Annotated in this window: 46 protein-coding genes and 1 pseudogene (2 of these 47 running past the window's edge); 27 read left to right on the top strand and 20 right to left on the bottom strand. The window is 71.3% G+C overall.

Annotated elements, in window-relative coordinates; genetic code table 11:
* The 8 genes from argH to argC form a co-directional block, all read right to left on the bottom strand.
* Positions 1–1,196: the 5' portion of an argininosuccinate lyase gene (gene argH, locus AB0L65_RS41605; protein WP_364257638.1), read on the bottom strand. Its footprint begins 241 nt before the window's first position; only the first 1,196 of its 1,437 coding nucleotides appear in the window; its start codon is at positions 1,194–1,196; the stop codon falls past the left edge of the window.
* Positions 1,197–1,287: 91 nt separating this feature from the next.
* Positions 1,288–2,487, bottom strand: coding sequence for an argininosuccinate synthase (locus tag AB0L65_RS41600; RefSeq protein WP_364257603.1), 1,200 nt, complete (start codon positions 2,485–2,487; stop codon positions 1,288–1,290).
* A 39-nt stretch (positions 2,488–2,526) separates the two neighbouring features.
* Positions 2,527–3,033 carry an arginine repressor gene (locus tag AB0L65_RS41595; protein WP_350727243.1) on the bottom strand — a complete coding sequence of 169 codons (507 nt, stop codon included), beginning with the start codon at positions 3,031–3,033 and terminating at the stop codon, positions 2,527–2,529.
* Positions 3,030–3,950 carry an ornithine carbamoyltransferase gene (gene argF / locus AB0L65_RS41590; protein WP_364257600.1) on the bottom strand — a complete coding sequence of 307 codons (921 nt, stop codon included), beginning with the start codon at positions 3,948–3,950 and terminating at the stop codon, positions 3,030–3,032. The genes AB0L65_RS41595 and argF overlap by 4 nt, the downstream gene beginning before the upstream one ends.
* Complete coding sequence (locus tag AB0L65_RS41585; RefSeq protein ID WP_364257597.1) at positions 3,947–5,113, bottom strand: acetylornithine transaminase; 1,167 nt, start codon at positions 5,111–5,113, stop codon at positions 3,947–3,949. Before AB0L65_RS41585 ends, argF begins: the two co-directional genes overlap by 4 nt.
* Positions 5,113–5,985 carry an acetylglutamate kinase gene (gene argB, locus AB0L65_RS41580; protein ID WP_364257594.1) on the bottom strand — a complete coding sequence of 291 codons (873 nt, stop codon included), beginning with the start codon at positions 5,983–5,985 and terminating at the stop codon, positions 5,113–5,115. Before argB ends, AB0L65_RS41585 begins: the two co-directional genes overlap by 1 nt.
* The gene (argJ, locus tag AB0L65_RS41575) at positions 5,982–7,133 is read right to left on the bottom strand and encodes a bifunctional glutamate N-acetyltransferase/amino-acid acetyltransferase ArgJ (protein WP_364257591.1); all 1,152 of its coding nucleotides are present in this window, start codon (positions 7,131–7,133) and stop codon (positions 5,982–5,984) included. Before argJ ends, argB begins: the two co-directional genes overlap by 4 nt.
* Entirely contained in the window at positions 7,130–8,152 is a 1,023-nt protein-coding gene (argC, locus tag AB0L65_RS41570) for an N-acetyl-gamma-glutamyl-phosphate reductase (RefSeq protein WP_364257588.1), read from the bottom strand. The genes argJ and argC overlap by 4 nt, the downstream gene beginning before the upstream one ends.
* A gap of 176 nt (positions 8,153–8,328) precedes the next feature.
* Between argC and AB0L65_RS41565 the strand changes: the two genes are divergently transcribed.
* Entirely contained in the window at positions 8,329–8,538 is a 210-nt protein-coding gene (locus AB0L65_RS41565) for a hypothetical protein (protein WP_364257585.1), read from the top strand.
* 311 nt (positions 8,539–8,849) lie between these two features.
* Here AB0L65_RS41565 and AB0L65_RS41560 read toward each other — a convergent pair whose 3' ends face one another.
* From AB0L65_RS41560 to AB0L65_RS41540, 5 genes and pseudogenes are all read right to left on the bottom strand, one after another.
* Entirely contained in the window at positions 8,850–10,889 is a 2,040-nt protein-coding gene (locus tag AB0L65_RS41560) for a bifunctional aldolase/short-chain dehydrogenase (RefSeq protein WP_364257582.1), read from the bottom strand.
* A 6-nt stretch (positions 10,890–10,895) separates the two neighbouring features.
* Positions 10,896–12,053 (bottom strand): L-rhamnose isomerase, encoded by a 1,158-nt coding sequence (rhaI, locus tag AB0L65_RS41555; protein WP_364257579.1) that lies wholly within the window; start codon positions 12,051–12,053, stop codon positions 10,896–10,898.
* Between the two features lie 10 nt (positions 12,054–12,063).
* Complete coding sequence (locus tag AB0L65_RS41550; protein ID WP_185077046.1) at positions 12,064–12,381, bottom strand: L-rhamnose mutarotase; 318 nt, start codon at positions 12,379–12,381, stop codon at positions 12,064–12,066.
* Between the two features lie 315 nt (positions 12,382–12,696).
* Positions 12,697–15,385: pseudogene (locus AB0L65_RS41545) on the bottom strand (twin-arginine translocation signal domain-containing protein).
* A 29-nt stretch (positions 15,386–15,414) separates the two neighbouring features.
* Positions 15,415–17,343 (bottom strand): beta-galactosidase, encoded by a 1,929-nt coding sequence (locus tag AB0L65_RS41540; RefSeq protein WP_364257576.1) that lies wholly within the window; start codon positions 17,341–17,343, stop codon positions 15,415–15,417.
* Positions 17,344–17,694: 351 nt separating this feature from the next.
* On the opposite strand from AB0L65_RS41540, the gene AB0L65_RS41535 reads away from it, so the two are divergent.
* The 7 genes from AB0L65_RS41535 (at position 17,695) to AB0L65_RS41505 (ending at position 25,867) form a co-directional block, all read left to right on the top strand.
* On the top strand, positions 17,695–18,696 hold the full coding sequence (locus AB0L65_RS41535; protein WP_350727232.1) for a substrate-binding domain-containing protein: 1,002 nt from the start codon (positions 17,695–17,697) through the stop codon (positions 18,694–18,696).
* Positions 18,693–20,105: a rhamnulokinase family protein gene (locus AB0L65_RS41530; protein ID WP_364257573.1), complete on the top strand. Its 1,413-nt coding sequence runs from the start codon at positions 18,693–18,695 to the stop codon at positions 20,103–20,105. Before AB0L65_RS41535 ends, AB0L65_RS41530 begins: the two co-directional genes overlap by 4 nt.
* Positions 20,106–20,177: 72 nt before the next feature.
* The gene (fdh, locus tag AB0L65_RS41525; protein WP_364257570.1) at positions 20,178–23,405 is read left to right on the top strand and encodes a formate dehydrogenase; all 3,228 of its coding nucleotides are present in this window, start codon (positions 20,178–20,180) and stop codon (positions 23,403–23,405) included.
* Positions 23,405–24,202: a 4Fe-4S dicluster domain-containing protein gene (locus AB0L65_RS41520; protein WP_364257567.1), complete on the top strand. Its 798-nt coding sequence runs from the start codon at positions 23,405–23,407 to the stop codon at positions 24,200–24,202. The genes fdh and AB0L65_RS41520 overlap by 1 nt, the downstream gene beginning before the upstream one ends.
* A complete protein-coding gene (nrfD, locus tag AB0L65_RS41515) occupies positions 24,199–25,212 on the top strand; it encodes an NrfD/PsrC family molybdoenzyme membrane anchor subunit (RefSeq protein ID WP_364257564.1) in 1,014 nt (337 codons plus the stop codon). Before AB0L65_RS41520 ends, nrfD begins: the two co-directional genes overlap by 4 nt.
* On the top strand, positions 25,209–25,334 hold the full coding sequence (locus tag AB0L65_RS41510; protein WP_355198530.1) for a hypothetical protein: 126 nt from the start codon (positions 25,209–25,211) through the stop codon (positions 25,332–25,334). The genes nrfD and AB0L65_RS41510 overlap by 4 nt, the downstream gene beginning before the upstream one ends.
* A complete protein-coding gene (locus AB0L65_RS41505; protein WP_364257561.1) occupies positions 25,331–25,867 on the top strand; it encodes an NUDIX hydrolase family protein in 537 nt (178 codons plus the stop codon). Before AB0L65_RS41510 ends, AB0L65_RS41505 begins: the two co-directional genes overlap by 4 nt.
* A gap of 42 nt (positions 25,868–25,909) precedes the next feature.
* Here AB0L65_RS41505 and AB0L65_RS41500 read toward each other — a convergent pair whose 3' ends face one another.
* Genes AB0L65_RS41500 through AB0L65_RS41490 form a run of 3 tightly spaced genes read right to left on the bottom strand, consistent with a single transcriptional unit; the run spans position 25,910 to position 29,388 of the window.
* A complete protein-coding gene (locus AB0L65_RS41500) occupies positions 25,910–27,502 on the bottom strand; it encodes an arylsulfatase (protein ID WP_364257558.1) in 1,593 nt (530 codons plus the stop codon).
* 58 nt (positions 27,503–27,560) lie between these two features.
* Positions 27,561–28,448, bottom strand: coding sequence for a sulfotransferase (locus AB0L65_RS41495; protein ID WP_364257555.1), 888 nt, complete (start codon positions 28,446–28,448; stop codon positions 27,561–27,563).
* Positions 28,449–28,503: 55 nt separating this feature from the next.
* Positions 28,504–29,388: a MurR/RpiR family transcriptional regulator gene (locus AB0L65_RS41490; RefSeq protein ID WP_364257552.1), complete on the bottom strand. Its 885-nt coding sequence runs from the start codon at positions 29,386–29,388 to the stop codon at positions 28,504–28,506.
* Positions 29,389–29,473: 85 nt separating this feature from the next.
* Between AB0L65_RS41490 and AB0L65_RS41485 the strand changes: the two genes are divergently transcribed.
* From AB0L65_RS41485 to AB0L65_RS41450, 8 genes are read left to right on the top strand one after another with little or no spacing between them, the layout of a single operon-like run.
* Positions 29,474–31,030 carry an ABC transporter substrate-binding protein gene (locus AB0L65_RS41485; protein ID WP_364257550.1) on the top strand — a complete coding sequence of 519 codons (1,557 nt, stop codon included), beginning with the start codon at positions 29,474–29,476 and terminating at the stop codon, positions 31,028–31,030.
* Positions 31,030–31,983 (top strand): ABC transporter permease, encoded by a 954-nt coding sequence (locus AB0L65_RS41480; RefSeq protein WP_364257547.1) that lies wholly within the window; start codon positions 31,030–31,032, stop codon positions 31,981–31,983. Before AB0L65_RS41485 ends, AB0L65_RS41480 begins: the two co-directional genes overlap by 1 nt.
* The gene (locus tag AB0L65_RS41475) at positions 31,980–32,792 is read left to right on the top strand and encodes an ABC transporter permease (protein ID WP_355198520.1); all 813 of its coding nucleotides are present in this window, start codon (positions 31,980–31,982) and stop codon (positions 32,790–32,792) included. Before AB0L65_RS41480 ends, AB0L65_RS41475 begins: the two co-directional genes overlap by 4 nt.
* Entirely contained in the window at positions 32,789–33,952 is a 1,164-nt protein-coding gene (locus AB0L65_RS41470) for an anhydro-N-acetylmuramic acid kinase (RefSeq protein WP_364257544.1), read from the top strand. The genes AB0L65_RS41475 and AB0L65_RS41470 overlap by 4 nt, the downstream gene beginning before the upstream one ends.
* Positions 33,953–33,975: 23 nt before the next feature.
* A complete protein-coding gene (locus tag AB0L65_RS41465; protein WP_364257542.1) occupies positions 33,976–35,010 on the top strand; it encodes a serine hydrolase domain-containing protein in 1,035 nt (344 codons plus the stop codon).
* Positions 35,007–36,596 carry an ABC transporter ATP-binding protein gene (locus tag AB0L65_RS41460; RefSeq protein WP_364257539.1) on the top strand — a complete coding sequence of 530 codons (1,590 nt, stop codon included), beginning with the start codon at positions 35,007–35,009 and terminating at the stop codon, positions 36,594–36,596. Before AB0L65_RS41465 ends, AB0L65_RS41460 begins: the two co-directional genes overlap by 4 nt.
* Positions 36,597–36,627: 31 nt before the next feature.
* A complete protein-coding gene (locus AB0L65_RS41455) occupies positions 36,628–37,056 on the top strand; it encodes a helix-turn-helix domain-containing protein (RefSeq protein WP_350727262.1) in 429 nt (142 codons plus the stop codon).
* A gap of 25 nt (positions 37,057–37,081) precedes the next feature.
* Positions 37,082–37,813 (top strand): carbon-nitrogen hydrolase family protein, encoded by a 732-nt coding sequence (locus tag AB0L65_RS41450; RefSeq protein WP_364257535.1) that lies wholly within the window; start codon positions 37,082–37,084, stop codon positions 37,811–37,813.
* A gap of 24 nt (positions 37,814–37,837) precedes the next feature.
* Here the strand turns inward: AB0L65_RS41450 and AB0L65_RS41445 are convergent, their stop codons facing one another.
* Entirely contained in the window at positions 37,838–38,641 is an 804-nt protein-coding gene (locus AB0L65_RS41445; RefSeq protein WP_364257532.1) for an SDR family oxidoreductase, read from the bottom strand.
* Positions 38,642–38,712: 71 nt separating this feature from the next.
* Between AB0L65_RS41445 and AB0L65_RS41440 the strand changes: the two genes are divergently transcribed.
* Entirely contained in the window at positions 38,713–39,258 is a 546-nt protein-coding gene (locus AB0L65_RS41440) for a helix-turn-helix domain-containing protein (protein WP_364257529.1), read from the top strand.
* On the opposite strand, the gene AB0L65_RS41435 is transcribed toward AB0L65_RS41440, so the two are convergent.
* Positions 39,243–42,977 (bottom strand): S8 family serine peptidase, encoded by a 3,735-nt coding sequence (locus tag AB0L65_RS41435; protein WP_364257526.1) that lies wholly within the window; start codon positions 42,975–42,977, stop codon positions 39,243–39,245. The genes AB0L65_RS41440 and AB0L65_RS41435 overlap by 16 nt on opposite strands.
* Positions 42,978–43,226: 249 nt before the next feature.
* Here AB0L65_RS41435 and AB0L65_RS41430 point away from each other — a divergent pair, with 249 nt between their 5' ends.
* The gene (locus AB0L65_RS41430) at positions 43,227–46,214 is read left to right on the top strand and encodes a glycoside hydrolase family 38 C-terminal domain-containing protein (protein WP_364257523.1); all 2,988 of its coding nucleotides are present in this window, start codon (positions 43,227–43,229) and stop codon (positions 46,212–46,214) included.
* On the opposite strand, the gene AB0L65_RS41425 is transcribed toward AB0L65_RS41430, so the two are convergent.
* Positions 46,211–47,383 (bottom strand): ROK family transcriptional regulator, encoded by a 1,173-nt coding sequence (locus AB0L65_RS41425; protein WP_364257520.1) that lies wholly within the window; start codon positions 47,381–47,383, stop codon positions 46,211–46,213. The genes AB0L65_RS41430 and AB0L65_RS41425 overlap by 4 nt on opposite strands.
* 87 nt (positions 47,384–47,470) lie before the next feature.
* Here AB0L65_RS41425 and AB0L65_RS41420 point away from each other — a divergent pair, with 87 nt between their 5' ends.
* Genes AB0L65_RS41420 through AB0L65_RS41405 form a run of 4 tightly spaced genes read left to right on the top strand, consistent with a single transcriptional unit; the run spans position 47,471 to position 51,203 of the window.
* Entirely contained in the window at positions 47,471–48,829 is a 1,359-nt protein-coding gene (locus AB0L65_RS41420; RefSeq protein ID WP_364257517.1) for an extracellular solute-binding protein, read from the top strand.
* Positions 48,826–49,740, top strand: coding sequence for a sugar ABC transporter permease (locus AB0L65_RS41415; protein WP_364257514.1), 915 nt, complete (start codon positions 48,826–48,828; stop codon positions 49,738–49,740). The genes AB0L65_RS41420 and AB0L65_RS41415 overlap by 4 nt, the downstream gene beginning before the upstream one ends.
* Positions 49,737–50,558: a carbohydrate ABC transporter permease gene (locus AB0L65_RS41410; protein WP_364257511.1), complete on the top strand. Its 822-nt coding sequence runs from the start codon at positions 49,737–49,739 to the stop codon at positions 50,556–50,558. Before AB0L65_RS41415 ends, AB0L65_RS41410 begins: the two co-directional genes overlap by 4 nt.
* 39 nt (positions 50,559–50,597) lie before the next feature.
* Positions 50,598–51,203 carry a VOC family protein gene (locus AB0L65_RS41405; RefSeq protein ID WP_363972061.1) on the top strand — a complete coding sequence of 202 codons (606 nt, stop codon included), beginning with the start codon at positions 50,598–50,600 and terminating at the stop codon, positions 51,201–51,203.
* A gap of 471 nt (positions 51,204–51,674) precedes the next feature.
* Here AB0L65_RS41405 and AB0L65_RS41400 read toward each other — a convergent pair whose 3' ends face one another.
* Positions 51,675–53,342 carry an endo-1,4-beta-xylanase gene (locus AB0L65_RS41400; RefSeq protein WP_364257508.1) on the bottom strand — a complete coding sequence of 556 codons (1,668 nt, stop codon included), beginning with the start codon at positions 53,340–53,342 and terminating at the stop codon, positions 51,675–51,677.
* A 208-nt stretch (positions 53,343–53,550) separates the two neighbouring features.
* Here AB0L65_RS41400 and AB0L65_RS41395 point away from each other — a divergent pair, with 208 nt between their 5' ends.
* From AB0L65_RS41395 to AB0L65_RS41375, 5 genes are all read left to right on the top strand, one after another.
* Positions 53,551–54,057, top strand: a complete 507-nt coding sequence (locus AB0L65_RS41395) for a cupin domain-containing protein (protein ID WP_363972064.1) — start codon at positions 53,551–53,553, stop codon at positions 54,055–54,057.
* A gap of 89 nt (positions 54,058–54,146) precedes the next feature.
* Entirely contained in the window at positions 54,147–55,808 is a 1,662-nt protein-coding gene (locus AB0L65_RS41390; protein WP_364257505.1) for a class I adenylate-forming enzyme family protein, read from the top strand.
* 195 nt (positions 55,809–56,003) lie between these two features.
* Positions 56,004–56,414, top strand: coding sequence for a hypothetical protein (locus AB0L65_RS41385; protein ID WP_350727203.1), 411 nt, complete (start codon positions 56,004–56,006; stop codon positions 56,412–56,414).
* 12 nt (positions 56,415–56,426) lie between these two features.
* Positions 56,427–56,789 (top strand): nuclear transport factor 2 family protein, encoded by a 363-nt coding sequence (locus AB0L65_RS41380; RefSeq protein ID WP_364257502.1) that lies wholly within the window; start codon positions 56,427–56,429, stop codon positions 56,787–56,789.
* A gap of 175 nt (positions 56,790–56,964) precedes the next feature.
* Positions 56,965–57,153, top strand: the 5' end (the start) of a protein-coding gene (locus AB0L65_RS41375) for an MFS transporter (protein WP_364257499.1). 1,101 nt of this gene lie beyond the right edge of the window; 189 of the gene's 1,290 nt are visible here — the first part of the coding sequence; the start codon lies at positions 56,965–56,967; the stop codon falls past the right edge of the window.

Raw genomic sequence — 57,153 nt, 5'->3', positions numbered from 1 at the left:
GCCTCGTGGGCCTCGCGGAACGGGACCCCGCGGCGGACGAGCAGCTCGGCCAGGTCGGTGGCCAGCGCGAACCCGTCGGGAGCCGAGGACTCCATGCGGGCGGTGTTGACCCGCATGGTCGCGACCAGCCCGGCCACCGCCGGCAGCACCAGGAGCAGCGTGTCGACCGCGTCGAAGACGGGCTCCTTGTCCTCCTGCAGGTCGCGGTTGTAGGTCAGCGGCAGGCCCTTGAGCGTGGTCAGCAGCGACATCAGGTTGCCGATGAGGCGCCCGGACTTGCCGCGGGCCAGCTCGGCGACGTCGGGGTTCTTCTTCTGGGGCATGATCGACGAGCCGGTGGAGTAGGCGTCGTCCATCTCGATCCAGCGGAACTCCTGCGAGGCCCACAGGACGATCTCCTCGCCCAGCCGCGACAGGTGCACGCCGATCATGGCCGCGTCGAACAGGAACTCCGCCGCGAAGTCACGGTCGGAGACGGCGTCCATCGAGTTGGGCGCGGCGGCCGCGAAGCCGAGCTCCTCGGCCACGGCCTGCGGGTCGAGCGGCAGCGACGAGCCCGCCAGCGCGCCGGCGCCGAGCGGGGAGATCGCGGCGCGTTTGTCCCAGTCGGTGATCCGGTCGATGTCCCGGGCGAAGGCGTGCACGTGGGCCAGGAGCTGGTGGCCGAACGACACCGGCTGCGCGTGCTGCAGGTGGGTCATGCCGGGCGCGGCCGTCTCGGCGTGTTGCTCGGCCTGGGCCATGAGCGCCGTCTCCAGCTCGACCAGGCGGGAGACGACCGTGCGGGCGTGATCGCGCAGGTAGAGGCGCAGGTCGGTGGCGATCTGGTCGTTGCGCGAGCGCCCCGCGCGGAGCTTGCCACCCAGCGAGCCGAGCCGCTCCAGCAGGCCGCGCTCCAGCGCCGTGTGCACGTCCTCGTCGGCGACCGTCGGCCGGAACTCGCCCGCCTTGCAGGCGCGCTCCAGGTCGTCGAGCGCGCCGATCATGCGCTCGAGCTCCTCGTCGCTCAGCAGCTCCGCCCTGTGCAGCACGCGGGCGTGCGCCCTGGACGCGGCCAGGTCGTACGGCACGAGCCGCCAGTCGAAGTGCACGCTCACCGACAGCCGGGCCAGCGCGTCGGACGGGCCGCTCTCGAAGCGCCCACCCCACAGCCGCATCGGCTTGCCATCACTCACCGTTGTCTCCTTCGTGACCATGTCCATGGTCGCACCCGCTTCGGGACCCGTTGGCATCGTTCCTCGTTCTCTCGCCCCGAGCTCCTGTGCTCCGGCGCGACCATAGTGCACGTCAGCCCTTCTTGGCGTCCCGTGCGGCGGCGATCTTAGTAGGGAGGGAGAACAGCTGGACGAACCCTTTGGCCAGCGACTGGTCGAACGTGTCGCCGGTGTCGTAGGTGGCCAGCGAGAAATCGTACAGAGAATCCTCCGAGCGGCGGCCGGTGACAGTGGCCCGGCCGCCGTGCAGCGTCATGCGGATGTCGCCGGAGACGTGCTTCTGCGACTCGGCGATGAGCGCGTCGAGGGCGCTCTTGAGCGGCGAGAACCACAGGCCGTCGTAGACGAGCTCGCCCCACCGCTGGTCCACGCCGCGCTTGAAGCGGGCGAGGTCGCGTTCGACGGTGACGTTCTCCAGCTCCATGTGCGCGGTGATGAGGGCGACGGCGCCGGGCGCCTCGTACACCTCGCGCGACTTGATGCCGACCAGGCGGTCCTCGACCAGGTCGATCCGGCCGACGCCGTGCGCGCCCGCGCGCCGGTTCAGCTCGTCGATGACCTGGTACGGCGTCAGCGCCCGCCCGTCGATCCCGACCGGGACGCCCTGCTCGAACGTGATGACGACCTCGTCGGCCTCGCGCGGCCGGGCCGGGTCGTCGGTGTAGGCGTAGACGTCCTCGGTGGGGCCGTTCCAGATGTCCTCGAGGAAGCCGGTCTCGATGGCGCGGCCCCAGAGGTTCTGGTCGATGGAGAACGGGTTCTTCTTCGACGTCTCGATGGGCAGGCCCCTGGCCTCGGCGTACTCGATGGCCTTGTCGCGCGTCCAGGCGAAGTCGCGGGCGGGCGCGACGATCCTGAGGTCCGGGGCGAGGGCGGCCAGGCCGGCCTCGAAGCGGACCTGGTCGTTGCCCTTGCCGGTGCAGCCGTGCGAGACGATCGTGCCGCCGAACCGCTTGGCCGCCGAGACCAGGTGCTTGACGATCAGCGGGCGCGACAGCGAGGAGACCAGCGGATAGCGGTCCATGTAGAGGGCGTTGGCCTGCAGCGCGGGTACGCAGAAGTCGGCGGCGAACTCCTCCTTGGCGTCCACCACGACCGACTCGACCGCGCCGCAGTCGACGGCCCGCTGCTGGATCGCCTCCATGTCCTCGCCGCCCTGGCCGAGGTCCACGGCGACGCATATGACCTCGGCTCCCATCTTCTCGGCGAGGTACGGGATGGCGACCGAGGTGTCCAGGCCGCCGGAATACGCGAGCACTACCCTTTCGGACATTACATATCTCCGGATATCAGATCTTGGCCACGTGGCGGGCTAGCCGCGCCGGTCGGCCACTCTCAGCAGCGCGTCCGCGACGGCCTGGCCGCCCGCCGGATCGCGGCTGATCACGAGGATCGTGTCGTCGCCCGCGACCGTGCCGAGGATCGACTCCCAGTCGGCGTGGTCGATGGCGGAGGCCAGGAACTGGGCCGCGCCCGGCGGGGTCCGTACGATGACCAGGTTGGCCGACGCCTCGGCGCCGACCAGCAGTTCCTCGGCGATGCGGTGCAGTCGCGCGGCCGGGCTCTCGCCGGTGCCCAGCCGGGTGAGCGGGATCCGGGCCCCGCCCTCGCCGGGCAGGGCGTAGACCAGGGATCCGTCGTCGGCGCGCAGCTTGAGCGCGCCGAGCTCATCGAGGTCACGCGAGAGCGTGGCCTGGGTGACCTCGACGCCGCTCTCGGCCAGCAGCTTGGCCAGCTCCGGCTGGGAGCGCACGGCCTGCCGCTGCAGCAGGTCGGTGATCTTCGCCTGCCGCGCCGCCTTGGTCATGGGAATCATCATCGATGGGACACCAGCCAGTGGAGGAGCGCCTTCTGGGCGTGCAGCCGGTTCTCGGCCTGGTCCCACACGGCGCTCTGCGGGCCCTCGAGGACCTTGGCGGTGATCTCGTAGTCGCGGTAGGCGGGCAGGCAGTGCAGCACGATCGCGTCGGGCGCGGCGTGCTCCAGCAGCTCGGAGTTCACCTGGTACGGCATGAGCGCGGCGACCCGCTCCTCCTTGCCGTCCTGGCCCATCGACACCCACGTGTCGGTCGCGATCACATGAGCGCCCTGGGCGGCGGCCACCGGGTCGGACAGCGCGATCACCGAGCCGCCCGTCCTGGCGGCGATGGCGGCGGCCTGGTCGAGGATGACCGCGTCGGGCTGGTAGCCGGCCGGGGCCGCGATCCGCACGTGCATGCCGGCGGTGGCCCCGCCGAGCAGGTAGGAGTGGGCCATGTTGTTGGCGCCGTCGCCCAGGTAGGTGAGCGTGACGCCGGCGGTCCGGCCCAGCCTCTCCTGGACGGTCTGCAGGTCGGCCAGGATCTGGCAGGGGTGGAACTCGTCGGTGAGCGCGTTGACGACCGGCACCCGGGAGTGGGCGGCCATCTCGTCGATGAGCTCCTGCCCGGCGGTCCGCCACACGATCGCGGCGACCTGCCGGTCGAGCACCCGGGCGATGTCGGCGGTGGGCTCGCCGCGGCCCATGAGGACCGAGACGTTGTCCACGATCAGCGGCAGGCCGCCGAGCTCGCCGATGCCGGTGTGGAAGGAGATGCGCGTGCGGGCCGACGGCTTGTCGAACAGGACCGCGACCGTCTGCGGGCCCTCGAACGGGCGGTAGCCGAACCGGTCCTTCTTCATGGCCGCGGCGAGGTCGAGCACCTCCGCCTGCTCGGCGGGCGTCAGGTCGTCGTCCCTCAGGAAGTGGCGAGTCACTTGGCCGCCTCCGCGAGGATCGCCGGGTACGTGGCCAGGAACTTGTCGATCTCCTCCGCCGTGACCACCAGCGGCGGCGCGATGCGTACGGCGTCCGGCTGGAGGGCGTTGACCAGGAAGCCGGCGCTCTGGGCGGCGCTCTGGACCTCGGCCGAGCGGGGCTCGCTCAGCACGGTGGCCAGCCAGAGGCCGCGCCCGCGCACGCCCTTCAGCAGCGGGTGCCGCATCGACTCCAGGCCGGAGCGCAGCCGCGCGGAGGCCGACTTGACGTGGTCGAGGTCGAGGTTGTCGAGCACGGCCAGGGCCGCGGCGCAGGCGACCGGGTTGCCGCCGAACGTGGAGCCGTGGTCGCCCTTGGCGAACAGCTTGCCCGCGTCGCCGAACCCGATGCACGCGCCGATCGGCAGCCCGCCGCCCAGGCCCTTGGCCAGGGTCAGGATGTCGGGCGTGACGCCGTCGGCCTGGTGCGCGAACCAGTGGCCGGTGCGGCCGATCGCGGACTGGATCTCGTCGGCGACCAGGAGGGCGCCCGTGGAGTCGCAGATCTCGCGGGCCGCCTCGAAGTAGCCCTCGGGCGGCGGCACGACGCCGGCCTCGCCCTGGGTGGGCTCCAGGAAGACCGCGATGCAGTCGCCGGTCACGGCCTCCTTGAGCGCGGTGGCGTCGCCGTACGGGACGAAGCGGACGTCGATCGGGAACGGGCCGAACTGGTCGCGGATCGACGGCTTGCCGGTCAGCGACAGCGCTCCGATCGTGCGGCCGTGGAAGCCGTTCTCGGCGGCGACGAAATAGGAGCGGCCCTCGCGCTTGCCGTACTTGACGGCGAGCTTGTAGGCGGCCTCGTTGGCCTCGGTGCCGGAGTTGGCGAAGAAGACCTTGCCCGGGGCGTTGAGCAGGTTGAGGAGCTTCTCGGCGAGCAGCACCTCGGGCTCGTGCAGAAACAGGTTGCTGGTGTGCGCGATCGTGGCGACCTGCTTGGAGACGGCCTCGACCAGGGCGGGGTGGGCGTGACCGAGCGAGCTGGTCGCGATGCCGCCGATGAAGTCGAGGTATTCGTTGCCGTCCACGTCCCAGACGCGAGTGCCCTCGCCTCGTGCCAGCGCCACCGGCGGCACGCCGTAGTTGGGCATGAAGGCATTTTCGAACCTCTTGTACAGGCTCATCAGGGCACCACCATCGTTCCGATTCCCTCGTTGGTGAATATTTCCAGCAGCAGTGAGTGCGCCACGCGGCCGTCGAGCACGTGAGCCTGCGGGACGCCGCCCTGGACCGCGGTCAGGCAGGCCTCCATCTTGGGGACCATGCCGCTGGACAGCGTCGGCATCAGCGTCTCGAGCTCGTCGGCGTCGAGCTGGTCGATCACGTCGGTGTCGTCGGGCCAGTTGGCGTACAGGCCTTCGACGTCGGTGAGGACGATCAGCTTCTGCGCCTCGAGCGCCACAGCCAGCGCGGCCGCGGCGGTGTCGGCGTTCACGTTGTAGATCTGCCCGTCGTCCCCGCGCGCCACGCTGGAGACGACCGGGATGCGGCCGTTGTCGATCAGGGCCCGCACCGCGCCCGGGTCGACCTTGATGATCTCGCCGACCTGGCCGATGTCCACGGGCTCGCCGTCCACGATCGCGTGCTTGCGCACGGCCGTGAACAGGTGGGCGTCCTCGCCGGACATGCCGACGGCGAACGGGCCGTGCCGGTTGACCAGGCCCACGATGTCGCGGTTGACCTGGCCGACCAGGACCATCCTGACGACCTCCATGGCCTCCGGCGTGGTGACCCGCAGCCCGGCGGTGAACGTCGACTCGATGCCCAGCCTGGCGAGCGCGCTGCTGATCTGCGGGCCGCCGCCGTGCACGACGACCGGGCGTAGGCCCGCGTGCTGCAGGAAGACGACGTCCTCGGCGAAGCCCGCCTTGAGCGACTCGTCGGTCATGGCGTTGCCGCCGTACTTGATGACGACGGTCGCGCCGTGGAAGCGGGTCAGCCAGGGCAGCGCCTCGATCAGCGACTCGGCCTTGGCCTGCGCGCTGAGGGACCTCACGAGGAGTACGCCGAGTTCTCGTGGACGTATTCGGCCGTCAGGTCCGTGGTGTGCACCGTCGCGGTGTGCGGGCCGGCCGACAGGTCGATCGTGATCGTCACGTCCCTGGGGCGCATGTCCACCTTGGAGCGGTCGTCGCCGACCGCGCCGCCGCGGCAGATCCAGATGCCGTTGATGGCCACGTTCAGGCGGTCGGGCTCGAACACCGCGTCGGTGGTGCCGACGGCGGCCAGGACGCGGCCCCAGTTGGGGTCCTCGCCGTGGATGGCGCACTTGAGCAGGTTGGAACGCGAGACCGCGCGGCCGACCTTGACCGCGTCGTCCTCCGAGTCGGCGCCGACGACCTCGATGGCGATGGCCTTGGAGGCGCCCTCGGCGTCGACCAGGAGCTGCCTGGCCAGGTCGGCGCAGACCTCGTGGACCTTCTGCTCGAACTCGGCGAGGTCCGGCTTGACGCCGGCGGCGCCGCTGGACAGCAGGAGCACGGTGTCGTTGGTGGACATGCAGCCGTCGGTGTCGAGGCGGTCGAACGTCCTGGCCGTGGCCTTGCGCAGCGCGGCGTCGAGCTCCTCGCCGGTGAGATCGGCGTCCGTGGTGATCACGCACAGCATCGTGGCCAGGGAGGGGGCGAGCATGCCCGCGCCCTTGGCCATGCCGCCGACCATGTATCCGCTGCCCCGCCGGAACGAGATCTTGGAGACGGTGTCCGTGGTGCGGATGGCGTCGGCGGCGGCCAGGCCGCCGTCGCGGGAGAGCTGGCCGGCGGCGGTCTCGACGCCTGCCAGCAGCGCGTCCATCGGCAGCCGCTCGCCGATCAGGCCGGTGGAGCAGACCGCGACCTCGCCCGCGGAGTCCTGGAGCGCCTCGGCCACCTTCTCGGCGGTGGCGTGGGTGTCCTGGAAGCCCTGGGGACCGGTGCAGGCGTTGGCGCCGCCGGAGTTGAGCACGACCGCTCGCAGCCGCCCGCCGGACAGAACCTGCTGCGACCACAGCACGGGGGCGGCCTTCACGCGGTTGGCGGTGAAGACGCCCGCGGCGGCCCTGCTGGGCCCGTCGTTGACGACGAGGGCCAGGTCACGGGCGCCGCCGGACTTGATCCCGGCGGCGATGCCCGTGGCCCGAAAACCGAGTGGTGCGGTAACGCTCAAGGTGCGACTCCTGTCAGGGGAAGGCCGAGCTCTTCTGGGAGGCCGAGTGCGAGGTTCACGCTCTGGACGGCACCTCCGGCTGTGCCCTTGGTGAGGTTGTCGATGGCGATGACGGCGACCACGCGGCCCGCGCGCTCGTCGAGCGTCACCTGCAGGGCGGCGGTGTTGGCGCCGTAGGTCATGGAGGTGGCCGGCCACGTGCCCTCGGGCAGGAGCTTGACGAACGGCTCCTCCTTCAGCGCGACCTCGTACGCCGTCCGCAGCGCCTCCTTGGTGAGGCCGGGCGCGGCCGGGGCGCTGCAGGTGGCGAGGATGCCGCGGCTCATGGGTGCCAGCGTCGGGGTGAACGAGACGCGGACCGGGGCGCCGGCGACGGCCGACAGGCCCTGCTCCATCTCGGGAGTATGCCGGTGGACGCCGCCCACGCCGTACGCGCTGACCGAGCCCATGACCTCGCTGCCGAGCAGGCTGGGCTTGAGCGACTTGCCGGCGCCGCTGGTGCCGCTGGCGGCCACCACGACCACGTCCGGCTCGGCCAGGCCCGCGGCGAACGCGGGCGACAGGGCCAGCAGGACGGAGGTCGGGTAGCAGCCGGGGACCGCGATGCGGGTGGCCGACCGCAGGACCTCCCGCTGGCCGGGCAGCTCGGGCAGGCCGTAGGGCCAGGACCCGGCGTGCTCGCCGCCGTAGAACTCCTGCCAGGCGGCCGGGTCGGTGAGCCGGTGGTCGGCGCCGCAGTCGACGACGATCGTCTCCGCGCCGAGCTGGGCGGCGACGGCGGCCGAGTGGCCGTGCGGCAGGGCGAGGAAGACGACGTCATGCCCGGCCAGCGTGTCGGCGACGGTGTCCTCGATGATCCGGTCGGCCAGTTGCGGCAGGTGAGGCTGGTGGGCGCCGAGGCGGCTGCCCGCACTGGACGCCGCGGTGAGCGCGCCGATCTCGAACTCGGGGTGCCCGAGCAGGAGGCGGAGCAACTCTCCTCCCGCGTAGCCGCTGGCCCCCGCGACCGCTGCCCTCATTCCGCCCTCTCTCCTGCATATTCATGCATCATTGCTCATGACCTTACTGTGAAGATAATGCACTTCACGGGATGGACATGCAAGCTGGAGGCGTCCAGATGACCACATGGTGAGACGGTGAGTGTTCCCAGTGGGCTGCAGGTGAATGCCAAGCGGGGGCGGCGACGATGGGGCACATGAGCGACTTCATGCCCGATATCCAGTTCGTCACCCCTGGCGGGAGAGATCCGGGGCGGCTCGGGCGGATCGTCCTCGTTCTGCTCTGGCTGACGGTGTGCCTGGCGCCGGTGGCGTTCGCGATCGGCGATCTGGAGCTGGCCACGGGGCGGGCCGGCACGCCGGGGACGGGACATGTTCGTGCCGCCTTGACCCTTGACTTGCGGTAACATTACGTGCGCGATCAGTCACGCCAGGAACCGGCATCAGCACGCGGGGCCCCCTCGCCACCAGAGCGATGGCCTGGGGCCTCCCCGCTGCCGCTGGCCGTTCCGGACGGGGCGGGTCGTGAGGGAACCGGCCCGTCCGGAACGGACCACGCACGGGATGCGTGTCGCCGCCCGGACGGCGAATGCCGGGGACCAGCGCGCCCAAGACCGTTCGGGGCGCGCCAGTGCGCGGACTTGCTTCGGCTCACTGCAAAGGAACGGTTTCCTGGTCACGGCGTCACCGCCGTCGTTGGGCAGGTGGCCGCCTACTTCTAACGCAGGAAGGCGGCGGCCACGCCCGCGTCCACCGGGATGTGCAGGCCCGTGGTGTGGGTGAGGTCGTTGCCGGTGAGGGCGAAGACGGCGGCGGCCACGTGCTCGGGCAGGACCTCGCGCTTGAGCAGGGTCCGCTGGGCGTAGAACTCGCCGAGCTTCTCCTCCTCCACGCCGTAGACGGCCGCGCGGTTGGCGCCCCAGCCGGAGGCGAAGATGCCGGAGCCGCGTACGACGCCGTCGGGGTTGATCCCGTTGACGCGGATGCCGTGCGTGCCCAGCTCGGCCGCCAGCAGCCGGACCTGGTGCGCCTGGTCGGCCTTGGCCGCGCCGTAGGCGACGTTGTTCGGGCCGGCGAAGACGGCGTTCTTGGAGGAGATGTAGACGATGTCGCCGCCCAGCCCCTGGTCGATCAGGACCCGGGCCGTCTCGCGCGCCACCAGGAACGAGCCCCTGGCCATCACGTCGTGCTGCAGGTCCCAGTCGTCGAGGGTGGTCTCCAGCAGCGCGCGGGACAGCGACAGGCCGGCGTTGTTGACGACCAGGTCCACGCCGCCGAAGGCGAGCACGCCCGCGCGTACCGCCGCGGCGACCTGCTCCTCCGAGGTGACGTCCACGGCGACCGCCACCGCGACGTCGGACACCCGGTACGCGGCCGCGCCGATCTCGGCGGCGACCTTCTCCGCGGCGGCCACGTCGCGGTCGGCGACCACCACGCAGGCGCCCTCGGCGGCCAGGCGGCGGGCGGTGGCCGCGCCGATGCCCGAGCCGCCGCCGGTCACCAGTGCGACGCGGGTGGCCAGGGGCTTCGGCTTGGGCATGCGGCGGAGCTTGGCCTCCTCCAGCTCCCAGTACTCGATCCGGAACTTCTCCGACTCGGGGATGGGCGCGTACGTGGAGACGGACTCGGCCCCGCGCATGACGTTGATGGCGTTGACGTAGAACTCGCCGGCCACGCGGGCGGTCTGCTTGTCCTTGCCGAACGAGAACATGCCGACGCCCGGCACCAGCACGATCGCCGGGTCCGCGCCGCGCATGGGCGGCGAGTCCGGGGTGGCGTTGCGGTCGTAGTAGGCGGTGTAGTCGGCGCGGTAGGCGGTGTGCAGCTCGCGCAGCCGTTCGACGGCCTGCTCCAGGGACGCGTCCGGCGGCAGGTCGAGCACCAGCGGCGCGACCTTGGTCCGCAGGAAGTGGTCGGGGCAGGACGTGCCCAGCGCCGCCAGGCGCGGGTGCTCGGCGCGGGAGACGAAGTCCAGCACCTCGGGCGTGTCGGTGTAGTGGCCGACGACGCGGAGGTCGGTGGAGGCCAGGCCCCGGAGGTGCGGGAACAGCGCGGCGGCCCGCGCGTGCCGCTCGGCCTCCGGCAGCGTCTCGTAGATCGCCGAGCCGAACGGGTCGGGGCGGCCGTGCTCGGCCAGGTACGCCTCCGCGGCGCGGATGATCTCCAGCGAGCGGGACTCGCACTCCTGCGCCGTGGCGCCCCAGGCGGTGATGCCGTGGCCGCCGAGGATGCAGCCGATGGCCTGCGGGTTGGCCTCCTTGATGGCGGCGATGTCCAGGCCGAGCTGGAAGCCGGGCCGCCGCCACGGCACCCACACCACGCGGTCGCCGAAGACGCGCCTGGTGAGCTCCTCGCCGTCGGCCGCGGTCGCGAGCGCGATCCCGGCGTCGGGGTGCAGGTGGTCGACGTGCGCGGCCTCGACCAGCCCGTGCATGGCGGTGTCGATCGACGGCGCGGCGCCGCCCTTGCCGTGCAGGCAGTAGTCGAACGCGGCGACCATCTCGTCCTCGCGCTCCACGCCCGGGTAGACGTTCACGAGCGCGCGCAGGCGGTCCAGGCGGAGCACGGCGAGCCCGGACTCCTTCAGCGTGCCCAGGTCACCGCCCGAGCCCTTGACCCAGAGGAGTTCGACGTCCTCGCCGGTGACCGGGTCGGGCGCCGCGCCCTTGGCCGAGGTGTTGCCGCCCGCGTAGTTGGTGTTGCGCGGGTCGGCGCCCAGCCGGTGCGAGCGCTCCAGCAGTTCCTTAACGACTTCCATGGTTGGTCAGGCCCCCCAGCCGGCCTGGTTGCCGCCGACACGCTCGGTGGCGATCTTCTCGAAATATCCGGACTTGGCGTACGCGGTCATCGGGTCGGGCGCCAGCCCCGACTCCTCCCGCAGCTCGGCGAGCAGCGGCCGCACGTCGGTGTTGTAGGCGTCCATGAACACGGCGTTCGCGCCCAGCACGTCGCCCTCGGACTGGGCGGCGGCCAGCGCCTCCCGGTCCACCAGCAGCGCCTTGGCGGTGGCCTCCTGGACGTTCATGACCGAGCGGATCTGGCCCGGGATCTTGGGCTCGATGTTGTGGCACTGGTCGAGCATGAACGCCACGCCGGCCTCGGGGTCGAGCCCGCCGCCGCGGACCACCTCGAACATGATGCGGAACAGCTGGAACGGGTCCGCCGCCCCCACCATCAGGTCGTCGTCGGCGTAGAAGCGCGAGTTGAAGTCGAACCCGCCGAGCTTGCCCTCGCGCAGCAGGAACGCCACGATGAACTCGATGTTGGTGCCCGGCGCGTGGTGGCCGGTGTCCACCACGACCTGCGCCTTGGGGCCGAGCTTGACGCAGTGGGCGTACGCGGTGCCCCAGTCGGGCACGTCGGTGGCGTAGAAGGCGGGCTCGAAGAGCTTGTACTCCAGCAGGAAGCGCTGGCCCTCGCCGAGCCGGTCGTACACCTCGGCCAGGGACTCGGCCAGGCGGTCCTGGCGGGCCCTGATGTCGTCCTGGCCCGGGTAGTTGATGCCGTCCGAGAACCACAGCTTGAGCGTGTCGGAGCCGGTGGCGTCCATGATGTCCACGCACTCGAGCAGGTGGTCGGTGGCCTTGCGGCGCACGCGCGCGTCCGGGTTGGTGACGCTGCCCAGCATGTAGTCGTCGTCCTGGAAGACGTTGGAGTTGATGGCTCCGATGCCCACACCCAGCTCGCGGGCGTGCCTGGCCAGGTCGGCGTAGTCGTCCACCTTGTCCCACGGGATGTGCAGGGCGACCGTGGGGGCGATCCCGGTGTAGGCGTGCACCTGGGCGGCGTCGGCGAGCTTCTCGTACGGGTCGCGCGGCACCCCCTTCTGTGTGAACACCTTGAACCGCGTGCCGCTGTTGCCGAAAGCCCAGGACGGCGTCTCGATGTGCTGCGCCCGCAGCACGGCCTTGATGTCAGTCATTACTCCCCGATCAATCCAGGTGGAACACTTCGTCCAGCGGGTGCATGCCCTCGTCGGGCCGCCCGTCGAGGCTCTCGAAGAACGGCGCCATCTCGGCCTGCCAGCGGGCGTTGACCTCGGTCTCGGCCATGGCCTTCCTGGCTGCCTCGAAGTCCTCGGTCTCCAGGTAGCCCACGAGGAGGCCGTCGTCTTTGAGGAAGAGCGAGTAGTTGTGCCAGCCGGTACGCGCGAGCGCCTCTCGCATCTCCGGCCAGACGTCTCGGTGGCGTTCGCGGTACTCCGCCAGCCGCTCTGGGCGGACTTTCAGCAGGAAGCAGACGCGTTGCACTGACACTCCCTTCAAAACGTTTTAATCCTTCGTGCAGGAAACTATGATTCCTGGTGCTCGCTGTCAATGCGCTCCCACCCACGGACCGCGCGGGGTGATCGTGCAGCTACACTGACACGTTTTAATCTCAGGCCCCCCGCGACGGCGGACCACCGCACGGCCGCCGCGTCGGCGGGACGCCGTGCGGGCGTGACCGGCGCAACGCGGACGGCGCGCAACGCGGGACTCCGGCCGACGCCGCCCGGAAGCGAGGCATCGGGGCGGCGGGCCGGGGTTGGCCGGGGTGGGGTGGGGTGGTGGGGACGGGTGGGGTGGTCAGGTGGGGAGTTTGTCGCCGACGAGGGCCAGGTTCTGGATGGCCGCCAGCCCGTACAGGGCCGTCGTGTTGGTGGAGACCCAGGCCGCCTCGTCCGTCGGGTTGAGGGTCGTCGTGACCTTCTCCGACTTCCACGGCAGGTCCGGCGCGTAGCCGTCCCCCGTGGCGAACTCCGTCCACGCCCGGGCGGCGAGGTCGTCGCGCCGGAGCCGGACCGACGCGTACGCCGTGAGCCGGGAGTGCCCCTGCTTGAGGATGAGGTTGCCGAAGTTCGCGCCCGTCTCGGCGGCCTGCTCGGCCTTGGTGGCGTTGAACAGGCGGCAGTACTGGAGCCAGGCCCGCTCGAAGTCCGGCATGTCCACCAGGTCGATGAGCTCGGCGCAGATCTCGACCTGGCCGAACATGGCCGACAGATGGGACACCGCGACCTTGCGCGCGGCCGGGGCGAACTCGCCGGTGCTGAGGTTGTAGAGGCCCTCACCGGTGACGAAGCCGTTGGGCATGGCGGCGATGGTCCGCATGGTGGCCTTGAGCTTCTTCTCGGCCACCGGGTCCCCGCCGCGTTCCCACTCGGTCAGCCAGGCGGCGGCCAGGCCGCTCCAGTCGGTGCCCAGCCCGATCGCGAGGGCCGACGGGTCCGGCGTGTACGGCTCCGTGCGGATCTTGCGGAGCGGGTCGATGGCCAGGAACGTCTTGTCGGAGTCCACCAGGGCCCGCATGAGGTCGCCGGTGCGCTCGTCGGCGGTCAGGAAGTAGAAGATGCGCCGGTAGACCGCGGTCGAGATGCGCTGCTGCTTGGCGCTGCACCCCCAGTGCTGCACGTTGTGCCGGCTGCCGAGCCCGGCCCAGGGCCCGAGGTGGTAGACGTCCACCTCGCCGGTGTGCCGGGTCATCGCCTCGGCGAAGCGGAACACGTCGGCGCGCCCCGAGCGCAGGTACGCGTACCAGAGCCACAGGTCAGTGCCGCTGCTCGACCTGCTTCGTGTAGTAGTCGAAGAGGAAGTCGAGGTGGTCCTCGATGGTCTTCCTGCCGGGCGTCGAGCGGTCGACGGGGCTGAACAGGCCGCCGAACACCTTGGCGGAGGCCAGGTGCGCGGGCGGCGCGACGATCAGGGGCGGCGTCCGGACGGCGTCGGCCATCGCCCCGAACCGGGCGGCGTCCGGGGTGGCGGCCAGCGCCCAGAAGGTCAGCTCGCTCGTACGCGCGATCCCGAGCGGCGTGCCGAAGCCGGGCTCGTAGTCCTCGTACGTGATGTTGAGGCCCTCGATCTGCTCCGGATAGGTGTCCTGGCCCATGCCGTCGTGGTAGAAGCGGGTGTCCATCGGCCCGGCCTCCGGCGACCAGAGCCAGACGGTGACCTCGGCCTCCTCCGAGGCGGCCCCGCGGATGTCGAGCTGGGTGGGGTGCCGCTGCCAGAAGTCCCGCAGGCCGAACGCGAACCCGCCGCTCGTCCCGCCCACGTACCCGAGCCCGGAGGCCCGCCGGCCCTGGTCGACGGCGACCCAGCCGTACCCCTTCTTGGTGCGCTTCTTGAGCGTGAAGCCCTCGGAGGACAGCTGGGCGAGTGAGTAGTCGCCCCAGTCGGGGATGAGCTGGACGCGGCTGCTGACACGCGTGTCCCAGGTGGCGATGTCCGGCAGCCGCCGGCCCTCCACCTGCGCCTTCCGCACGGCCGCGCCGGGGTCGCGGCGCAGGCCCGTGATGCCCTTGACGGCCTCGGTGAGCAGGCCGTGCCCGTCGCCGACGAACCGGATGTGCCGGTTGTACGGCTCGTCCCGCATCGGGACGCGGAAGCGCACGCCGAGCCCGGCGACGAAGTCGTGCTGCCCGTCGCGGTCGAACACGAACGTGTGCGTCATCCGCACGCTCTCCGCGCCCGCGTAGAAGTAGAGCCGGATCGTGAACGGCAGCCACGAGCGGCCCTTCTTGGAGGTGTGGCGGCCCTCGATCCGGACGACCGCGCGCACCGGGCCGGACTGCTCGACCTCCACCTTCGAGATGTCGCTCAGGTAGGAGTCGACCTCGACCGTACGGTCGTCATCGTCGTCGATCTTGCCCTGGCGGAGGTTGACGAGCTGCCCCTTGCGGGCGATCTCGGTCTCGCCGCGCCAGATCTGGCTGATCAGCTCGCTGCCGCTCTTGCGGACGCGGGCGCGGATCACGCCGGTGTCCACGTCCACGTACTGCTTCTCGTCCTTGACGGTGACCGGCTTGGCGGGGGCGGCGGCGGTGCCGGGCCGCAGCGTGTACGTCTCGGCCGCGGGCGTCGCGGAGCCGACCGCGTGGGCCGTCCACTTCAGGGACCCGTCCGGCCAGTACGCCAGCGGCCACGTCTGCATCGGCACGGCGGCGCCGTCGGCCGCGGTGAGCGCGAACGCCTGCTCCTTCGCCACCGCGCCCTTCGGCCACGGGACGCCCCAGGTGGTGCCGGGCGCCTCGGCGGGCTTGTCCTCCAGCCAGCGCAGGGGGACGTCGGGGACGGCCAGCGCCGCCAGGGCGGGAGACTCCAGCGCGGAGGCCAGCGGGACGGCGGCTCCGGCGACGGCTAACCCCTTCAGGGCGTCGCGGCGTGAGATCTGCTCGGACACAGGTACACCTCCAGGCGGGGAGGGGCGCGCTCGCACGCGCCCCTCAGGGGGGTTGGTCGGTGGTGCCGCTCCCTGAGGGGAAGCGCTTTCCAAGGCCATATGGCGGAACGCCCGCGGGCGCCCCGCCGTCAGGCGGAGATCACGCGGACGTCGCCGGCCGCCACCGTGACCGGGTCGCCGCCGGGCGGGGTCACGACCGCGTCCTCGCCCGTGTGGTTGACGGCGAACAGGTAGGAGCGGCCGTCCGCGTGCGAGCGCCGTACGACCTCGACCCCGGCGGGGGCGGCCGCGACGGGTTCGACGCCCGCCTCCGTCGCGACGGCGGCGATGACCTCGGCCAGGCCGTCGTCGTCGAGTCTGGTCGTGAGGTAGTGCGCGAACCCGTCGCCCCACTCGTTGCGGGTCCAGGCGGGCTCCCCGGTGGCGTACGTGTCGAGGACCTTCGCGCCGGCGGCGTGCGCCACCTCGCTCCAGGCGGTCCCCGACGCGCCCGAGGTCAGCGCGATCGGCCCGTCGAGGGGGAAGAACTCCTCCACGCTCACCCCGAGCAGGTCGCGCCACGCCCCGGGGTAGCCGCCGAGCCGCACCCGGTCGTGCTCGTCCACGATCCCGCTGTACGGGCCCACGAGCGCGACCCCGCCCCGCTCCACGAACCGCGCCAGGTTGGCCGCCCCCGCGTCGCTCACCAGGTAGAGCGCGGGCACCAGCACCAGACGGTAGCCGGTCAGGTCGCCCTCGGGGTGGGCCAGGTCGCAGGTGACGCCGGCCCGCCAGAGCGCGGCGTGCCAGCGCTTGGCCTCCTCCACCGGGTCCATGTCCGCGGAGGGCTGGGCCGGGTGGTCCTGGGCCCAGACGCTGGAGTGGTCGAGGAGGATCGCGACGTCGGCGCTGACGGTGCTGCCCGCCACGTCGGCGAGCCCGGCCAGCTCGGCGCCGAGCGCGGTCACCTCCCGCCAGATCTTGGTGTCGGTGCCCGCGTGCGGCAGCATCGCCGAGTGCCACTTCTCGGCGCCGGCGCGGGAGGCCCGCCACTGGAAGTACATGATCCCGTCCGCGCCCCTGGCCAGGTGGGTCAGGGAGTTGCGGCGCAGCTCGCCGGGGGCCTTGGCGCGGTTGCGCGGCTGCCAGTTGACGGCGCTGGTCGAGTGCTCCATCAGCAGCCAGGGCCGGCCGCCGTTGAGCGAGCGGGCGTAGTCGGCGGCGAAGGCCAGGTCGATGTGCGGCTCCGCGCGGGCGCCGATCAGGTAGTGGTCGGTGGAGACCACGTCCATCTCGGCGGCGAAGGCCCAGCAGTCCATGTCCCAGTGCGCGCCCGCCATCAGGTTGGTGGTCGCGGGCACGTCCGGGGTGATCTTCCTGAGCAGGTCGCGCTCGGCGGCGTAGAGCTCGATGAGCGCGTCGGAGCTGAAGCGGCGGAAGTCGAGCTGCTGGCCGGGGTTGGGGAAGGTGGGGGTGGCGCGCGGCGGCAGGATCTGGGCCCAGTCGCCGTAGCGCTGGGACCAGAACGCGGTGCCCCAGGCGTCGTTGAGCGCGTCGAGCGAGGCGTAGTGCGAGCGCAGCCAGGCGCGGAAGGCCGCCGCCGAGGTGTCGCAGAAGCAGCGCGCGTTGTGGCAGCCGTACTCGTTGTGCACGTGCCACAGGGCCAGCGCCTCGTGGTCCCGGTAGCGCGTGGCCAGCTGCTCGGCGATGCGCAGCGCCTTCTCGCGGTAGATCGGCGAGCTGGGGCAGAAGCCCTGCCTGCTGCCGTAGGTCAGCCGCCGCCCGTCGGCGTCCACCGGCAGCGCCTCCGGGTACGCGTCCCCGAACCAGGGCGGCGGCGCGGCGGTCGGCGTGGAGAGGTTGGCCTTGATCCCGTTCGTGGCCAGCAGGTCCATCACGCGGTCGAACCAGCCGAAGTCGAAGACCCCCTCGGCCGGCTCCAGCAGCGACCAGGAGAAGATGCCGACGCTGACCCGGTTGACGCCGGCCGCACGCATCAGCGCGACGTCCTGCTCCCACGTCTCCTCGGGCCACTGCTCTGGATTCCAGTCCCCGCCATAGGCGATGACGTCCGGCATGAAACCTGCCTTTCGCAAGTCTGTTAGCGCTCACAGCGTGTTACGTCAGCGTTTACGGGGGATTAAAACGTTCCTCAAGCGCGTCGCACAAGGCCCGGCTCGCCGCCCCGGGCGGGTTCCCGCTGATCAACAGGGGTGATTGCGCAGGCAGGCCCGCCGAATCCAGGTGTGACCCGTGACACAGGGGTTATCTTAACGTTATGAAAAGCGGGGAAAGCGGTCTCCGTGCGCATCCCGATACAAACGTTTTACTCGACACCCGCACAACTCCGCCCACTCCAGACCCGGAAACCCCGCTCCACCGGTGCCGCGACTGGCGCCCCAGTCGTTAGTACGTTTTAATTGGTCCCCATGGCCATGGTCAGCATCAAGGACGTCGCCGCACACGCCGGCGTCTCCCCGGGCACGGTCTCCAACGTACTGAACCGGCCCGGAAAAGTCGCGCCCGCCACCCGGGAGCGGGTGGAGGCGGCGATCAGCGAGCTGGGGTTCGTCCGGCACGGCTCGGCCTCGACGCTGCGCGCCGGGCACAGCAGGACGATCGGCCTGAGCGTGATCGACATCGGCAACCCGTTCTTCACCGAGGTCGCGGCCGGGGTCGAGGACGTGGCCAGCGAGCTCGGCTACGCGGTCATCCTGGGCAACTCGGCGGGCTCGCAGGACAAGGAGGAGCGCAACCTGCGGGTGCTGGCCGAGCACCGGGTGCGCGGCGTGCTGATCACCCCCTCCGGCGAGGACCCGGGCCGGCTCGACCGGCTGCGCGAGCGCGGCATCAGCGTCGTCCTGGTCGACCACCCGGCGCACCGGCCCGACCAGTGCGCGGTGGCCGTGGACGACGTCGCGGGCGGCCGGGCCGCGGTCACCCACCTGCTGGCCAAGGGCGCGCGCACCGTCGCCTACGTGACGGGCCCGATGACGATCAGGCAGTGCGTGGAGCGCTGGGAGGGCGCCAAGGCCGCGATGCGGGGCGCCGGGCTCGACCCCGGCGACCTGAAGGTGGCCGAGACCGCGACGATGACGGCCCGCGCGGGTGAGAAGGCGGCCGCCGACCTGATCGAGAACGGCCTGCCCGAAGCCGTGTTCTGCGCCAACGACCTGCTCGCGCTCGGCGTGCTGCGCGCGCTGCTGCGGTCGGGCGTGCGGGTGCCGGAGGACGTGGCGCTGATGGGCTACGACGACATCGACTTCGCCGCCGCCTCCACCGTCTCGCTCAGCTCGATGCGGCAGCCGACCTACCAGCTCGGCCGGATCGCCACCGAGCTGCTGCTGGACGAGTGCGACAACCCGGAGACGCACGCGCACCAGCACATCATGTTCCAGCCCGAGCTCGTCGCCAGGGAGTCCACACAATGAGCCGCCGTTTCGCCGCCGTCGACCTCGGGGCCTCCAGCGGCCGGGTGATGCTGGCCGACCTCTCCGACGGCCTGGAGCTGACCGAGGTCCGCCGCTTCCCCAACGAGCCGGTGACCGAGGCGGGCCGCCTCCACTGGGACATCACCGGCCTCTACTCGGAGATCCTCGACGGCCTGCGCGACGCGGGCCTGGTGTCGTCGGTCGGCGTGGACTCGTGGGCGGTCGACTACGGGCTGCTCGACGAGTCGTACCGGCTGATGGGCAACCCGGTGCACTACCGCGACGACCGCACGCAGGGGGTGGCCGAGCGGGTGGCCGGGTCGGTCGGGGCGGAGACCCTGTACGACGTGTCCGGGCTGCAGGTGCTGCCGTTCAACACGATCTACCAGCTGCTGGCCGACCGGCTCGACGGGGCCGTGACGATGCTGCTGATCCCCGACCTGATCGGCTACTGGCTCACCGGCGAGGTGGGCGCGGAGGTGACCAACGCCTCGACGACGGGGCTGCTCGACGTGCGCACCAGGTCGTGGGCGTTCCCCCTGATCGAGCAGCTCGGGCTGCCGGCCGGGCTGTTCCCGCCGCTCCGCCAGCCCGGCGAGGCGGTCGGCAAGCTGCGCCGGCACGTGGCCGATGTGGTCGGCTGGTCGGCGCCCGTCACGGCGGTCGGCTCGCACGACACGGCCTCGGCCGTGGCCGCCGTGCCCGCCTCCGGTCCGGCTTTCGCCTACATCTCGTGTGGCACGTGGTCGCTGGCCGGGGTCGAGCTGCCGGAGCCCGTCCTGACGCCCGAGAGCCGGGCCGCGAACTTCACCAACGAGGCCGGCATCGACGGCACCGTCCGCTACCTGCGCAACGTCATGGGGCTGTGGCTGCTGCAGGAGTGCCTGCGCGCCTGGCCGGGCTCCGACCTGCGCGAGCTGCTGAAGGCGGCGGCGGGCGAACGGCCGTTCGCGGCCGTGGTCAACCCGGACGAGCCGGTGTTCCTGCCGCCGGGCGACATGCCGGCCAGGATCGCCGCCGAGTGCCGCCGCACGGGGCAGGAGCCTCCGTCGTCCCCGGCCGCGTACGTGCGGTGCGTGCTGGAGAGCCTGGCGCTCGGGCACCGGCTGGCCGTGCGGCAGGCGATGGAGCTGTCCGGGCGCGACGTCGAGGTCGTCCACCTGGTGGGCGGCGGCTCGCGCAACGAGCTGCTGTGCCAGTTCACCGCCGACGCCTGCGGGCTGCCGGTGGTGGCCGGGCCCGCGGAGGCGACCGCGCTCGGCAACGTGCTCGTGCAGGCGCGCTCGGCGGGGCTCGTCTCGGACCTGGCGGAGATGCGCTCGCTGGTCGCCGCCTCCCAGCCGCTGCGCCGCTACGAGCCCTCCGGCGATCCCCAGGCGTGGGAGAAGGCCGCCGCGCGCCTCGCCTGACCCCCTTCGACCTGCGGGTTTTCGCCTCCCGGGAGCAGGGCAGAAACCCCGCCAGGGGTTTCGGGGGGCATTATGGACATGCGTTGGCCGCTGCTGCGGCAGCTGACCGGCGAGGACCGCAGCGGGCGGGGCGCGGCGGTGAAGTCGGCCAGGACGGCGGCGCTGCGCGCCCGCACGGCCACGGCCGACCGGGTGGTCAAGTCGATCTGCCCGTACTGCGCGGTGGGCTGCGCCCAGAACGTGTACGTACGGGATGAACGGGTCGTCCAGATCGAGGGTGACCCCGACTCCCCCATCAGCCGCGGCCGGCTGTGTCCCAAGGGCGCGGCCAGCCTCCAGCTCACCACCGCGTCCGACCGCCGGCACAAGGCGCTCCACCGCCCACCGGGCGGGGCCGACTGGCAGGAGATCGACCTCGACACGGCCATGGACATGGTGGCCGACCGGGTCATCGCCACCAGGCGCGAGACCTGGGAGTGGGAGCGGGACGGCAAGCGCACCGCCAGGACCATGGGCATCGCCAGCCTGGGCGGCGCGACGCTGGACAACGAGGAGAACTACCTCATCAAGAAGTTGCTGACGGCGCTCGGCGTGGTGCAGATCGAGAACCAGGCCCGCGTCTGCCACAGCTCCAGCGTGGTCGGGCTCGGCACGTCGTTCGGCCGGGGCGGGGCCACCACGTTCATGCAGGACCTGCAGCACTCCGACTGCGTGGTCATCCAGGGCTCCAACTTCGCCGAGGCGCACCCGGTCGGCTTCCAGTGGGTGATGGAGGCCAAGGCGCGCGGCGCGGTGATCATCCACATCGATCCGCGCTTCACGCGCACGAGCGCGCTGGCCGATCTGCACGTGCCCATCCGCGCGGGCTCCGACGTGGCCTTCCTCGGCGGGATCATCAACCACGTGCTGGACAACGACCTGTACTTCCACGAGTACGTGGTCAACTACACCAACGCGGCCACCGTCCTGCGGGAGGACTACCGCGACGCCGAGGACCTCGACGGCGTGTTCTCCGGCTTCGACCCGGAGACCCGCATCTACGACGACGAGACCTGGCAGTACGAGGGGATGACGGTCTCCCCGGCCTCCGGCGCGCGGGACATGGACTACGAGCGGCGGGTGGGCAAGCTGCCGCCGGGCCGCTGCGAGATGCTCGGCGCCACCGGCCTGCCGATGGACGGGACACCGCAGCGCGACGAGACGCTGAGCCACCCGCGCTGCGTCATGCAGGTGCTGCGCCGCCACTTCGCCCGCTACACCCCGGAGATGGTGGAGCGGGTGTGCGGGGTGCCGCCCGAGCTGTTCCAGCGGGTGTGCCGGCATCTGACGGACAACTCCGGCCCGGACAAGACCGCCGAGTTCGTCTACGCGGTGGGCTGGACGCAGCACAGCGACGGTGCGCAGTTCATCAGGGCGGCGAGCATCCTGCAGCTGCTGCTGGGCAACCTGGGCAGGCCCGGCGGCGGCATCCAGGCGCTGCGCGGGCACGCCAGCATCCAGGGCTCCAGCGACGTGCCCACGCTGTTCAACCTGCTGCCGGGCTACATCCCGATGCCACAAGCGCACGAGGACCTGAGCCTGCGCAAGTTCCTGCGGGCCGACTCGCCGCACAAGGGCTGCTGGGCGAACATGTCCGCGTACCTGGTCAGCCTGCTCAAGGCGTGGTGGGGTGAGTCGGCACAGCCGGACAACGACTTCAGGTTCGGCTACCTGCCCAGGCTGACCGGGTCGCACAGCACGTACGACACCGTGCTGGCGCAGCTCGACGGCGTCTGCAAGGGCTACTTCCTGCTCGGCGAGAACCCCGCGGTCGGCTCGGCCAACACCCGGATGCAGCGCCTGGGCATGGCGAACCTCGACTGGCTGGTGGTCCGCGACCTCAACCTGATCGAGAGCGCCACCTGGTGGAAGGACGGCCCGGAGATCGAGACGGGCGAGCTGATCACCGAGGACATCGGCACCGAGGTGTTCTTCTTCCCCGCGGCCTCGCACACCGAGAAGAGCGGCAGCTTCACCAACACCAACCGGCTGCTCCAGTGGCACCACCAGGCGGTCGAGCCGGCCGGTGACGCGCGCAGCGACCTGTGGTTCATGTACCACCTGGGGCGGATCATCCGGGAGAAGCTGGCGGGCTCGGCCGATCCGATGGACGCGCCGGTGCTGGAGCTCACCTGGGACTATCCGCTCGTGGGCGAACTGTCCGAGCCGTCCGCGGAGGCCGTGCTGGCGGAGATCAACGGCTGGGGGCCCGATGGGCGGCCTCTGTCCGGGGCCGGCGAGCTCAAGGACGACGGCTCCACGGTGTGCGGCTGCTGGATCTACTGCGGCGTGCACGCCGGCGGCGTCAACCGGGCCGCCCGCCGCAAGCCGCACACCGAGCAGGACTGGATCGCCGCCGAATGGGGGTGGGCCTGGCCGGCGAACCGGCGGATCCTCTACAACCGGGCCTCGGCCAGGCCGGACGGCAGCCCGTGGAGCGAGCGCAAGAAGCTCGTCTGGTGGGACGCGGACGCGGGCCGGTGGACCGGGTTCGACGTGCCGGACATCGACGTGGACAAGGACCCCGGCTTCCGGCCCCCGGAGGACGCGCAGGGGGTGGCGGCGCTGTCCGGGACCGATCCGTTCGTCATGCAGGCCGACGGGAAGGGCTGGTTGTTCGCCCCGTCGGGGGTGGTGGACGGGCCGCTGCCGACGCACTACGAGCCGCAGGACTCGCCGGTGGCCAACCCGCTCTACGGCCGCCAGCGCAACCCGGCGCGCAAGGTCTATCCGCACGAGGACAACCGCTACCAGCCGAGTGGCGAGGAGCCGGGCGCGTCGGTCTACCCGTACGTGGTGACGACGTACCGGCTGACCGAGCACTTCACGGCGGGCGGGATGAGCCGGCACACGCCGTACCTGGCGGAGCTGCAGCCGGAGATGTTCTGCGAGGTGTCGCCGGAGCTGGCCGCCGAGCGCGGGCTCGTGCACGGCGACTGGGCCACGATCGTCACGGCGCGCAACGCCATCGAGGCCAGGGTCATGGTCACCGACCGGATGCCGTCGCTGCGGCTGGACGGGAAGGTGCTGCACCAGATCGGGCTGCCGTTCCACTACGGGCCCAACGGCCTGGCCAGGGGCGACGCGGCCAACGAGCTGTCGGCGATCGCGCTGGACCCCAACTCCCACATCCAGGAGGTCAAGGCCCTGGCGGCCGACATCCGGCCCGGGCGGCGGCCGCGCGGACCGGCGCTGCCGGAGCTGGTCAGGTCCTACCAGGAGCGCGCGGGCATCGGCGCCGGCACGGGGACGGAGGCGTGATGGGCCGCGTGGGGTTCTTCACCGACACCAGCATCTGCATCGGCTGCAAGGCGTGCGAGGTGGCCTGCAAGGAGTGGAACGCCGTCCCCGAGGACGGCCTGGCCTTCACCGGCATGTCCTACGACAACACCGTGACCCTGGGCTCCGACACCTGGCGGCACGTCGCCTTCGTCGAGCAGCGCCGGCCGCTCGGTAACCAGGAGCCCGGGGTCGGCGACATGGACTTCCGCTGGCTGATGGCCTCCGACGTGTGCAAGCACTGCACGGAGGCGGCCTGCCTGGACGTGTGCCCGACGGGCTCGCTGTTCCGCACCGAGTTCGGCACGGTCGTGGTGCAGCAGGACATCTGCAACGGGTGCGGCTACTGCGTGCCCGCCTGCCCGTTCGGGGTGATCGGCAAGCGGGAGAGCAGCGGCGTGGCCGCCAAGTGCACCATGTGCTACGACCGGCTGGGCGACGGGCAGGAGCCCGCGTGCGCCAAGACGTGCCCGACGGACTCGATCCAGTTCGGCGACCTCGACGAGCTGCGCGAGCGGGCCGAGCGCCGGCTCGAGCAGGTGCGCGCGGCGGGGACGGCCTCCGCCCGCCTGTACGGGCACGACGAGGGCGACGGGGTGGGCGGCATGGGGGCGTTCTTCCTGCTGCTGGACGAGCCCGAGGTGTACGGCCTGCCGCCCGATCCCGTGGTGACCACGAGGGATCTGCCGTCGATGTGGCGGCACGCGGGGGTGGCGGCGCTCGCCCTGCTGGCGGGCGTGGCGGCGACGGCGCTGCCGATCTGGAGGAGGCGGGGATGACCAGTCAGACCGACGTGCGCCTGGACGGCTCGGCCGAGCTGCGCACCGAACGCGAGGCCACGCCGGGATCGGCGGGCGACCGGCGCGAGCGGCGCAGGTCGCCGGAGGCGGGCCCAGAGAAGGGCCCGGAGAAGGGTCCGGAGAAGAGCTACGACTCCTACTACGGCCGGCCGGTGCTCAACGAGCCGACGTGGCAGGAGCACGACATCGCCGGCTATCTCTTCCTGGGCGGCCTGGCCGGCGCGTCGTCCACGCTGGCGGCCGTCGCCGAGCTCACCGGCAGGCCGCGCCTGGCCAGGGTGGGCCGGGTGGCCGCGCTGTGCGCGCTGGGCGGCTCGTTCTACTCGCTGATCCACGACCTGGGGCGGCCCGAGCGGTTCATCAACATGCTGCGGGTGTTCAAGGTGACCTCGCCGATGAGCGTCGGCACGTGGATTCTCACGGCGTACGGCCCGCAGGCCGTGTGCGCCGGGGCCGCCGACCTGTCCGGGCGCCTGCCCAGGCTGGGCCGGGCCGCCACGGTCGGGGCGGGCCTGGTGGGGCCCGCGGTGGCCACCTACACCGCCGCGCTGATCTGCGACACCGCCGTGCCCGCCTGGCACGAGGGGTTCCGCGAGATGCCGTTCCTGTTCGCCGGCTCGGCCGCGGCGGCGGCGGGCGGGCTCGGGATGCTGGCCGCGCCGCTGTCGGAGGCGGGTCCGGCCCGCCGGGTGGCGATGCTGGGCGCGGCCGTCGAATGCGTGGCCGCCACCCGGATGGAGCGGCGGCTGGGGCCGCTGGCCGAGCCGCTCAAGCGCAGCCCGCTGCTGCGCGCGGGCGAGGCGCTGTCGCTGGCGGGCGCGCTGGCCGGGGTGACCGTCGGCCGGCGCAGCCGGATCGCGGCCGTGGCGGCGGGCGCGGCCCTGCTCGCGGGCTCCGCGTGCACCCGGTTCGGGATCTTCCGCGCCGGGATGGAGTCCGCGAACGACCCCAAGTACACCGTCCAGTGGCAGCGGAGGAAGCTCGCATGAGCCGCAAAGTCATCGCCTACCTGCCGTTCTTCGGCATCGTCCTGGTCACCTGCGCGGCTTCCTGGCTGGCGGGCAGGACCGCTCCCGAGGGCCTGATCCGGGGACGTACGATCAGCAGATGACCGAAAAGACCGAAACCACGCCTGCATGGCTCTCGCCCGACGAGCTCGAGTCGGTGCGGGGCCAGCTGCCCATCCTCTACGTCGACGCCGTGCCGGTGCGGGTCGACGACACCGGCGTGGTCACCCGCGTCGGCCTGCTGCTGCGCATCGCGTCAGACGGCACGGTCAGCCGGGCGCTGGTCTCGGGACGGGTGCTGCACCACGAGCGGGTCCGCGACGCGCTCCTGCGTCACCTGGAGAAGGATCTCGGCCCCGTGGCGCTCCCCCGCATCCCCGCCTCCCCTCAGCCGTTCACCGTCGCCGAGTACTTCCCCACGCCCGGCGTCACCCCCTACCACGACCCCCGCCAGCACGCCGTCTCCCTGGCCTACATCGTCCCCGTCGCGGGCGACTGCCGTCCCCGGCAGGACGCCCTGGACCTGGAGTGGTTCACCCCGGAGGACGCCGCGTCGCCGGCGGTGCAGCAGGAGATGACCGGCGGGCAGGGCGTGCTGCTCAAGCAGGCCCTCGCCCACGTCGGCTGTCTGCCCTGATCAAGCGACGCTGATCAGACGGCCCTGATCAGACGGCCCTGATCAGACGGCGCTGCGGAAGGAGAGGGAGCGGCCGCCCGCGTCGAACTCGGCGCGGGCCGTGACCCGCTTCCCGCGCCCGCCGGGCAGCGCGAAGCCGACGGAGATCGCCGTTCCCGGGTCCACGCGCGGCATCGTGCGGGCCCGCGCGCGGTTCAGGCCCAGCTTGACCTCGCGCCAGGGCACCGACGAGCCGTTGTACAGCGTCACCACGACCTGGCCGCCGGTGATCTCGGTCTTCAGCCCGTACGGGATCCGCGGGTCCGGGCCGATCGAGTCGTCCAGCAGGGTCATCAGCTCGTCCACCAGCTCCACCCGCTCCGCCGCCAGGTCGCGGCGCTCCGCCGGGTCGGTGGCCAGGTCGTACAGCTCGACCCGGCCCTCCGGCCCGGCGCCCGCGATGTGCGGCGCGAAGCGGACCAGCTTCCACCGGCCGCGGCGGACCGCCTGGGCCTTGCGGGGCCGGTTCCACACCAGGTGGTCGTGCTTGGGGGCGCCCGCGCCGGTGAGCAGGCCGCGAAAGGACAGGCCGTCGAGGTGCGCGGGCACCGGCACGCCGGCCAGGTCCGCGAGGGTCGGCAGCACGTCCCACGAGGCCACCGGCTGTTTCACCACGCGCGGTCGTAACGCGGGCGACCAGGCGATCAGCGGCACGCGGATGCCGCCCTCGTACACGTCGCGCTTGTCCCCGCGCCAGGGCCCGTTGGAGTCGAACAGCTCCGGCGTCACGCCCTTCTCGCTGTGCGGCCCGTTGTCGCTGGTGAACAGCACGAGCGTGCGCTCGGCGACACCGGCCGCGCGTAACTCCCGCACCAGCGTGGCCACGTCGGCGTCGAGCCGGGCCACCTGTGCGGCGTGCCGCCGGTTCGGGCCGCTCCACGGCCGGTTCTCGTAGCGCCCGGCGTCGCCGGGGATGACGCTCGGCGAGTGCGGCAGGTTGGTGGGGAAGTAGAGCAGGAACGGGTCGTCGCCGCCGCGCCGGATGAACTCGATCGCCCGCTCGCGGAACAGGTCCGGCGCGTACTGCCTGCCGTCGAGGCGCACCTTGGCGCCGTTGTGCCACAGGTACTTGGGGAAGTACTGGTGGGCGTGGGCGTGGCCGATGTAGCCGAAGAACTCCTCGAAGCCGCGCTCGTTCGGGTGCGAGGCCTGGCCCGGCAGCTCGGGGCCGAAGCCCCACTTGCCGAAGCAGGCGGTGCGGTAGCCGGACAGGCGCAGCAGCTCGGCGAAGGTCAGGTCTGCGTCGGTCAGGGAGCGCTGCGGCCCGCCCTCCGGGTTCTCTCGTACGGTGCCGTGACCCGCGTGCAGCCCGGTGAGCAGCGCGCAGCGCGACGGCGCGCAGAGCGGCGCCCCGGAGTAGGCCGTCTCGAAGCGCACGCCCTCGGCCGCCAGCCGGTCCAGGTTGGGGGTGCTGATCAGGCGCTGTCCCTGGCTGCCGATCTCGCCCCAGCCCAGGTCGTCGGCCAGGATCACGACGATGTTGGGCCGTGAAGGCAGGCCGGCCGACGCGAGAGCGGGTGAAGGCCCAAGAGTAGGCAGGGTGAGGCCGGCGAGACTTCCGGCGAGCAGGGTACGGCGCGAGGGCCCGTCGATCACGAACCGCAACCTATCGGAGCCCAAGGCGAATAGGAGACAAATCGCAGCTGAACTTCCGTCACCGCGTGTAGCCCCACAGGCGGCAGATCTCGCGCAGCTCGTCGGGCACCTCGTCCACCGACGGCAGGGGGCGGCCCGCGACGACCGTCCCGGTGCGGATCTTGTCGCGCCAGTCGCCGATGCCCTTGACGAAGCCGCCGTGGTCCTTGTCGCCGTAGGAGAGCATGGCCTGCTCGAACTCCACGCCCAGGAAGAGGCAGAGCCGCCGCAGCTCGCGCTCGGGGTCGGCGACCAGGTCCTCGTAGCGCAGGGTCAGCCCGTCGAGGTGGGTGCGGGCCTCCTCCAGGTACGTCATGTAGCTCAGGGTGCGCGGCACGGCCTCCTCCATGGGCCGCCTTTCCGGGTCGGCCTCGTGCCAGGACTGCACGATGGACATGGGGTGGCGCAGCAGGAAGAGGAAGCGCGCGTCGGGCCAGCAGGTGGCGATGCGCCGCCAGGCGAACACGTTGCTCGGCGTCTTCTCCGCCAGCACCGGCTTGCCGCTGCGGGTCAGCTCGCGGTGCAGCAGCCGGTCCCACACGATGTGCTCGATGTCGCTGTGGGTGTGGCCGAGCGCCTCCATGGCCTGCCGTACGGGCTCCGTGCCGAGCCCGACCGTGAGCCGCCTGAAATGCGTCTCGATGGGCGAATGCACCTTGGAGTGGCTGTTCAGCATGACCCGCAGGAGCGTGGACCCGGACCGTACGGACGACAGCAGGAAGACCGGCTCGCGCAGCAGCCGGTCGTGCGCGGGATCGGCGGGCGGCCGCACCTCGTCGCCGGGCAGCCGCTGCATCGCCAGCGGCGGCGGTGGCGGCGGCTTCGGCGGCTGCTTCCGCGGCCGCCGCGTCAACGTGTATCCCGTCAGGCCCTCCAACGTCGTGTTGGCCCGGTACCTCCAGCTCATGGCCCACAAAGGTAGAGACAGCCCGTGAACCCCAGGTGAATCCGGGCTGTGAACCTCACCCGCGCTTGTGGACGACCCGCTCGTGCACGACCGCGTACGTGTTGCGCAGCGCCGCCATCGACTCGTCGTAGGAGGCCTGCGCGACCCCGGTGAACAGGCAGTCCACCACCATGAGCTGGGCGATGCGGCTGCCCAGCGCGCCCGAACGGAACTTCGTCTCCCGCGCGGCCGTGGTGAGCGTCACGTCGGCGGCCCGGGCCAGCGGCGAGTCGTGGAAGTTCGTGATGGCCACGGTCGAGGCGCCCGACTTGCGGGCGATCGACAGGAACTCGACCGTGTCCACGGTGGCGCCCGTGTGGGACACGGCGACCGCCACGCAGCCGGAGTCGAGCGTGGCCGCCGACGTCCAGGCCGAGTGGGAGTCGTGCCAGTTGATCGCGGTACGGCCGATGCGCGACAGCTTCTGGTGCAGGTCGAGCCCCACGAGAGAGCTCGCGCCCACCCCGAAGCTGTCGATCCGCCGGGCCGCCAGCAGCAGCGACACGGCGGTGGCCAGCGCCTCCATGTCCAGCGAACGGGCCGTGTCGGCGATGGACAGCGTCTCGTTCATGGCCACCTTGGAGACGATGCCCTCCAGGCTGTCGTACCGGTCGATGTCGCCCGACGCCTCCGGCAGGCTCGACGTGGCCAGCTCCTCGCGCGCCACCGCCCTGGCCAGGTCGATCCTGAGGTCCTTGTAGTGGGCGTAGCCCATGCGCTGGTAGAAGCGCACCACGGAGGTCGTCGAGGTCGCGCAGCGGGCGGCCAGCTCGGCGATGGACAGGTTGGCGGCCCGGGCGGGATCGCCGACGAACTCCTCCGCGATCCGCCGCTCCGACGGCCTCAGCGCGGGCATGGCGGCCCGGATGCGGATCAGCACGGTCCCGTCGTCCTCGGACATCCTCACCCATCCCCGCAACGGAAAGAAAGTACCCCAGTGGTAGGGTCTGCGTAATTTTATGACCGACTCCCCCCAGGAGACCAACATGCCCCGTGGCGCACTTTCCGCGGTCGGCATCGCCGCTGCGCTGTCCGTCGCCCTCACCAGCTGCTCATCTTCCTCATCCTCATCCTCCGGGCCCGCCCCGAGCACCGGCGGCGCGGCCTCCGGCAAGACCCTCGTGGTCGGCGTGACCACCGACCCGGACACGCTCTTCCCCTGGAAGGCCACCCAGTTCCAGGCCGTCAACGTGCTGCAGAACCTGTACGGGACGCTCACGGAGTTCGACAAGGACCTGAACGTGGTCCCCGGGCTTGCCGAGTCGTGGCAGACCTCGGACGACGGCAAGAAGCTCACTCTCAAGCTGAGACAGGGCGTCACGTTCGCCGACGGCAGCGCGTTCGACTCCAAGGACGCGAAGTCGTCGCTGGAGAAGATCATGGACGAGAAGACGGCGGCCGTGGCCAGGGCGTCGCTGTCGTCGGTGAAGTCGGTCGAGGCGCCCGACGCGGGCACCGTGGTGCTGGAGCTGACCGGGCCCGACGCCGCGCTGCCCGCCAACCTGGCCACGGTCAACATGGCGATGCTCTCCTCCGACGACACCGAGGAGAAGCTCAACACCACGCCGAACGGCACCGGTCCGTTCAAGCTGCGCAACCGCGTGGCGAGCCAGTCGATCACGCTGGCCAGGAACGACGCGTACTGGGGCGGCGAGAAGCCCAAGGTGGCCGCGGTCGAGTTCCGGGTGATCCCCGACGAATCGTCCATCGTCTCGGCCATGCAGTCGGGCAACGTGCAGCTCGCGGTCTTCAACGACCCGCTCGTCGCGCAGACGGCGCAGGGCGGCGGCACGCTCACCGTGACCAAGACGCCGCAGCTCAACTACCACGTGCTCCAGCTCAACGCGCAGCACGGCGACCTCAAGGACGTCAACGTGCGCCTGGCGATCCAGTGCGCGATCGACCGCAAGCAGGTGCTCGACACCGCCGCGCTCGGCGAGGGCGAGGTGACCGGGCCGATCACCGCCCCCGCGTTCAAGTCGGACCCGAACAAGCGCCCGTGCCCGGCCCGCGACCTGGCCAAGGCCGCCGAGTATCTCGGCAAGGCGGGCAAGTCCGGCGGGGTGACCGTCAAGACCATCGTCTCCCAGGGCGAGTACGCGACCTCGGTCAACGAGGCCCAGAACCTCAAGGCCCAGCTCGCCGAGGCCAAGATCAACCTGGAGCTGGAGGTGCTGGAGTCCGGCGCGTTCGTGGACCGCTGGGTGGCCGCCGACTTCGACGCGGCCGTGGCGCTCAACGGCGGCCGCCCCGACCCGGACGGCTCCTACGGCCGCTACTTCACCAGCAAGGGCAACCTGAACAAGGTCGCCGGCTACAGCTCGCCCGAGCTGGACAAGCTGTTCGCCGAGGGCAAGGCGACGACCGACCAGGCCGCCCGCAAGGCGATCTACGAGCAGGTCTCGGCGAAGCTGGAGGAGAACGCCCCCTGGATCTGGCTGTTCTCCGGCTACACCTACACCGCCACGGCCTCCGGCGTGCAGGGCTTCGTGCCGATGGCCAGCGGCTCGCTGCAGTATCTGCGGACCACCTCCGTCAGCTGATGAGACGTATGCGCAACCGCGTCATCAGCACGGTGGGCACCCTGTTCGGGGTGGCCGTGCTGGTGTTCGTCATGCTGCGGGCGATCCCCGGCGACCGGATCACGGCGGGGCTCGGCACCGAGGCCGCCGCGCTCACGCCCGCCCAGCGGCAGGCCCTGGAGCAGTACTACGGGCTCGACCAGCCGCTGATCGGGCAGTTCTTCTCGTGGCTGGGCAACATGTTCACGGGGAACTTCGGCTACTCGGCCCGCCAGCAGCAGAGCGTGCTCGACCTGACCCTGCACTCGCTGCCGGTGACGTTCGAGCTGGCGGTGCTGTCGATCGTGCTGGCGCTGCTGATCGGGGTGCCGCTGGGCATGCTGGCGGCCTCCAGGGCCAACTCCCCCAGGGACGCCCTCGGCCAGCTGGTGAGCCTGGCGGGGCTGTCGGTCCCGGCGTTCCTGCTGGCCACGGCGCTGCTGTCGGTCTTCGCGGCGTCGTTCGGGTTCAACCCCAACGGGCAGGGCTTCGCCATGCTCTTCGACGATCCGCTGCTCAACCTGCAGCAGATGTTCCTGCCGGCGCTGGTGCTCGGCTTCGGCATCGCGGCGCCGATCCTGCGCACCACCCGCACGGCGGTGCTGGAGGTGCGCTCGGACGACTTCGTCCGCACCGCCCGCGCCAAGGGCGTGCCGGAGCGGCGGCTGCAGGTCAGGCACGTGCTCGGCAACGCGCTCGTGCCGATCGTGACCATGACCGGCCTGCAGTTCGGCTACCTGCTCGGCGGCGCGGTCGTGGTGGAGCAGATCTTCTCCGTGCCGGGCGTCGGCCGGCAGGTGCTGCTGGGCATCCAGCAGAAGGAGTACGCGGTCGTGCAGAGCACGGTCTTGGTGATCGCGCTGGCGTTCGTGCTGGTCAACCTGCTGACGGATGTGCTCTACCGGGTCATCGACCCGAGGGTGAGGGCCTCGTGAGGAGGAGTCCCGCCCTGGTGGCGGGGTCGGTGATCCTCGTGCTGCTGGCGATCGTGGCGGCGCTGTCGTACGCCGGGCTGCTGCCGTACGACCCGGTCGCGCAGCACCCGCCCTCCCGGTTCGGGGCGCCGTCCGGCGCGCACCTGTTCGGCACCGACCAGTTCGGCCGGGACGTGTTCTCGCGGGTGGCTGCCGGGGTCGGCAACTCGGCGCTCATCGCGGTCGTCGCCGTGGTGTTCGCGACCGTGGCGGGCACGCTGGGCGGGCTCGTGTCCGGCTTCTACCGCGGCGTCGCCGACGGCGCGATCGGCGGGGTCACGAACGTGCTGTTCGCGTTCCCGCCGCTGCTGCTGGCGCTGTCGCTGGCGTCGGTGCTGGACCGGAACTGGTTCACCATCGCCGTGGCCATCGCCATCGTGTACGTGCCCATCTTCGTCCGCGTCACCCGGGGCCCGGTGCTGTCGCTCAGGGAGATCGAGTACGTGAAGGCGGCCGTCTCGACCGGCATGAGCCGCTGGCAGATCATGCTCCGGCACGTCCTGCCGAACATCACCTCGATCGTCATCGTCCAGGTCGCCCTGTCGCTGTCGTGGGCGGTGCTGACCGAGGCGTCGCTGAGCTTCCTGGGCCTGGGCACGCCGCCGCCCGCGCCGTCGCTGGGCTCGATGATCTTCGAGGCGCGCAGCCTGGTCTTCGTGGCACCGTGGACGCTCATCGCGCCGGGCGCGCTCGTCGTGCTGCTGGTGGTGGGCCTCAACCTGCTCGGCGACGGTCTGCGTGACACCTTCGACCCGCGAGGAAGACGATGAGAATTCTTGGGATGATCTCCGGCACGTCACACGACGGGATCGACGTGGCCGTGGTGGACTTCGAGCTCGTCGGCGGCCTGCTCGAAGGCCGGGTGGGTCACACGGCGAGCACGCCGTACTCGGCGGAGCTGCGGGCCCGGCTGATCGCGGCGCTGCCGCCGGCCGAGACGACGCTGGCCGAGGTGTGCGTGCTCGACACGCTCATCGGGCAGAGCTTCGCCGAGGCCGCGGCGTCGGCGATCACGCTGGGCGGGCCCGTCGACCTGATCGTCTCGCACGGGCAGACGGTGTTCCACTGGGTGGAGGGCACGCACGCGCTCGGCACGCTGCAGATCGGCCAGCCCGCGTGGATCGCCGAGCGGACCGGCGTCCCGGTGCTGTCGGACGTGCGCGTCCGGGACATCACGGCGGGCGGGCACGGGGCGCCGCTGGTGTCGGTGCTGGACGGGCTGCTGCTGCGCGCCCACGAGGGCGGGGCGGCGGCGCTCAACCTGGGCGGCATCGCGAACATGACCGTGGTGCGCGGCGGCGAGCTGTACGCCTACGACATCGGGCCCGCGAACGCGCTGATCGACGCGGTGGTCACGAGCAGAGGGCTGAACGAGCGGGGTTTCGACGCGGACGGGCGGATCGCGGCCTCGGGCCGGGTGGACGAGCGGCTGCTGGAAGTGCTGCTGGACGAGCCGTACTACGCGCTGGCGGCCCCCAAGAGCACCGGCAAGGAGCTGTTCCACCTCGGGTACGTGGAGGCCGCCCTGACCCGGGCGGGACGCGCGCCCGGGGACGCCGACCTGGTGGCGACGCTCGCCGAGCTGACCATCCGGACGGTGGCCCGGGACGTGCGGGCCTCCGGGGTGGGCGCGCTGGTCGTCTCCGGCGGCGGCTGCCGCAACCCCGTGCTCATGGACGGGCTGCGGGCCGCGCTGCCCGGCGTGGACGTGGCGCCGTCCGACGACTACGGGGCCCCGTCCGACGGCAAGGAGGCCATCGCGTTCGCGCTGATCGGCTGGCTGACCGCGCACGGCCTGCCCGGCACGGCACTGGGCGGGACGGGCGCCCGGGAGGCCCGCATCCTCGGCACGCTGACGCCCGGCGCGGGGCCGCTCGCGCTGCCGGCGCCGGTCGCCGAGCCGCCGCGCTCGCTGGTGCTCACGCGATGAGCTCTCCTGACCACGGTGTCCCGGTGAGCGCCCCCGCGGGCGTGGTCATGGCCGCGCGGACGCCGTGGTTCGACCTCGCCGAGTGCGCCGGTCACCGGACCGTGCGCCGGGAGGACGGCCGGCTCGTCGGCGACGCGCCGATGACGCCGGACACCTGCCACGACCTCGCCTCGGTCACGAAGGTCGTGGCCACCACGACGGCGCTGATCCGGCTGGTGTCCGACCGGCTGGTGGACCTGGACGCGCCGCTGAGCGCGTACCTGGCCCACTCGTACGAGGCGATCACCGTCCGGGACCTGCTCCTGCACCGCGGCGGGCTGTGGGAGTGGTGGCCGCTCTACATCCAGCCGGCGCCGCCGCCCCCGCGCTACCGCCCCGGCCGCGCCCGCCACTACTCCGACCTCGGCTTCGTCCTGCTCGGCCGGATCGTCGAGACCGTCACCGGCCTGAGCCTGGACCGGGCCGTGACCGAGCTGGTCACCGAGCCGCTCGGCCTCGGCTCGACCGGGTACGGCCGCCCGGCGGGCTCCGAGGTGGCCATGAGCGCCCTGGACGACCGGATCGAGATGGTCATGCTCGACACCGGGCGGCCGTACCCCGTGCCGTACCGCAGCTCCGACTTCGCGCGCTGGCGGCGCGGGCCGGTGCTCGGCGAGGTCGCCGACGGCAACGCCCATCACGCCTTCGGCGGGGTCGCGGGGCACGCCGGGCTGTTCTCGACCGTGCCGGACCTGCTCGCCTACGGCCTGGCGATGTGCCGGTACGAGGAGCACGACCGGCTGTGGCGGCCCGAGGTGGCCGAGGAGTTCTTCACCCCCGGCCCCGACGCCGGGCAGGCTCTGGGGTTCCGCACGTACGAGCTGCAGCTGCGGGACGAGACCGTCACCGTGCTCGGCCACCCCGGCTACGTCGGCTGCGCGGTCGGCTTCGTGCCCGGCCGCGACATCGCCCTGGCCCTGGCGAGCAACCGCCTGCTCGTCGAGGGCGACCCCACCCCCACCGACGCCCTCTGGGGCGGGCTGCTGCAGACCATCACGCAACGATCGAGGACCGCATGACCCCCCTCCTGGAGATCCGTGACCTCTCGGTCGCCTTCCGCACCCGCAGGCAGGACGTCACCGTCGTCAAGGGCGTCTCGATGGAGATCCTGCCCGGCCAGACCGTCGCAGTGGTCGGCGAGTCGGGCTCCGGCAAGTCCACCACGGCCGCCGCCGTCAACCGGCTGCTGCCGGACAACGGCCGCATCACCGGCGGCCGGATCATGTTCGACGGCCGCGACCTGACCGGGCTCTCCGGGCGCGAGATGACCGCGATCCGCGGCGCGGGCATCGGCCTGGTCCCCCAGGACCCCATGTCGAACCTCAACCCGCTCATGCGCGTCGGCGACCAGATCGCCGAGGCGCTCGCGGTCCACGGCGTGGCCGCCGGCAAGGCGGCCCGGGCCCGCGTGCTCGAACTGCTGGACCTCGTCGGCATCCCCGACCCGGCCCGCCGGATCGGGCAGTATCCGCACGAGTTCTCCGGCGGCATGCGCCAGCGCGCGCTGATCGCCATGGGGCTGGCCTGCCGGCCGAAGCTGCTCATCGCCGACGAGCCCACCTCCGCGCTGGACGTGACCGTGCAGCGGCGCATCCTCGACCAGCTCGAACAACTCACCGCCGAGATGGGCACGGCCGTCCTGCTCATCACGCACGACCTGGCGCTGGCGGCGGAGCGGGCCGACGTGGTGGCCGTCATGCACGACGGCCGGATCGTCGAGACCGGGCGGGCGGCGGAGATCCTCGCCGAACCCGCGCACGAGTACACCAGGCGGCTGCTGAACGCCGTCCCGAGCCTGTCGTCGGTCCGCGTCGCGCAGCCGCGTCAGGAGGGCGAGGACCTGGTGGTGGTCGAGGGCCTGCGCAAGGTGTTCCCGATCAGGGGCACGGGCGAGGAGCTGACCGCGGTGGACGAGGTCTCGTTCCGGATCCCGAAGGGCCGTACCGTCTCGATCGTGGGCGAGTCGGGCTCGGGCAAGTCGACCACCGCGAACCTGCTGCTCGGCCTCGACGACCTCACCTCCGGCAGCATCCGCTTCGACGGCACGGACCTGGCGGCGCTCGGCCGGCGGGAGCTGTTCGCCTTCCGGCGGCGGGTCCAGCCGGTGTTCCAGAACCCGTACGCCTCGCTCGACCCCCGCTACCCCGTCGGGAAGTCCATCGCCGAGCCGCTGCGCGTGCACCGCGTCGGCACCGCGGCCGAGCGCCGGAAGGCCGCGGCCGAGCTGCTGGAGAAGGTGTCGCTGCCCGCGTCCATGGCCGACCGGCTGCCGCACGAGCTGTCCGGCGGCCAGCGCCAGCGGGTGGCCATCGCGCGGGCGCTGGCGCTCTCGCCCGAGCTGGTCGTGCTGGACGAGGCCGTCTCGGCGCTCGACGTGCTGGTGCAGGCGCAGATCCTGGAGCTGCTCGCCGGGCTGCAGCGCGAGCTCGGGCTGAGCTACCTGTTCATCAGCCACGACCTGGCCGTCGTACGGATGATCTCGCACGAGGTGCACGTCATGAGCGGCGGGCGGATCGTGGAGAGCGGCACCGCCGAGGACGTCTTCGACCGCCCGTCCGCGGACTACACCCGCGAGCTGCTCGCGGCGATCCCCGGCAACAGGTAGGTTGGAAATTCGGACTCTCTCGGAGGTGAGCATGCCCAGGGAATGCTCGATCGCCAACGCGCTGACGGTCGTCGGCGAGCGCTGGAGCCTGCTGGCCATGCGGGAGGTCCTGCTGGGCGTGCGCCGCTTCGACCAGATCGCCCGCAACACCGGCGCCAGCCGCGACATCCTCACCACCAGGCTGCGCAAGCTGGAGGAGGTCGGGCTGCTGGAGCGCGAGCTGTACGAGTCGCACCCGCCGCGCTACGAGTACGTGCTGACCGATGCCGGGCGGGCGCTGCACTCGGTGCTGCTGTCGCTCATGGACTGGGGCGACCGGTACGTCACGAAGGGCGAGCCTCCGACGGTGTGGCGGCACAGCTGCGGCGAGCCGCTGGAGCCGCTCATGGTGTGCGCGCACTGCCGCGAGCCCGTACATGTAGAGGACATGTCCGTTATACGCGTACACCAGCCGCAGTAGGCCCTTCACCCGTCACAGTGGAGGGGTGAAGATCCTCCTGGTTCAGCCCCCTCACTGGTCTCCCGACGGCCACGCCAACTTCGACGCGATCGAGGAGCTCGTCACCGCCCGCTCGGGCGACGTGGCGCTCCTGCCCGAGCTGGCCGGCGCCAGCCTGCCCCGTGCCGAATACCTGGCCAGGGTGCGCGCCCTGGCCAAGGGGGCGGGGATGGCGGTCGTCGGCGGGTCCCACTACGACGGCCCGGTCAACCGGGGCGCCGTGTTCGACGCCGGGGGCGAGCTGCTGACGGAGTACGACAAGGTCCACCCCTACGACGTCGAACTGCGCTCGGGCGTGGTCCCCGGCCTCCCGAGCGCGGGCTTCGAGCTGAACGGCCGCCGCCTGCACGTCCTGCTCTGCGCCGACCTGTGGTACTCGGCCAGCCTGGCCGGGCGCGACGGCCTAGACGCGGTGCTGGTGCCGGCCTTCTCGATCACCCGCTGGGACGGCCCCGCCCCGGCGCGCGAGCTGTGGCAGCACATGACTGTGGCGCGGGCGTACGAGTTCATGACGTACGTGGCGGTCAGCGACTGGCACCACGAGACCACCTACCACGGGCATCCCTGCGCGGGGGTCGCCGGGTTCGCCAACCCCTGCCCGCGGACCCGCGCCGGCTTCTTCACCGGCACGGGCGACGACCCGGTCTCGGTCCACGACCTGGACTTCGACCGCCTGGACGCCTTCCGGCGCGACCGCGCGGACCGCGGCTTCCGGTAGGACTGTCCGTGCCCGCCGCGCGCCTCAGCCATGTCCCGGGGAGGGCGTGAGGGCGTCGGCGACCTGGCGGGTGACGCGGCGGCCGATGAGGGCCAGGAGCTTGCGCGGGCGGCGGGGCATCAGGTGGGCCAGGCCCAGGTTGCCGCGGCCGGGCACCACGTACCCGCGGTCGCGGTCGAACGCGCGCAGGGCCGTGGTGACGACCAGTTCGGGGGTGGCGAGCCTGGCGCCGATGGCCGCCTCCCTGGTGCCGAGCCGGTCGAAGAACGCGGTCTCGACCGGCCCCGGCGCGACCGCCAGTACCTTCACGCCGGTGCCGCGCAGCTCGCTCCAGAGCGCGAGGCTGAAGTTGAGCACGAACGTCTTGGAGGAGGCGTAGGTCGCGAAGTACGGGGCGACGTTGAAGCCGGCCGTGGAGCCCACGTTCACCACGCCGCCGGAGCCCCGGGCGAGCATGCCCGGCAGGAACGCGTGCGTCAGCCCCACCAGCGCGACGACGTTGACCATGAGCTCCTCGTGCTCGCGCTCCGGCGCGATCTGCGCGAAGTGCCCGGCCGTGCCGAAGCCGGCGTTGTTGACGAGCAGCTCGACGGCGATCCCGCGGGCGGCCACCTCTTCGGCGACCCGCGTGGCCGCGTCGGGGGCGGACAGGTCCTGGACGAGCACCTCGGCCCGCACCCCGTGGGCCTGGCGCAGCGAGGCGGCGAGGGTTTCCAGCGCGGGGCCGGACCTGGCGACCAGCACCAGGTCATGCCCTCGGGCAGCCAGCTGGCGCGCGAACTCGGCGCCGATCCCGGAGGAGGCTCCGGTGACAAGTGCGTAAGTCATGAGCTGAAAAGTAGCACGTTCTAGTAGAACTGCGCCATTTCGTCTCAGTTTTAAGCTGTACCGTCTCCTTCATGGGAAGACTGCGGGCCGACGCCGAGCGCAGCATGCGCGCGATCATGGCGGCGGCGGAAGACGTGCTCAGCGCCAATCCGGTGGCCACGATGGAGCAGGTCGCCGAGGCGGCGGGGGTGGCCAGGGCCACCGTCCACCGCAGGTTCGCCAGCCGGGAGGCGCTGATCGAGGCCATGGAGGTGGCCGCGTGGCGGGAGATCCAGGACGCCGTGCACGCCGCCCGCCCGCACACCGCGCCCGCCCAGGTGGCGCTCCATCAGGCCACGGCCAACATCCTGCAGATCAAGCTCGGCTGGCGGTTCACGCTGGCCCGCCCGGTGCCGCTCAGCAAGGAGGCGCAGGCGGTGCGGTCCGAGGTGATGGAGCTGTGCGAGGCGGTGTTCGGGAAGCTGCTGGGCCCCGGCGCCGAGATCGTCTGGGCCCGGCAGGTCTATCTCGCGCTGCTGGGGGAGGCCGCGCACGGCTCTCCCCCAGGCTCCGATCCGGACGCGCTGGCCACGAGGGTGATCGACACCCTCCTGCACGGCGTTCAGCGCACCGCGTAGGCGCGGATCACCTCCTGCGACAGGGTGTTGCCGTTGACGTCGGAGGCCTTCAGCCGCAGCGAGACGAAGCCGGACGGCGAGCGGTCGAGCGTCGTCTCGTAACTCCGCTCGCCCTTGTCACGCAGGCGGGCGGGCTTCCAGGTGGCGCCGTCGTCGTACGACACCTCCAGCGAGACGTCCTTGACCGCGCTCTGCGGGGCGCCCTCCTGGTGGTAGAGCGACAGGCCGAGCCGGTGCGACCTGGCCTGGTTCTTCAGGTCCACGGGCGCGTCGAACGAGGCCAGCAGCAGCGGGATCACCGTCGTCGCCGTGGTCCGCTCCGAGCCGAACGTCCACACCGCCCTCGTGCGGGTGGACAGCTTCGCCCACCCGGCCTCGTTGGCGAGGTCGTACTCGATGCGGTACGTGGCCTGCTCCGGCGGGAGCACGCCCGACCCCGAGGGCAGGTAGTTCGTCTGCAGCAGCAGCTTGTCGCCCTGGTAGAGCCGGAAGTCGCTCTTCAGGCCGTGCTCGAACATGCTGGTGTACCCGTCGCCGTAGTTGCGGTCGGCGTCCACGAAGCCCTGCATCGAGATGCGCAGCCGGTCGCCGTCCCGGCGCAGCGGGTTGCGCGGGTTGATGCCGGGCATCACCGGCTGCTTGAACAGCGTCCGGCCGACCCGCTCCCCCACCTCGTAGGGGCGGAACTCCGGCGACGACATCAGGACGCGCGGCGTGTCCGGGTGCGGCCACATGTTGTTGTAGGACCGCTCCGGGGTGCCCGCCGACGAGCTCCACTTCAGCTCGGGGTCGGGGGTGACGTAGTCGGTCCGGGTGCGCGGCGTCTTGGCCAGGGGGAGGTTCGTGGAGATGGACGAGGTGTCCCACGGCTCGAAGACGAACCTGGCCTCGTTCATCGTCACGTCGTCGGCCAGCTGGCTGTGGTAGCCGGTCTCGATCCTGGCCAGCGACCTCGACCTGACCACGTACGTGAGCGAGTCGCGCACCCGGCCCTTCTCGCGCAGGTAGAGGTCGTAGACGTACGGGCTGGCGACGTTGCCCTTGGCCAGGATCGGCACGGGCAGGTGGCGCAGCCGCGCGACCAGCTTCAGCCCCTCCTCGTGCGTCAGGCGCACGGTCGGGACGGCGAGCTTGACCTTGTTGCCGCCGGTGGTGACGTCGGCCCCCGGCCGGTCACTGTAGACGGCGACCATCGTCGCCCCGGCCGCCGCGGCGGCGTTGGACTGGGTGGAGACGGGCACGCCGTCCGTGCGGCGGATCACGGCGAGCTTGCCGCGCAGGTCGCGGGCCTTGATCTCCTCAGGGCTACCCCGCCCCGCGTCCACGGCCATGAGCAGCTGGGTGCCGTCCAGGCGCGGGTACTCGGTGGAGAAGTCGCTGAACTGGACCGGGTCGACGTACTGCGGCTCCAGGTCCAGGCCGGGCGTGGACAGCTCGATCTCGGGGGCCGCCAGCCGCCAGCGGGTGGCGACGGTGAAGGTGCCCTTGGTGACCTTCCTGGTGGGCTGGACGAACAGCCGCTCCTCGATCTGCGCGCCGGGCGAGATCGTGGTGCCGCCGCGCAGCGCGGTGCCCTGCTCGCCGGACCGGTACCACATGAGGGCCCCGGCGGCGCCGGTGTTCCGCTTGGTCCGGTGGTCGGGCGTCTCGACCTTCACCTCGACCGCCTTGCGGGCGTCCAGCACGACCTCGGTGTTCTCCGTGATCTTCATTTCCGGGTCGCCGAGCAGGCTCTCGTTGAGCGGCTTGCCGCCGGCGGTGCTGTCCTGCGTGGCGGGCATGGTGAAGATGTGGCCGAGCACGGAGTAGGTGCCGGGCTTGACCAGCAGGCAGGTGCCGGTGCCGTACTTCTGGTCGGTGCAGGGCTGGGCGGGGTCGCCGGGGAGCAGGCGGCCGACCAGGGTTCCTTCGTCCAGGTTGAGGACGGTGAAGCCGCCGCGGCCGGGACGGCCGTCGCGGGCGATGCCGCGTACGCGCAGCTCGACGCGCTTGTCGTCGACACTGGCGGTCAGCAGCGTGCGGACCGGGCTGCCGCCCGCGACGGCGGCCGTCAGCTCCTGGCGCACCAGCCCGCTCTCGGCCGCCTTGGCCGTCACCGTCACCTCGGCCTTCCCGCCGGCGGGCACGGTGAGCTTCGACGGCTCGACGGTGAACGCGTCGCCGGCCGACAGGTCCAGCTCGGCGGGCGTCTGGCCGAGGTTGTGGTAGCCCACGGTGAGGCTCTTCCGCTCGCCGGTGGTGAGCTTGCCGAAGCTCGCCGAGCCCGTCGAGGCCACGACCGAGCCCTTGAGCGCGGCGGCCACGTCGATGCGGCCCGCGCCCTGCTCGTCCACGGAGATGTCCTGGCCGGGCCTGGCACTGGCCATGAGCAGCGACTTCAGCTCGTTGCCGGCGATCCCCGGGCGGGCCTGGCGCAGCAGTGCCGCCGCGCCCGCGACGTGCGGGGTCGCCATCGAGGTGCCGGACAGCGTGAGGGTGCCGCCGCCCGCCTTGGCGGCGGTGATGTCCACGCCGGGGGCGGTGACGTCGGGCTTGACCGACTGGTCGGCCGTGATCGGGCCCCTGCTGGAGAACGGCGCCAGCGCGTCCCGCTTGTCCACCGCGCCGACGGTCAGCGCCTCGGGGGCGTCGCCCGGGGCGCCCACGCACCCGTCGCAGCCGTCGTTGCCGGCGGCCACCACGAACAGCGTGCCGTACTGCTTGCTGAGCTGCGTCACCGCCGCGGTGAGCGGGCCGCCGGGCTCGCGGCCGCCCAGGCTCATGTTGACGACCTCGGCGTGCTTCTCGCCGGCCGCCCACTCCATGCCGTCGATGATCCACGACAGCTGGCCGTAGCCGTCGGCGTCGAGCACGCGGCCGTTGAGCAGCCGCGCGCCGGGCGCCACGCCCTTGGCGACGCCGCCCGCTCCCGTGCCCGCGATGGTGCTGGCGACGTGGGTGCCGTGCCCGTGGGGGTCGCCGGCGACGCTCTGGCCGGTGAAGTCGCGCTGGTCGGCGACCTTGCCCGCCAGGTCGGCGTGCGCGGCGTCCACGCCGGTGTCGAGGACGGCCACGGTCGTGCCGGTGCCGTCGTACCCGGCCGCCCACGCCTCGGGGGCGCCGATCTGCGGCACGCTCTGCTCCAGGTCCGGCTTCACCTTGCGGTCGAGCCAGATCTTCCGCACGCCCGCCAGCGGGCCCGCCGCCCGCAGGCTCGGGGTGGCCAGCTTGGCCAGCTCGGCCCCGAACGCCGCGGCGTCCCGGGTGGCCACCGACACGCCCGCTCCGCCGATGCTCTCCAGCGTGCGGGCCTGCTTGACGGCGGGGATGGCGGCCTTGGTGGCGTTGCCCTCGAAGGTGAGGATGAGCGGGATGGCGCCTCCCGCGTAGCCCTGTTCGGCCAGCTCGGTCACGTTGAACAGCGCGGTGTCGAGCCGGTCGGGGACCAGGGCGGCGACGTCGTCGGGGACGACGGTCACGCCGGTGTCCGTCTCCAGCACCTGGAACGTCGGCACGGAGCCGTCCGCCCGCGGCGCGGGGGTGACCGTCACTGCGCGGTGCTCGCCGTCCACGGCCCGCACCTGCACCTGGTCACCGGTGATCAGCGTGATCTCGCCGGCCGGGGCGCTCGTGAACGCCATCGGCGGGCCGGCCGCCTCGGTGCCGGCGTGCGCGCCGGGTGCCGAGAATAACGATGCGACCATGACCATGGAGACGGCCGCAACCCGCCATCGTCCCATGGCGACCTCCAGAGAATCGGTAAGCACGAATACCGAATTACTAGTCATCCGGATGGACGTTGTCTATGAGGTTGGTGTGGCCAGATCCCGACTTGTCGGGAACCCGCCACCGTCCTCCCGCCCGGCCGCGCCGCAGCGGCGTGCGGCGGCCCTTGCTGAGATGATGGGGTTTGTGCATTGCCGGGCGCGATCAAGTTGCTTAACGTGCTAAAGGCTGATCTGTCGCCTTTCCGTGGGGAGCCGCCTGACATGCATGATGACCGCAACCTGGTCGAGGCCCGCCTGCAGCGGGTGCTGGACGAGCGCATCCGCCCGGCCGTGTATCCCGAGTCCGTCCCGCTGGAGGTGGCGGTCTGGCACGCGCCGGGCGAGCCCGTACCGGTCGCGGAGGGGCTGGCGGCGACGCCCGAGCCGATCGCGCCCGGCACCGCGTGGGGCGCTCCGTGGGGCACGAGCTGGTTCACGGTCACCGGCACGGTGCCCGCCGAATGGGCGGGCAGGACCGTGGAGGCCATCCTCGACCTGGGCTTCAACGAGAACATGCCGGGCTTCCAGAGCGAGGGCCTGGTCTACCGCCCCGACGGCTCGCCGGTGAAGGGCCTCAACCCCCGCAACCAGTGGGTACGCATCGGCTCCCCCGTCGAGGGCGGCGAGCGGGTGCGCCTGCACGTCGAGGCCGCCTCCAACCCCGTCATCCTCGGCAACCCGCCCTTCCGGCCGACGCACCTGGGCGACAGGGAGACCGCCGGCGGCGACCCGCTCTACCGGCTGGCCCGCATGGACCTGGCCGTCTTCGACGAGACCGTGTGGCAGCTCGTGATGGACCTGGAGGTGCTCGGCGAGCTGATGCTGGAGCTGCCCGCCGACGGCACCCGCCGCTGGGAGCTGCTGCGGGCCCTGGAGCGGGCGCTGGACGCCGTCGATCTCCAGGACGTCAACGGCACGGCGGCCGCCGCCCGGGCCGAGCTGACCGGCGTGCTGTCGTCCCCGGCGGTGCCGTCGGCGCACCGGATCAGCGCCGTCGGCCACGCGCACATCGACTCGGCCTGGCTGTGGCCGCTGCGCGAGACCGTACGCAAGGTGGCCCGCACCGCTTCGAACATGACCGCCCTGCTGGAGGACGAGCCGGACTTCGTGTTCGCGATGTCGCAGGCGCAGCAGTGGGCGTGGATCAAGGAGCACCGCCCCGAGGTGTGGGCGAAGGTGACCAAGGCGGTGGCCACGGGCCGGTTCGTCCCGACGGGCGGCATGTGGGTGGAGTCCGACACGAACATGCCCGGCTCCGAGGCGATGGCCCGGCAGTTCGTGCACGGCAAGCGGTTCTTCATCGACGAGTTCGGCATCGACAACGAGGAGGTGTGGCTGCCGGACACGTTCGGGTTCGCGGCGGGGCTGCCGCAGATCATCAAGGCGGCCGGGTCGAAGCGGCTGCTCACGCAGAAGATCTCGTGGAGCCAGACGAACACGTTCCCGCACCACACGTTCCTGTGGGAGGGCATCGACGGGACGCGGATCTTCACGCACTTCCCGCCGGTGGACACCTACAACTGCTCGATGACCGGCCGCGAGCTGGCGCACGCGGCCCGCAACTTCAAGGACAAGGGCGTCGCGCGGCACTCGCTCGCGCCGACGGGCTGGGGCGACGGGGGCGGCGGCACGACGCGCGAGATGGTCGCCAAGGCGGCCAGGGTGCGCGACCTGGAGGGCTCACCCGCCGTCACGTGGGAGCCGCCCGCCCACTTCTTCGCCAAGGCCGAGGCCGAGTACGCCAACCCGCCGGTCTGGGTGGGCGAGCTCTACCTGGAGCTGCACCGCGCCACGCTCACCAGCCAGGCCAAGACCAAGCAGGGCAACCGGCGCAGCGAGTCGCTGCTGCGGGAGGCCGAGCTGTGGGCGGCCACCGCGGCCGTGCGCGCCGGGGCCTCGTACCCGTACGAGCGGCTCGACCGGATCTGGAAGACGGTGCTGCTGCACCAGTTCCACGACATCCTGCCGGGCTCGTCGATCGCGTGGGTGCACCGGGAGGCGCGCCGGACGTACGAGGCGGTGGCCGCGGAGCTGAACGAGATCATCGACACCGCGCAGCGCGCCCTGGCCGGCGCCGGAGACCGCGGGGTGGTCTTCAACGGCGCCCCGCACACCCGCCACGGCGTGCCGGCGGGGGGCGCCCGGGCCGTATCCGGCGCGCGGTGGACGGAGACGCGCGAGCGCGACGGCGGTGGTTTCGTCCTGGAGAACGACCTGCTCAGGGTGGAGATCGACGCCCGCGGCCTGGTCGTGTCCGCCCGCGATCTGACGGCGGGCCGGGAGACCGTCCCGCCCGGCCAGGCGGCGAACCTCCTCCAGCTCCACCCCGACTTCCCCAACAAGTGGGACGCCTGGGACGTGGACGAGTTCTACCGCAACACGGTCACCGACCTCGTGGACGCCGACGAGGTGAGCCTCGACGGCGACGGGGTCCGCATCCGGCGCTCGTTCGGGTCCTCCACCGTGACGCAGGTGCTCACGCTGGCCGGCGGGCGGCTCGACATCCTCACCGAGGTCGACTGGCACGAGACGGAGAAGTTCCTCAAGCTGGCGTTCCCGCTGGACGTGCGCGCCGACCGGTACGCCTCCGAGAGCCAGTACGGCCACGCCTACCGCGCCACGCACACCAACACGAGCTGGGAGGCGGCCAAGTTCGAGGCGTGCAACCACCGCTTCGTGCACGTGGAGGAGCCGGGCTGGGGCGTCGCGCTGGTCAACGACTCGACGTACGGCCACGACGTCACCCGGGCCGTCCGCCCGGACTCGGGCACGACCACCACCGTGCGCGTCTCGCTGCTGCGGGCCCCGCGTTTCCCCGACCCGGAGACCGACCAGGGCGTGCACCGCTTCCGGCACGCGCTCGTGCCGGGTGCGACGATCGGCGACGCGGTGCGCGAGGGCTACTTCGTCAACCTGCCCGAGCGCCTGGTGACCGGCGCGGCGGCGGAGGTGGAGCCGCTGGTCACGGTGGACGACGACGCCGTCGTGGTGACCGCCGTCAAGCTGGCCGACGACGGGAGCGGCGACGTGATCGTACGCTTCCACGAGTCGAGGGGCGGCCGGGCCCGCGCCACGCTGACGCCGGGCTTCTCCGTCGCCGAGGTCGTCGCCACCGACCTGCTGGAGCGCCCCACGGGCGCGCCGGGGCAGGGGCTGTCGGTGTCGCTGCGCCCGTTCGAGCTGGTCACGCTCCGGCTGAAGCGGGCCTAGTCGCTGAGGAGGGCGCCCAGGCGGGGCGCGTACGTGGCGTGGAAGACCAGTGAGGCCGCGCCGATCGCGGCGGCGTCGGCCGCGATCGGCGAGGTCTCCACGCGGACGGCGTGCAGCCGCCTGGCCAGCGTCCTGGTCGACACGGCCCGCGCGATGACCTCGCGGTAGAGCTCCCCCACCTCCCTGAGCGCGGGTCCGCCGAGCACCAGCAGGTCGATGTCCAGCATGTTCACCACGCTCACGGCGGCGTCGGCCAGCCGCTCCGCCACCCGTTCGATCACGCGCCGCGCCTCGGGCTCCCCCTTGGCGGCGGCCGCGCAGACGGCCTTGTGGGAGGCGCGCCCGCCCATGGCGGCCTCGATGGCGCTCGGGCAGCAGACCGCCTCCACGCAGCCCCGGTTGCCGCAGTAGCACTCGGGCCCGTCGGGCTCGAGCGTGATGTGCCCGAACTCGGCCGCGTTCAGCGACCGCCCCCGATATACCTGGTTATCCAGAAATATCCCTCCACCGATGCCCGTCCCCAGGTACAGGTAGGCGAAGCTCGGCGTGGTCCGCGCGATCCCGGCCCACCGCTCCCCGATCGCCGCGGCGGTGGCGTCGTTGTCCACGGTCACCGGGAACCGCGTGTGCTCGTGCAGCAGCGCCTTGATCGGCACCTGGTCCCACGCGGGCAGCCTGGGCGGCGAGACCATCACGCCGTCCCCGTCCAGCGGCCCCGGGCAGGCCAGCCCCACCCCGAGCACCTTGCCGTCCGCCACCCCCGCCTCCCGCAGGATCCGCCGCGCGGCCCTGGCCATCTGCCGGATCACCGCCTCGGGCTCCAGGCCGGGCCGTACGGGCCGGCGCAGCCGCTCGACCGGCCGCCCGGCCAGATCGGCCAGCACACACGAGATCTCCTCGGGGTCGAAGTGCACCCCGATCGCGTAGCCCGCGCCCGGGTCCACGCGCAGGATCGTGCGCGGCTTGCCCCCGCCCGACGGCACGGACCCGTCCTCGACGACGAGCCCCTCCTCCAGCAGCCGGCGCACGATCACGGACACGGTCTGCGCGGTCAGCCGGGTGCGGGCGGCGATCTGCACCCGGCTGATGCCGTCGGACGCCTGGATCGCCTCCAGGACCACGGCCCGGTTGTAGCTCCCCACCTTGGGCAGGTTCGTGCCCAGTCGCATGTGAGCCATGTCACCACAGAGTGTTGACTTAGTAAATCAAATAGATTTACGTTCTCCGCAAACCCAAGGAAACACGGGGAGCGCGTGATGAAACGTACGCTGGCCGGTTCTCTCCTCCTTCTCCTGACCGCCGTCGCCGGGTGCGGCGGCGGCACCCCGCAGAACACCTCAGGCGCCAAGGAACTCGAGGTCCTCTACAAGGTCGAGACGACGTGGCCGTACCTGGAGAAGATGCTCACCGCCGCCAAGAAGCAGTACGAGTCCGCCCACCCGGGCGTCACGATCAAGCTGACGGCCGTCCAGGGCAACAACGAGGCGTACTACACGAAGCTGGCGCTGCTCAACCGCTCCCCCGACTCGGCTCCGGACCTCTACTACCACGACACGTTCCAGGTCAACGCGGACGTCGCGGCCGGCAAGCTGGCCCCGCTCGACGACTACCTGGCCAAGTGGCCCGACTGGAGCACCCAGTTCCCCGACTCGGTCAAGCAGGCCGCCAAGGGCGGCGACGGCAAGATCTACGGCGTGCCGATCAGCACCGACACGCGCGGTCTCTGGTACCAGAAGGACGTCTTCGCCAAGGCCGGCCTGCCGGTCCCGTGGGAGCCGAAGACCTGGAACGACGTGCTCACGGCGGCCCGCACGATCAAGCAGAAGCTGCCCGGCGTCGTCCCGTTCAGCATGTACGCCACCAAGATCCACGGCGAGGCGGCGACCATGCAGGGCTTCGAGATGCTCCTGTACGGCACGCCGGGCGGCACCCTCTACGACGACGCGCAGAAGAAGTGGGTGGCCGGCGGCAAGAACTTCACCGACGCCCTGACCTTCGTCAACACCGTCTTCCGGGAGGAACTGGGCCCGAAGCAGGCCGACGCCCACAACGCCAAGCTCGGCGACAAGGTGACCATGGAGTGGTTCCCCGAGGCCAAGCTCGGCTTCTCCCTCGACGGGGCCTGGGCGAGCTCGGCCTGGAGGCCCACCGGGACCAAGCCGTGGCCCGAGTGGACGGAGAAGATCGGCTGGACGCCCATGCCGACGCAGAACGGCGAGGCGCCGGGCGCGGTCAGCATGTCGGGCGGCTGGGTCATGGCGATGAGCGCGTACACCAAGCACAAGCAGGAGGCGTTCGACTTCATCACCACGGCCACGAACAAGGAGAACTCGATGGCCTACTCGGTCGGCACGGGTGACCTGGCCGCCCGCAAGGACGTGGCCGCCGACCCGAAGTACAGCGCCGACAACCCGAGCGTCAAGTTCTGGACCGACCTGGCCTCCGTCACCCACTACCGGCCCGCGTACGAGGTGTACCCGAAGGTGTCCACCCAGGTCCAGGAGGCCATGGAGGCGGTCGTGACCGGCTCGCGGACCCCTGAGGAGGCCACCGCGAACTACGCCAAGGCGCTCCCGGCCGCGGTCGGCGGACCCGACAAGGTCATGTCGCGATGACGATCGTCACCGCCCCACCTCCGCCCGTGACGAGCCGCCCGGTACGCGGCTCGTCACGGCGGAACGCCATGCGCTGGCTCCTGCCCCTGGGCCCCGCCCTGGTCCTGCTCGCGCTCTTCCTGGCGGGGCCGATCCTGTGGAGCGTCTACATAGCCTTCACCAACGAGACGTTGACGGGCTCGGCCTCGGTTCACTCGCGGTTCGTCGGTGTGGCCAACTTCGTCAAGCTCTTCGGCGACCCGAACTTCCTGAACTCGTTCCTCCTGACGTTCGTCTTCGTCATCGGCTCGGCGGTCATCGGCCAGAACACCCTCGGCCTGATCATCGCGCTCCTCCAGCGCGGCCGCGGCCGGGTGACCCGCAGCGTCGTCAACGGCGTGGTGATCGCCGCCTGGGTGGTGCCGGAGGTCGTGGCCGCGGCCTGCTGGTTCTCGTTCCTGGCCGAGGAGGGCACCCTCAACAGGGTCCTGGGCCTCTCCCAGGAGTGGCTCTACACGGCCCCGATGCTGGCGGTGATCCTGGCGAACATCTGGCGCGGCACGGCCTTCTCCATGCTCGTCTACTCGGCCGCGCTCTCCGAGGTGCCCGCCGACCTGGTGGAGGCCGCCGCCGTGGACGGCGCGGGCCCCGGCCGCCGGCTCCTGCACATCACGCTGCCGCTGATCCGCCGCTCCATCATGGCCAACCTCATGCTGATCACGCTGCAGACCCTGGCCAGCTTCGGCCTCATCTACGCCCTGACGGGCGGCGGCCCGGGCACGGAAAGCCAGACGACGCCGCTGTACATGTACGAGCAGGCGTTCCGCTACTTCGAGATCGGCTACGGCTCGGCGATCGCGCTGGTCATGCTGGTGATCGGCGCGCTGTTCTCGCTGGTCTACCTGCGCCTGATCAAGGTGGAGGACGCATGACGAGGCTCGCCGCCCGCGCCGCCGCCCTGCTCTCGCTGGCGCTCATCACCCTGGCCTTCCTGGGCCCGTTCCTCTGGGTCCTGCTCGCCTCCGTCCAATCCGAGGCGAGCCTGGCCGCCAAGCCGACGCTCTCCTTCTCCCTGGACAACTTCAAGGCCGTCCTGACCTGGGACACGATCATCCTGCCGCTGATCAACTCGATCGTCATCTCGGGCTCCACGGCGGTGCTGACGGTCCTGGTGGCAGGGCTGGCCGCGTACCCGCTGTCGCGCTACCAGCTCCGCTACCGCCGCCACTTCATGCTGAGCCTGCTGTTCACCACGGGCCTGCCGGTGACGGCGATCCTCGTGCCGGTCTACGCGATGTTCTTCCGCTTCAACCTGTACGGCTCCGTGCCGGCCATGGTGCTGTTCCTGACGGCGAGCTCGCTGCCGTTCTCGATCTGGATGATGAAGAACTTCATGGACGGCGTGCCGGTGAACCTGGAGGAGGCCGCCTGGGTGGACGGGGCCGGCTGGCTCCGCTCGCTGACGACGGTGGTGGGCCCGCTGATGGCCCCGGGGATAGCCGTGGTGGCCATCTTCGTCTTCGTCGGCCAGTGGGGGAACTTCTTCGCCCCCTTCGTCCTGCTGGACACCCCGGAGAAGCAGCCGGCGGCGGTCACCGTCTACACCTTCTTCTCCCAGTACGGGCAGGTGGCCTACGGCCAGTTGGCCGCCTTCTCGATCCTCTACACGGCGCCGGCGGTGGTCCTCTACGTGGCCGTCAACAAATACCTGGCCAGTTCCTTCAGTTTCGCCGGATCGGTGAAAGGCTGACGGCTTACCAGAGGTAGTTGAAAGGCGTACGGTTGACGCATGGCTGCGACCCCGGACACGGTGCACTGGCGCGGCGTGCACCACCTCGCCCTGGTGACCGCGGACATGGACGCCACCGTGCGCTTCTGGCACGGCGTGCTCGACGCCCGCCTCGTCACCACCCTTGCCGTCCCCGCGTTCAAGCACTACTTCTTCGAGGTGGCTCCGGGTAACACCGTCGCCTTCTTCGAGTACACCGACCAGCCGCTCGACAGCTTCGCCAAGCCCGCCGGCGTGCCCTACCCCAAGGCGGCGCAGTTCGACCACCTGTCGCTGCACCTGCCGGACGAGGACGCGCTCAACCGGCTGCGCGACCGGCTCAAGGCGCACGGCTGCGAGGTCACCGACGTCATCGACCACGGCTTCCTGCGGTCCATCTACTTCAGCGACCCGAACGGGATCGCGCTCGAGGCCTCCTGGTGGACCGTCGATCCGACCGGCCGGCCGGTGGACTACTCCGACGAGCGCCTGTTCGCCGACCCCGACCCGGTCCCCGCCGTACGGGAGCTGCGGGAGGAGGGTCGGCTGCGCCGGACGGTCGCGACGCGCCTGGTGGACGGCATCGTGGAGGACCTCAGGCGTGAGGGGATCACGCTGGATCCTTGAGTTTCACGAAGGCATCACGTGGGCATCACGTGGGGCAGGTCGACGCTTGACCTGCCCCACGTTAGCCTGACCTCAGTTCGCATGTACGCCACTACATGCGGCGGCCGTTTAGTCGATCATGGCTGTGGTAGCGCCGATCGCTATGACAACGGCGGCAAGTATGACGAGAAACCGTACGGTCCGGGGTGTTGACTTGATCGCATCCCGGACTATGCGTCCGAGCTCTTGCACGATCGTGGTCCCAAAGCCCGATGGATCGCACATCGCAGGTTTCACCTCCCCCCCAAATCGGGCCCCTGACCTGCACCGTCCCTCCTTTCTTAATCTTGGTTCCACGGTGCATGAGGGTCTCCCAATCTGCAAGTAGGCTTCACGTGGTTCTCCGAGTGTGAAAGTAAATTTCAATCCACAGGCGCGCCACGACCTGCCGGTCAGAAAACCGGCAGGTCGTGAAGGCCCGGGAGATCGGGCCTATGCGCAGGTGTAGCCGGAGGGCGTCTGCGTGTTGCCGCTCGGCCGGCTGACCTGGAAACCGAAGGTGGTACCGGCGTTCGGGGCCAGGTTGCCGTTGTAGGCGAGGTTCTTGGCGGTGACGGTCTGCCCGCTGACGGTGAGGGTCGCGTTCCACGAGCCGGTCAGCGTGTGCCCGGCGGGCAGGGTGAAGGTGACGGTCCAGCCGGTGATGGCGGAGGTCCCGGTGTTGGTGACGGTCACGGGCTGGACGACGTACCCGGTGGCCCACTGGGTCTGCACGGTCCCGGCGGCCGTGCAGCCACCGCCGCCGCCGGGGCCGGCCGTGGTGGTGAAGGTGCCCAGGGCGGAGTTCGCCGAGACGTTGCCGGCCCCGTCACGGGCCCGGACGTACACCTGGTACTGGGTCGAGGGGCTGAGCCCGGTGAGCGAGATCGAGTTGGTCGTGGACTGGCCGAGGAGCTGGTCGGTCGCGCCCTGCTCGCGGTAGACGTCGTACCCGGCGAGCCCGCTCCCGCCGCTGTCGGTCGAGGCGGTCCAGCTGAGCGAGGCCGAGTTCGAGGTGACGCTGCCCGCCGAGGGCGTGCCCGGCGTGGTCGGCGGGGTGGGGTCGGTGGTCGTGCCGCCGGCAAGCGCGTCGTGCACGGCGGTGTACGACGGCTTCTGCTGGTAGCTCTCGTCGTAGATCAGGGCCGCGCCCTGCCCGGAGAACGTGTCGGGCACCCAGGAGTACTTGTCGGTGAAGCCCCAGATCGTCACGCCGGCGCAGGCGGTCACGGCCAGGCAGGCGTTGACGACGTTGCGGTAGTAGGTGGCCTGCGTGGCGTCCTTGGTGGCGTCCCTGGGCATCACCATGCGCACGTCCAGCTCGGTGATGCGGACCTGGACGCCGAGGGCGGCGAAGCGCTGGAGGTTCTGCTGGAAGTCGTTCGGGAAGCCGTACTGGATCGCGAGGTGCGTCTGGAAGCCGACGCAGTCGACGGGCACGCCCTGCTGGCGCAGCGACGAGACCAGGTTGTAGATCGCGGTGCTCTTGGCGTTGATCCCCTCGGTGTTGTAGTCGTTGATGCACAGCCGGGCGTCGGGGTCGGCGGCGCGGGCGGCCCGGAAGGCGTCGGCGATGTAGCTCTGGCCCAGCGTGTTGTACCAGAACGACGTGCGCAGGTTGCCGCTGTCGTCGAAGACCTCGTTGACCACGTCCCAGGAGACCACGGTCGGGTTGCCGGCGTAGTGGCCGACGACCTGGCTGATGTGGTTCTGCATGGCGCTGCGCATGGCGGTGGCGCTCAGGCCCTGCACCCAGCCCGGGGTCTGGTTGTGCCAGACGAGCGTGTGGCCGTGGACCTGCTGGTTGTTCTGGGTGGCGAAGTTGACGATGGCGTCGGCGCCGGAGAAGTTGAACTGGCCCTGGCTGGGCTCGGTCGAGTCCCACTTCATCGCGTTCTCGGCGGTGACCTGGCTGAACTCGGTGGCGGCGATGTTGCGGTAGGCGCTCTCGTTGGCGAGCGGGCCGGTCGCGAGCGCCGCTCCGATGAACTTGCCCTTGGCCGCCGCGTGGGTGCGTAAGGGCGCGGAGGCGTGGGCCGGGCCGGCCGGCAGGAGGAAGGCTGCGAGCATCCCCACGAGGGCGAGGAGGACTCTGACGGGCGAGGACGAATGCACGGACATCTACCTCCGAAAGCTTTCGATCCCGGTGGATCGCATCGAAGACGGTATTGACATGCGAGATAAGGGTCAATGCCGACCTCGCGCGGTCACTAAACCAGCAGCTGAACGCTAGAAACTATCGGAAAAGAAATGAAACTTTCATGAGCCTTGCCCCCGCCGGGACCCTCAGGAACATTGGTAGCAATCACCCTCATAGAAGGGCAGACCAATGGCAGACGGGCTCGTCTTACCCCCCGGCGCCGGGCAGTCGCTCGGGTCCATGGGGATGACGCTGAAGGTCGGGGCGGAGCACTCGAAGACCTGGTCGGTGTTCGAGAACACGATCGCACCGGGCTTCGACGTCGGCGCCCATTTCCACCACCACGCCGAGGAGCTGTTCTACATCCTCGACGGCGAGCTGGACCTGCTGGCCTTCCAGCCGCGGGAGATCACCGGCGAGCCCTGGCAGACGTGGGAGTCGGAGGGCGGCGCCCGGACGGTGCGCGGCGGCCCCGGCAGCCTCATGTACGTGCCCGCGGGCTGCCCCCACGCCTTCGCCAACCCCGGCGCCACCCCCACCCGGATGCTCTTCATCGTCACCCCGGCGGGCCACGAGCACTACCTGCGCGAGCTGGGCGAACTGCTGTCCCGTCCGGGGCCGCCCGACCAGGCCGCCGTCATCGAGCTGCGGACCCGGTACGACATCCAGCAACTGTCCCCCATCGGCCTCGGCTGAGCCCGTTCCCGGCGAGCTAGCGCAACGTACCTACCGGTCGGTACTGTGATTTATCCAGAATAATCGTCCACTAGCCGGGAGTTCGGTGTATGTCCCTTTCGCACGCCCAGGTCGTGGCCCAGCTCACCGGACCCGGTCAGCTGTTCGAGATCGAGGAGATCGGCGACACCGGGATACGCACCTGGAAGCACGCTCCCACCCACTTCCGCGCGCTGCTGGAGATGAGCCGCTTCCACGGCGAGAAGGTCTTCCTCGTGTACGAGGACGAGCACATCACGTTCGAGGACCATTTCCGCCGCGCGGCCACCCTCGCCAACCGCCTGGTCGAGGGGTACGGGGTGCGGAAGGGCGACCGGGTGGGCGTGGCCATGCGCAACTACCCCGAATGGGTCGTGTCGCTGTCGGCCGCGCTGGCGGCGGGGGCCGTCGCCGTACCGCTCAATGCCTGGTGGACGGAGGCCGAGCTGGCCTACGGCGTGCGGGACTCCGGAGCCAAGGTGCTGATCGCGGACGGCGAGCGCGCCGCCCGGCTCGCCTCGACGGGCGTCCCCCTGATCGTCGCCCGGGGCGAGGTCCCGGAGGGCGCGCGCGGCTTCGACGACGTGCTGGGCGAGGTCGCCGCCGACGTCACACTCCCCGCCGTCGAGCTGGCCCCCGAGGACCCCGCCACGATCTTCTACACCTCCGGCACGACCGGCAGCCCCAAGGGGGCGCTGGGCAGCCACCGCAACCTGGGCCAGTCCCCCATGACCGTCGCCTTCGGCCTCATGCGGGCGGTGGCCATGGCGGGCAAGGACGTCGCGGCCGCGGCCGGCACCCGCCGGGTCACGCTCCTGACCGTCCCCCTGTTCCACGTCACGGGCTGCTTCTCCGCCCTGACCACCACGATGTTCGCCGGCGGCGGCCTCGTGCTCATGTACAAGTGGGACCCCGAGCAGGCGCTGCGGCTGATCGAGCGGGAGCGCGTGACCGCCATGATCGGCGTGCCCACGAATGCCTGGCAGCTCATGTCCCACCCCGACTTCGGCAAGTACGACCTGTCGTCCCTGACCACCCTCGGGTACGGCGGCGCCCCCGCCCCGCCCAAGCTCCTGGAGCGCATCACCCACAACCTCCCCAACCGCGCCCCCTCCAACGGCTACGGCATGACCGAGACGACCGCCCTGGCCATCGGCAACGGCGGCGCCGACTACCAGGCCAGGCCCGACAGCATCGGCCTGCCCTCGCCCGTCGTGGACGTGCGCGTGGTCGACCCCATGGGCGCCGAACTGCCGCCCGGCGAGGTGGGCGAGCTGTGCGTACGCGGCCCGAACGTCATCCTGGGCTACTGGAACAAGCCGGAGGCGACGGCGGAGACGTTCGTGCACGGCTGGCTGCACACCGGCGACCTGGCCAAGATCGACGAAGAGGGCTTCGTCTACATCGTGGACCGGGCCAAGGACATGGTGATCAGGGGCGGCGAGAACGTCTACTGCGCCGAGGTGGAGGCGGCCCTGTTCGAGCACCCGGCGGTCGACGACGCCGCCGTGATCGGGGTGCCGCACGAGGAGCTCGGGGAGGAGGTCGGCGCGGTCATCCGCCTGGCGCCCGGCACCTCGGTCGCCACCGAGGACCTCCAGTCGTTCCTCAAGGACCGGATCGCCAAGTTCAAGATCCCGGCGCACATCTGGTTCCGGGAAGGTGAGCTGCCCCGCAACCCCGGCGGCAAGATCCTCAAGACCCACCTGCGCAGGGAGATCCTGGGCGCGTAACCCCGCTCTTTCCGGCCTCCCGGCACCTTGCTCGCGCCGGGAGGCTTTCGCGTGACCACCGTCACAATATGAGCGTTACCGCAGGTGGAACGGGCTTCCGACGGTCCCCTTTACGTGCCGGGTAATCGCGCCCCCTACGTGGCGGCTGACATCTTTCAGGTGTCGCGAAAAACCGCCACCAAGGGAGCCCGAGACATGAGCACCGCCCTGACCATCACCGCCGACCGGATGAAGTTCCTGCGCCTCGCGCTGGCCGCCGACGCCGTCGTCACCGGCGGCAACGGGCTGGTCTACCTCGCCTTCGCCGGCCCCGTGAGCGACCTGCTCGGCCCCGGCGCGGCCCTGCTGCGCGGCATCGGCGTCTTCCTGCTGGTGTACGGCGCCGCCGTCGGCCTCCTCGCCACCCGCCGCGCCATCAGCCCCGCCGCCACCAGGGCCGTGATCGCCCTGAACATCGTCTGGACCCTCGGCAGCATCGCCGCCGTCGTCACCGGCGCCGCCGATCTCACCACGATCGGCGCCATCTGGACCATCGCCCAGGCCCTGGTGGTCGGCGTGTTCGCCGAACTCCAGATCGTCGGCCTCCGCAAGACCCGCAACAACTGACAAGCAGAAGGAATGACCATCATGAACCTCATCGAGCGCTACGTCGCCGCCTGGAACGAGACCGACGCCGACGCCCGCGCCAAGGCCGTGGCCGAGCTGTGGACCGAGGACGGCACGTACACCGACCCCCTGGCCGACGTGAAGGGCCACGACGCGATCGCCGCGGTCATCGCGGGCGCCCAGGGCATGTTCCCCGGCCTGGTGTTCACCCCGGGCGAGGTCTACGACGCCCACCACCACATCGCCCGCTTCACCTGGCACCTCGGCCTGGAGGGCGGGGAGGCGGTCGCGGTCGGGTTCGACGTGGTGGAGCTGGCCGAAGACGGGCGGATCCGCACGGTCCTCGGCTTCCTCGACAAGGTCCCCGCCGCCTGACCCTCTTTCCACCGAAGGCTCCCGCTCCTCGCGGGGGCCTTCCGCGTACCCACCCCCTCCCCTCCCAGGAGCAAGGTCCCGAGGGACATCGATCCCGGTCGGCGGCGAAGGGACCCGACAGGCCCGCCGAAAACGATTTGCCTCGATCATCACCCGAGCCGGAAAATTGACGCTCGTGCTGCCCACCGGACTGAAGCGCCTCCTGCGTCACTTCACCATCGACCTGAGCCCCCTGCGCGACTCCCGCGACTATCGCCTCCTCTTCACCTCCGGCGTCATCACGATGTTCGGCACGTTCATCACCATGGTCGCGGTGCCGTACCAGATGAAGGAGCTGACGGGCTCCTACCTGGCGGTCGGCCTG

This window comes from Nonomuraea sp. NPDC052116, from assembly GCF_040680035.1.
In the GTDB taxonomy this organism is placed as follows: Bacteria; Actinomycetota; Actinomycetes; order Streptosporangiales; family Streptosporangiaceae; genus Nonomuraea; species Nonomuraea angiospora_A.
Note: the sequence above shows the minus strand (reverse complement) of the source record. Positions and strands in the feature narration are given on the sequence as shown.

Coding starts and splice junctions, on each gene's coding strand:
- AB0L65_RS41600 (WP_364257603.1), bottom strand. CDS start 2,487: ATGTCCGAAAGGGTAGTGCTCGCGTATTCCGGCGGCCTGGACACCTCG.
- AB0L65_RS41595 (WP_350727243.1), bottom strand. CDS start 3,033: ATGATGATTCCCATGACCAAGGCGGCGCGGCAGGCGAAGATCACCGAC.
- AB0L65_RS41585 (WP_364257597.1), bottom strand. CDS start 5,113: ATGAGCCTGTACAAGAGGTTCGAAAATGCCTTCATGCCCAACTACGGC.
- argC (WP_364257588.1), bottom strand. CDS start 8,152: ATGAGGGCAGCGGTCGCGGGGGCCAGCGGCTACGCGGGAGGAGAGTTG.
- AB0L65_RS41565 (WP_364257585.1), top strand. CDS start 8,329: ATGAGCGACTTCATGCCCGATATCCAGTTCGTCACCCCTGGCGGGAGA.
- AB0L65_RS41560 (WP_364257582.1), bottom strand. CDS start 10,889: ATGGAAGTCGTTAAGGAACTGCTGGAGCGCTCGCACCGGCTGGGCGCC.
- rhaI (WP_364257579.1), bottom strand. CDS start 12,053: ATGACTGACATCAAGGCCGTGCTGCGGGCGCAGCACATCGAGACGCCG.
- AB0L65_RS41540 (WP_364257576.1), bottom strand. CDS start 17,343: ATGCCGGACGTCATCGCCTATGGCGGGGACTGGAATCCAGAGCAGTGG.
- AB0L65_RS41535 (WP_350727232.1), top strand. CDS start 17,695: ATGGCCATGGTCAGCATCAAGGACGTCGCCGCACACGCCGGCGTCTCC.
- AB0L65_RS41530 (WP_364257573.1), top strand. CDS start 18,693: ATGAGCCGCCGTTTCGCCGCCGTCGACCTCGGGGCCTCCAGCGGCCGG.
- fdh (WP_364257570.1), top strand. CDS start 20,178: ATGGACATGCGTTGGCCGCTGCTGCGGCAGCTGACCGGCGAGGACCGC.
- AB0L65_RS41520 (WP_364257567.1), top strand. CDS start 23,405: ATGGGCCGCGTGGGGTTCTTCACCGACACCAGCATCTGCATCGGCTGC.
- nrfD (WP_364257564.1), top strand. CDS start 24,199: ATGACCAGTCAGACCGACGTGCGCCTGGACGGCTCGGCCGAGCTGCGC.
- AB0L65_RS41510 (WP_355198530.1), top strand. CDS start 25,209: ATGAGCCGCAAAGTCATCGCCTACCTGCCGTTCTTCGGCATCGTCCTG.
- AB0L65_RS41505 (WP_364257561.1), top strand. CDS start 25,331: ATGACCGAAAAGACCGAAACCACGCCTGCATGGCTCTCGCCCGACGAG.
- AB0L65_RS41495 (WP_364257555.1), bottom strand. CDS start 28,448: ATGAGCTGGAGGTACCGGGCCAACACGACGTTGGAGGGCCTGACGGGA.
- AB0L65_RS41490 (WP_364257552.1), bottom strand. CDS start 29,388: ATGTCCGAGGACGACGGGACCGTGCTGATCCGCATCCGGGCCGCCATG.
- AB0L65_RS41485 (WP_364257550.1), top strand. CDS start 29,474: ATGCCCCGTGGCGCACTTTCCGCGGTCGGCATCGCCGCTGCGCTGTCC.
- AB0L65_RS41480 (WP_364257547.1), top strand. CDS start 31,030: ATGAGACGTATGCGCAACCGCGTCATCAGCACGGTGGGCACCCTGTTC.
- AB0L65_RS41470 (WP_364257544.1), top strand. CDS start 32,789: ATGAGAATTCTTGGGATGATCTCCGGCACGTCACACGACGGGATCGAC.
- AB0L65_RS41460 (WP_364257539.1), top strand. CDS start 35,007: ATGACCCCCCTCCTGGAGATCCGTGACCTCTCGGTCGCCTTCCGCACC.
- AB0L65_RS41455 (WP_350727262.1), top strand. CDS start 36,628: ATGCCCAGGGAATGCTCGATCGCCAACGCGCTGACGGTCGTCGGCGAG.
- AB0L65_RS41445 (WP_364257532.1), bottom strand. CDS start 38,641: ATGACTTACGCACTTGTCACCGGAGCCTCCTCCGGGATCGGCGCCGAG.
- AB0L65_RS41440 (WP_364257529.1), top strand. CDS start 38,713: ATGGGAAGACTGCGGGCCGACGCCGAGCGCAGCATGCGCGCGATCATG.
- AB0L65_RS41435 (WP_364257526.1), bottom strand. CDS start 42,977: ATGGGACGATGGCGGGTTGCGGCCGTCTCCATGGTCATGGTCGCATCG.
- AB0L65_RS41430 (WP_364257523.1), top strand. CDS start 43,227: ATGCATGATGACCGCAACCTGGTCGAGGCCCGCCTGCAGCGGGTGCTG.
- AB0L65_RS41425 (WP_364257520.1), bottom strand. CDS start 47,383: ATGCGACTGGGCACGAACCTGCCCAAGGTGGGGAGCTACAACCGGGCC.
- AB0L65_RS41420 (WP_364257517.1), top strand. CDS start 47,471: ATGAAACGTACGCTGGCCGGTTCTCTCCTCCTTCTCCTGACCGCCGTC.
- AB0L65_RS41415 (WP_364257514.1), top strand. CDS start 48,826: ATGACGATCGTCACCGCCCCACCTCCGCCCGTGACGAGCCGCCCGGTA.
- AB0L65_RS41410 (WP_364257511.1), top strand. CDS start 49,737: ATGACGAGGCTCGCCGCCCGCGCCGCCGCCCTGCTCTCGCTGGCGCTC.
- AB0L65_RS41405 (WP_363972061.1), top strand. CDS start 50,598: ATGGCTGCGACCCCGGACACGGTGCACTGGCGCGGCGTGCACCACCTC.
- AB0L65_RS41400 (WP_364257508.1), bottom strand. CDS start 53,342: ATGTCCGTGCATTCGTCCTCGCCCGTCAGAGTCCTCCTCGCCCTCGTG.
- AB0L65_RS41395 (WP_363972064.1), top strand. CDS start 53,551: ATGGCAGACGGGCTCGTCTTACCCCCCGGCGCCGGGCAGTCGCTCGGG.
- AB0L65_RS41390 (WP_364257505.1), top strand. CDS start 54,147: ATGTCCCTTTCGCACGCCCAGGTCGTGGCCCAGCTCACCGGACCCGGT.
- AB0L65_RS41385 (WP_350727203.1), top strand. CDS start 56,004: ATGAGCACCGCCCTGACCATCACCGCCGACCGGATGAAGTTCCTGCGC.
- AB0L65_RS41380 (WP_364257502.1), top strand. CDS start 56,427: ATGACCATCATGAACCTCATCGAGCGCTACGTCGCCGCCTGGAACGAG.